This is a genomic window from Pedobacter sp. GSP4 (genome assembly GCF_051857575.1).
In the GTDB taxonomy this organism is placed as follows: domain Bacteria; phylum Bacteroidota; class Bacteroidia; order Sphingobacteriales; family Sphingobacteriaceae; genus Pedobacter.
On the sequence record NZ_JBPZIR010000005.1, the window covers coordinates 288358 to 346028 of the forward strand.

The following is a 57671-nucleotide window of genomic DNA, read 5'->3' on the forward strand; positions in this document are numbered from 1 at the left end:
GCACAATGGCAGGGCCGATGGAATTGTAATGTCGGTTTCGGGTGAGGCCAACGACCACAATTACCTGAATAAATTCGGTTCAAAAAGGTTACCGCTGGTGTTTTTCGATAGGATTTACGAAGACATAGATACCCCAAGGGTAATTACGAATGATTATAACAGCAGTTTTTCGGCAACAGAGCACTTAATAGAGCAGGGCTGCAAACGAATTGCCTACCTGGTGGTGAACAAAAGTTTATCTATCGGTAAAACACGTATGCAGGGTTATATTGATGCGCTTGCCAAGCACCATATTGCTTTTGAAGAAAGCCTGATTGTAGATTGCAGCAACAGTTACGAAGAAAACAGCGTAATCATTAAACATGCTTTAACGCAGCTCAAACCCGATGGTGTTTTTACTTCGGTAGAGCGTTTGGCTTTTGCTACCTATTATGCCTGCTATGACCTTGATATCAAGATCCCTAATGATTTGAAGGTAATCAGTTTCTCGAGCCTGGAAATTGCGCCATTGTTAAATCCTTCCCTTACCACCATTACACAGCCTGCCACCGAAATTGGCGAAGAGGCAGCCAAATTATTGTTCTCGATACTGGATGGCCATGCTGATAAAAACCTTTCCAATGAGGTGGTTTTACAGTCGAAAATCATCAAGCGGAATTCGACCTCAAAAGGCTAAAATTTACCCCCAAAAAACGGGCTTTTTTTAAGCCTGAAAATTCAAAAAAAATCGGCACTTAGTGTAAAATACGCAGAATTTGCACTGATTTTCGGGAACGTTCCCGAAAATCAGTGCAAAAATGACCTTATTTTTTCGGGAACGTTCCCGAAAAAAGCTCAAAAAAAGGCTTAGTGTAAAAATTACACATTAATTTTAAATTTAACATCTGTAATATACTGATAATTAGTATTTTGTAAATTTAACAATTATTTAATGTGCTGTTTTTTTGTTGGAAAAAACTCAAATTTCCATGAATTTTTTTACCGCCAAAATGATCCGAAAATATATTTTTTAAATAAATTTTGAATTATCATTAACTGCTGTAAATTAGGCCTATGTGTAAATCACTATAATATTTAACCAAATTTTTATACTTAAACGAGCTTCGAATATGAGAGTATTTTACCTGTTAAAACAGGGGCTTTTGGTGCTGTTAGTTTTTTCAGCATTAATGGTAAAAGCACAAACCGGGTCTGTATCTGGTAAGGTGCTTGATGAAACCGGCCAGCCATTACCTGGTGCTTCCGTAATTGTAAAGGGAACTACCAGAAGTACATCAACAGATGTGAATGGTAATTTTAAATTAGCAGGCTTATCCAATGGATCGATAACCTTATCTGCTAGTTTTATCGGTTATCAAACCCTAGATAAAGCAGTTAGTGTTTCGGCAAATGCAACTGTTAATTTTCAACTGGTGCCCGATGCGCAAAAACTGAACGAAGTTGTGGTAATCGGTTATGGTACGGCAGAGAAGAAAAACCTGACCGGATCGATCACTACAGTAAATTCAAAAGATTTTCAGAAAGGTACCATTACCACGCCCGAGCAGTTAATTCAGGGTAAGGTAGCAGGGGTGAACATTATTTCTAACAGCGGCCAGCCCGGTGTTGGGAGTACCATCCGTATCCGCGGAGGTGCATCGCTTAACGCCAGCAACGATCCGCTTGTGGTTATTGATGGGGTTCCTTTTAGCGGAAACTCAATCGGCAACGCGCCAAGCCCATTATCGTTGGTAAATCCTAACGATATTGAAACCTTTACTGTTTTAAAAGATGCGAATGCAACCGCAATTTACGGTTCGAGGGCATCAAACGGGGTAATTCTAATTACCACTAAAAAAGGTTCGTCGGGTACGCCTGTTTTTAACTTCAGCAGCAACAATTCTATCGCTACTGTAGCCAGAAAGGTAGATATCCTATCATCTGGCCAGATCCGTGATTTTGTAAATGCCAATCCTAACGCATCGTATGATGATGGTAGAAAATACACTGCCTTATTAGGTGGTGCAAATACCGACTGGCAGGATGAAATTTATCAGAATGCATTTTCTACCGATAACAGCTTAAGTATTGCAGGCTCGTTTAAAGGGGTGCCTTACCGCGTATCTGCAGGTTATCTGGATCAGCAGGGTCTTTTGATTACCGATAAATTTTCGCGTGCTACAGGTGCATTCAGCATCTCTCCAAAATTGTTTCAGGATCATTTAAAGATTGATCTGAACCTTAAAGGTGCATTAACCGATTCGCATTTTGCAAACGCAGGCGCAGTGGGCTCGGCCATTCAGTTCGATCCAACACAGGCGGTAACGGCAACCAATAAGTTTGGCAATTATTTCGAATGGTTAAGGGCCGATGGTTCTGTAAACCCGAATGCGCCACGTAATCCGGTAGCTTTAATCAGGCTGAACGATAATAACGGAAACGCTGAAAGAAGTTTCGGAAATGCACGTTTCGATTACTCTTTCCACTTTTTGCCCGAGCTACACGCCAATTTAAACTTAGGTTACGATTTATCTAAAGGATATGGTGCAGTTAGCATTCCTGTTTATGCCGCACAGAGCATTTCTACTTCAGGCTCTTATACGCACTCGCTAAATACAGAAACCAACAAACTTTCTGAGTTTTATTTAAATTATGCCCACACTGCCGAAAGCATCAGAAGCCGTTTTGATGTAACTGCTGGTTACGGATATTATGATAACTCAAAAACCGGTTTCAACTTTACCTCATACAAAGGAACAGGCGAAGCATTGGTAACTCCGGTTTTCCCTTTCTCTACCGACCGTGATAAATTGCTTTCGTACTACGGAAGGTTCATTTACACTTTGGCCGATAAATACATTTTATCTGGAACTTTAAGGGCAGATGCTTCTTCTAAATTCTCGGAGAAAAACCGTTGGGGCTATTTCCCATCAGCTGCTTTTACCTGGAGAATTTCCAACGAAAATTTCTTAAAGGACAGCAAGTCGGTATCTGATCTAAAACTTCGTTTAAGTTATGGTGAAACCGGAAATAAAGATGGTATAGGCTATTATGATTATTTATCAAAATATTATGCCAACAGCAACACCGGTCAATACCAGATTGGCAATACTTACTACAACTATTATACACCGGCAGCTTACGATCCGGATTTGAAATGGGAAACCACTACTACCTATAATGCAGGTTTGGATTACGGTTTTATGAAAGGCCGTTTGTATGGAAGTATTGATGTGTATTACAAAAAAACATCCGATCTGTTAAGTAAAATTAACATCCCGGTAGGTACAAACTTTAACAACGAATTAACCACCAACGTAGGTAATATGGATGTTAGGGGCGCTGAGGCAAGCATTAATTTTGCCGCCATTAAAACGGATAACATCAGCTGGGATTTTGGATTAAATGTGGCTTACAACAAAAGAAAGGTAACCAACTTGACTTTAAACCCAAATTCGGGATTTAAAGTAGATGCTGGCGATATTACCGGTGGAACAGGTGTGCATTTGAAATACAATGCGGTAAACCAGATTCCGGGATCCTATTTTGTGTATAAGCAGGTTTACGATCCAACAGGAAAACCTTTAGAAGGTGTTTATGAGGATTTAAACGGAGATGGTGTAATCAACCCGAGCGATCAGTATTTCTACAAATCTGCCGATCCTAATGTTACTTTCGGTTTTAACACCACGTTTAACTACAAAAAATGGAGTTTCACCACAACTTTAAGGGCAAACCTGGGCAACTATGTGTACGATAACGTTTCTTCAAACTTCGGTATCCGTTCAAACATTTTAAGTCCATCGGGTGTAATCAATAATGCTTCTTCCGATTTTTTAAATACCGGTTTCCAGAACAACCAGTTTTTGAGCGATTACTATGTTAAAAATGCTTCATTCTTGAAAATGGATAATGCAGGTATTGCATTCAATGCAGGCAAATTATCTAAAAATGGATCAGCTACTTTAAGAATATCGGCAAACTGCCAGAATGTTTTTACCGTAACTAACTACAATGGTATTGATCCTGAATTGAGCAGCGGTATAGATTATAACTTATATCCAAGGCCTCGTACATATACTTTAGGTTTTAACGTAGGGTTTTAATAAAGAGATAAAGAATGAAAAACTCATTTAAAATAATATTGGCATCAGGCGTTTTACTGCTGTCATTAAATTCATGCAAAAAAGGCGATTTAAATGTATTGCCTACCAATGATGTAACCTCGGCTACTGTTTATGCAACGCCTGCGGGTTATAAGCAAGGTTTGGTAAAATTGTATGCAACATATGCATTAACCAGTTCAACAGGATCGGATAATAGTGATGTTGGTGGATTAAACTCAGGTTTTGCTGACTTTTTAAGGTTATTCTGGACTTCACAGGAGCTGACTACTGATGAGGCGATATGTGCCTGGGGCGATACCGGTATTCCGGAACTGGATAATTCTACCTGGTCTGTTGATAATCAGTTTTTACGTGGATTATATTCGAGAAGTATTTTGCAGATTACCGTTTGCAATGAATTTCTTCGTGAGAGCACACCAGAAAAACTGGCTTCGCGCAACATTACCGGTGCCGATGCTACCGCCATTCAAAGATACCGTGCCGAAGCACGTTTCTTGCGCGCTTACCAATATTGGGTGTTAATGGATGGATTTGGTAATCCACCATTTGTTACCGAAGCCGATGAAATTGGTAAAGTAGCGCCAAAACAGATTCAGCGTGCAGCTTTGTTTGCCTACATTGAATCAGAACTGAAAGCCATTGAAGGCGATTTGGCCGATGCGCGTACCAACGAATATGGCCGTGCAGATAAGGCAGCAGATTGGGCTTTATTGGCAAGATTATACCTAAACGCACAGGTGTATACAGGTACGGCCAAATATACCGAGGCCATTACCTACTCAAGCAAGGTAATTAATGCTGGTTATGCACTTAAAGCCAATTACATGGATCTTTTTAAGGCCGATAATAATGTTAACAATACCGAGAACATTTTAACCATTAATTATGATGGTGTAAGTGGAACCAATTATGGTGGCACAACTTTTCTTATCAATGCTGCTATTAATGCCGATATGGGTACTGCATCTTATGGTGTGCCAAGCGGTGGCTGGGGCGGTAACAGAACCCGCCAGAACTTACCGGCATTGTTCCCTAATCCAAACGGTACTGTTGATAAAAGAGGTACTTTCTTCGGTGCAAAAAGCACTGTTGATGAGATTGGCACTTTTACCGATGGCCTGCGTGTAACCAAGTTTAAAAATATTATTGGTACCAGTACCATTCCGCCTTCATTAAACGGCACATTTAGCTCGCTTGATTTTGCCTTGTTCCGCTTGGCCGAACAATATTTAATTTATGGCGAAGCAGTTGCCCGTGGTGGTTCTGGTGGTACGGCAGCATTGGCCTTAGGTTATGTTAATGCATTGCGTCAACGTGCTTATGGCAATACCAGCGGTAATTTAACTGCAGCGGCATTAACCGTTGATTTTTACTTGGATGAGCGTGCTCGCGAACTGTATTGGGAAGGACACCGCCGTACCGATCTGGTACGTTACGGTAAATTTACCGGTGCTACTTACCTATGGCCATTTAAAGGTGGCGTAAAATCAGGTACAAGTGTTCCGGCATACCGCAACATATATCCAATTCCGGTGGCCGACTTAATTGTTAACCCGAATCTGGTTCAAAACACAGGTTATTAATCTTAAATTTTGATAAGAGATGAAAACAATATTTTTAAAATCCCTTGCTTTAAGTCTGATAGCCTTATCGCTTTGGTCTTGCAAAAAAGAAGAAACACAAACTGTTTCAAACATCAGCCCGGCCGGAACCCTTACGGCATCGGCCACTACGTTAAGCCTGGCGCAGGTAAATGGAACTAAACCGGCACTTACCTTAACTTTTCCTGCTGCAACAGTAACAGGTTACGTTGTTCCGGTAACGGCTACCTTACAGTTCGATTTAAAAGGTAAAAACTTTGCCACTGCAAAAGAATATGTAATTACAACCACTTCGTATGCGCCAACCGTAAACGATTTTAACACCATGATGCTGGCACTTGGTGCAACCATCGGTACACCTGCGCAGGTAGAAGTAAGGTTAAAATCGGGTGCTGCTGCAAATGCAATGACCTATTCTAACGTAATTACATTGAGTGCAACACCTTATCTGGCTTCGGCATGGATTTACGTTCCCGGTAACTACCAGGGCTGGAACCCTGCAACGGCCGATAGTTTAGTTTCGCTTACCAGTAATGGAACATACATCGGCATTATCAAGTTTGATGGAGGTAATTTTAAAATTACACCAGAGAAAAAATGGGATGTAGCCTATGGTGATGCAGGTGCTGGAGCAATTAGCACTACCGGTGGCGATATCGCTTCGGGAGTTGCAGGTTTAAAACAGGTAACGGTGAACATGACCGCTAAAACCATTAAAATAGAAGATACCAAGGTTTGGGCCATTATTGGCGATGCAACCCCTGGTAAATGGGATACGGATACCGACATGAAATTTATCAACGATGGTAAAGGCACATGGAAAGTTACCGCCAACCTTACTGTTGGGGCAATTAAATTCAGACAAGATCACAAGTGGGATGTTAACCTTGGTGGCAGCGGTGGCAATTTAACGGCTGGAGGCGCTGATATTGCAGTGGCTACAGCAGGTAATTATACCATTACGCTAGATGTAACCGGAAGCAAATACACCCTTGTTAAAAATTAATCATTAACTAAAGTACCCCTGTAAGGATCGTTTTGATCTTTGCAGGGTTTTTAAACCAATCAAAGTTTAAGCATGATGAAATTTCTTACCTCAGCTATTTTCCCTCCCGTTCTTACTTTAAAAAATAATGCTCAAACTAAAACCCAGTTCCATATCAGTAAATCAGGGTTAAAAACAATACTGATTACCCTACTCGTATTGCTCGGCAACATAAATCTTTTTGCCCAAAAGCTAGAGCGCGTAGAACCCATGTTCTGGTTTACAGGCATGCACAACCCTAAATTACAATTACTTGTTCATGGCGATAATATTGCCAAGGCAACAGTTGCCTTAACCTATCCGGGTGTTAAACTGGTAAAGGTTAATACAGTAGAAAACCCCAATTACCTTTTCCTCGATCTTACACTTTCTGCTGCAGTAAAACCAGGCAGCTTCCCAATCCATTTTCTGGTTAACGGAAAAAAAATATTCAGCTATACCTACGAATTAAAAAACCGCGATAAAAGCGCCGGGAGGATTCAAGGGGTAACCAACAAAGATTTTATTTACCTTTTAATGCCAGACCGTTTTTCGAATGGCGATAAAAGTAACGATGTGGTTCAGGGACTTACCGAAACTGCATTAAACCGCGATAGCATGTACTACCGCCATGGCGGCGATATCCAAGGGGTAATTAATCACCTCGATTACCTAAAAGATTTAGGCATAACCACGGTTTGGATGACACCTGAGGTAGAAAATGATATGCCACAGGCTTCTTATCATGGCTATGCGGTAACCGATCATTACAAAATAGATCCCCGTTACGGCACCAACGCCCTTTATAAAAAATATGTAGAAACTGCTCATGCAAAAGGCATGAAAGTAATTAAAGATATTGTACACAACCACATTGGTACCGAACATTGGTTTTATAAAGATCTGCCAATGAAAAACTGGTTAAACCAATGGCCAAAATATACCCAAACAAGTTATCGCGATCAAACCGTAATGGATATACATGCCTCAGCTGCCGATCGTAAACAGATGTTGGATGGCTGGTTTGTACCTTCAATGCCCGATTTAAATCAGACCAATCCATACGTTCAGAATTATTTAACGCAAAACCACATCTGGTGGATTGAATATGCCGGTATTGATGGTCTTCGGTTGGATACTTACGGATACAACGATCCGGTTTATATGGCCGATTGGGCGCTAAAAGTTCAGGCAGAATTTCCACACCTATCCGTATTTGGCGAAACTTTGGTAACTGCGGTAGCCAACCAGGCCTTTTTTACCGGAGGCAACACCGTAAACCGTGGTTTTGATACCCATTTACAGGGTATAACCGATGCAACGTTGAAAGATGCCATTTACGAGGGTATAAACGGCAAGAACGGTTGGGTTGATGGTATAAACCGTTTGTATGCCACACTTGCACACGATTTCTTGTACAAAAATCCAAATACCAACTGCATTTTCTTGGATAACCACGATATGAGCCGTTTTTACTCTATGGTGGGTGAAGATTTTGACAAATATAAAATGGGTATCAGCATACTGCTAACCATGCGCGGTATACCCGAAATGTACTACGGAACGGAAATCCTGATGAAGAACTTCTCCAATCCCGATGGCTTAATCCGTTCTGATTTTCCAGGTGGATGGGAAGGTGACAAAAAAGATAAATTTATTGCCAATGGCCGCACAACAAAGGAAAATGAAGCCTTTAATTTTGTTAAAACCCTGGCAAACTTCCGTAAAAACAGTCCGGCCCTGCAAACAGGCAAGCTGATGCAGTTTGTGCCACAGGATGATATTTATGTTTATTTCCGCTATAACGCAGAACCAAAAGGAACAGTAATGGTTATTGTTAACAATACCGAGAAAGAAAAAACATTAAATACCGATCGCTTTGCCGAAAGAACAAAAGGCATTACAAAGGCTAAAAATGTAATTACCAGCGAAAACATCGATTTCAAAAATATTAAAGTGCCCGCCAAAACTACGCTGGTACTGGAATTAAATTAATTGCCGAAATAAATAATAGCCTTGGACTTAAGTCCAAGGCAAGAAATAAAAACATGCAAAATAACACATCTAACATATTACCTCCTACATCTTCCATCAAAGCCTGTTTATTCGATTTAGACGGTGTACTGGTTGATACTGCCGTTTACCATTATAAAGCCTGGAAGCGTTTGGCCAATACCATGGGTTTCGATTTTACCGAAGAGCAGAATGAGCAGTTGAAAGGCGTAAGCCGTGTTGAAAGCTTAAATAAGATTTTGAGCTGGGGCGGAGTAGATAAAACAGATGCCGAAAAAGAAGAACTGGCCACCTTGAAAAACAGCTGGTATGTAGAGATGATTACTAAAATGACACCTGCCGAAGTTTTGCCCGGAACAGTTGATTTTTTAACTGCCATACAACAGGCGGGTTATAAATTAGCCTTGGGTTCGGCCAGTAAAAATTCGGGTATTATTTTAGAAAGAACAAACCTTGCACATTTTTTCGATGAAATTGTAGATGGCAATATGGTTACCAAATCAAAACCCGATCCTGAAGTATTTTTAAAAGGGGCAGAACTGTTAGGTTTTAAGCCAAATGAATGTGTGGTTTTTGAAGATGCCGTTGCAGGTGTAGAAGCCGCAAAAAGAGGGGGAATGAAAGCCATTGGTATTGGTGAAAAAAGTGTACTTACTGATGCAGATGTTGTGGTAAGCGGATTAGATAAATTGACAGTTAAAGATTTAGAAAGTTTATAGGCCTTTGGCCGTCATTGCGGGGAACGAAGCAATCTTAAGACGAAAGAAATTCAGGTATCAATTGCTAGGGGAAGAATTTTGAACAGAGATTGCTTCGTCGGCCGAAGGGACATCTCGCGATGACGAAAGCATAAGAATATGAAAAATTACATTAAAGCAGATGAGTGGAACATTATCGAAGAAGGCTTTGATCCACATTTAAATAAAATTTCGGAAAGTATTTTCAGCTTAGGTAACGGCCGTATGGGGCAGAGAGCCAATTTTGAAGAAACTTATACCGGCGAAACTTTGCCTGGTAACTATGTTGCCGGTGTTTATTATCCAGATAAAACACGTGTGGGCTGGTGGAAAAACGGCTATCCGGAATATTTTGCCAAGGTGTTAAATGCTGCCAATTGGGTAGGTATTGAAGTAAAACTGGATGGAGAAATCCTCGATCTGGCAACTGCCGAAGTAAGCGGTTTTAAACGCATATTGAATATGCACGCCGGGTATCTGGAACGCTCTTTCACCGCAAAATTAAAAAGTGGCAAAACGGTAAAGGTAAAATCTATCCGTTTTTGCAGCATCGCAGATGATGAAGTTGGTGCTATCCGCTATAGCATTACACCATTAAATTTTGAGGGCACATTAACCTTAACGCCTTTTATTGATGGCGATGTTAAAAACCAGGACAGTAACTACGATGAAAAATTCTGGGATATGGTTACCGATGAGATTACCGGAACAGAAGCTTACATCAAACTAAGAACAAAGAAAACAGAATTTGAGGTTTGCACAGGTAGCCATATCGAATTGTATAAAAATTCGGCAACACTGGAAATCAATGCAGAAGCAGTGCGCAAAGAGAAATTTGTGGCACAAACTTTTTCGCTTGAGGTAAAAACAAACGACGAAATTACCTTAGTTAAAATCGCGGCAAACCTATCATCCGAAAATTATCCTAAAGAAGAACTTTTAAAGCATGCAAAATCTGTTATTGCTAAAGCTAGGGCCAAAGGTTTCGATACGTTATTAAAAGAGCAAACCGAGGCTTGGGCAACCAAATGGGAAGAAAGCGATATCGTGATCGAGGGCGATGTATCTGCTCAGCAGGCCATCCGTTTCAATATTTTTCAGCTTTTTCAAACCTATACAGGTAAAGATGACCGCTTGAATATTGGTCCAAAAGGTTTTACCGGAGAAAAATACGGAGGCTCTACCTATTGGGATACCGAGGCTTATTGCGTGCCTTTTTATCTGGCAACGGCCCCACAGGAAGTAAGCAAAAACCTTTTGGTTTACCGCCACAAACAATTGGGCAAAGCGATAGAAAATGCAGCCAAGCTGGGCTTTAAAGATGGTGCCGCATTATACCCGATGGTTACCATGAACGGCGAAGAATGCCACAACGAATGGGAAATTACTTTCGAAGAGATACACCGCAACGGCGCAATTGCCTTTGCCATATTCAATTACATCCGCTACACGGGCGATGAAAGTTACTTGTTTGATTTTGGTTTAGAAGTGCTGATCGGTATTGCCCGTTTCTGGAAACAGCGTGTGAACTGGAGCCATGATAAACAGCAATATGTAATGCTCGGCGTAACCGGACCAAACGAGTACGAAAACAACGTAAACAATAACTGGTATACCAATTTACTGGCAACCTGGTGTATGAAGTATGCAACAGAAGCTGCCGGTATTGTAAAAACACAGCAGCCAGAAAAATATAGCCATTTGCTAAAAAGCTTAAATTTCGATCAGCAGGAATTTGCAGACTGGGCCCATATCATCGAAAAAATGTACTATCCACAGGATGAGAAATTGGGCATTTTCTTACAACAGGATGGTTATTTGGATAAAGAACAGATTTTGGTGAAAGATTTACCTGCAAGCGAGCGCCCAATAAACCAGAAATGGAGCTGGGACAGGATTTTGCGCTCATGCTTTATTAAACAGGCCGATGTGTTGCAGGGATTGTATTTCTTTGAAGAAGATTACGATCTGGATACCTTGAAACGTAATTTCGATTTTTATGAGCCACGTACCGTACACGAAAGCTCACTATCACCTTGTGTACACAGCATTTTAGCCGCCAAGTTAAATGATGAAGCGCGTGCCTACGAATTTTATTTACGCACAGCCCGCCTAGATCTTGATGATTATAACAACGATACCGAAGATGGTTTACATATTACCTCAATGGCCGGTACATGGATGAGTGTGGTAGAAGGTTTTGCCGGCATGCGCGTGCGCGATGGCAAGCTGCAGTTTAATCCATTTTTACCGGGCAAATGGAAATCGTTCTCTTTTACCATTGGTTTTAGAGGCGCAACCCTAAAAATCAACATTACCGAAAACGGGATCAGCATTAAAAACAATACCGCCGTTAATTTAGAAATCGGCATCCGTAACCAGAGTTATAAACTGGCCGGTAATGCCGAAATTGAAGTAGATAATGCTGAATTGGTATGATTGTAGAGGTAAAATGTAAAATGGAAGACGGATTGCAATTTGCTTCGATTTCCCGTCATTGCGGAGAACCAAGCAAGTTTAATGCGATGGCCTATGTGGCTGTAATTATCCTTTTATTTATTTCTCTATCATCCTTTGCACAAAAACAGCGTAAAAATATGAACGATAAACAGATCGTTATATATCAGTTATTGCCCCGTTTATTTGGGAATAAGCATACCAATAATATCCCTTACGGAACCATCGAACAAAATGGTTCGGGTAAGTTTAATGATATCACCGACAAAGCCTTGGCAGGTATAAAAGAGCTTCATGTAAATTATGTGTGGTATACCGGGGCACTTGCCCATGCAAGCTTAACCGATTACTCGGCCTACGGAATTAAAGTCGACGATGCAGATGTAGTGAAAGGCAGGGCGGGTTCGCCTTATGCCATCCGCGATTATTACGATGTAGATCCTGATTTAGCTGTTGATGTTAAAAACAGGATGAAGGAGTTCGAGGCCTTGGTTAAACGTACCCATAGCCAAAACCTAAAAGTGCTGATCGATTTTGTACCCAACCACGTAGCGAGGAGTTACCACTCTTACGCTAAACCTGAAAATGTGGTCGATTTCGGTGCAGAAGACGATGTAAGCAAATCTTTTAGTGTTCAAAACGATTTTTATTATATCCCCGGTCAGGCTTTAGTGGCGCCTACCAATGGACAAAAAACACCAATTTCGGCACTTCAGGACCAGAAATTTGAGGAAAACCCTGCAAAAGCTACCGGTAACAACGTATTTTCTGCACAGCCTAAATATGACGATTGGTACGAAACCATTAAACTGAACTATGGTGTAGATTATCAGGCAGGGGAGAAGCAGTATTTTGATCCCATTCCGCCGGTTTGGCTTAAAATGCGCGATATTTTAACTTACTGGACCAATAAAGGCGTTGATGGTTTTAGATGCGATATGGCCGAAATGGTACCCATTGCCTTTTGGAACTGGGTAATCCCGCAGGTTAAAAAAGTGAATCCCAATTTAATTTTTATCGGCGAGGCCTATAATCCAAAAGTGTATAAACAATATCTGGAAGAAGGGAAATTCGACTACCTATACGATAAAGTGGGCTTATATGATGGGCTTAAAAGATTGATCAGAAATGAACCAAATGCAGATGTGGCAGCAATTAAACACGTGTGGCAGGTAGAGAGCGCTGGTTTTGGCAAACACATGTTACGCTTTTTAGAAAATCACGATGAAGAACGCATTGCCTCTGCAGGATTTGCAGGAAAAGCTGAACTGGCTTTACCTGCAATGGTTGTTTCGGCAACATTGGGTGCTGGTCCGGTAATGCTTTATTTTGGACAGGAAGTTGGCGAACCCGGTAAAGGGCAGGAAGGTTTTGGTGGCGATGATAACCGCACCACTATATTTGATTATTGGGGAGTGCCAGATCACCAGAAATGGATGAACGGAGGTTTGTTTGATGGACAGCAATTAAATGCAGATCAGAAACGGTTGAGGGCAGATTACCAGCAATTATTGAAAGTAACCACAAGCAGTGATGCTGTTTTGCATGGCGAAATTTACGACGTACCCCTTACCGGCAATATGAATAACCGCATGTATGCCTTTATCCGCTATTCGGGTAAACAGCGCTTGTTGGTGGTGGCCAATTTTGATAGAACGCAAACCCTGTCAGCCAATATCGAAATCCCGGATCATATTTTGAAAGTGAAACATTCATCGCCCGTTACCGATTTATTAACCGATAGGAAATTGAACATACCAGCAGGAACAAGTATACCTGTAACCTTGGCGCCGGTAAGTGCACAGGTGATAGAATTTTAATCAATTTCGTTATGCGCTTAGCGATACGCGTTGAGCGGGGAAGGAAAAATAATTAACCACAGAGAACACTGAGGCATTAGCCCCGGTGGTAAAATGAAGTGCTAAGCGCGCCTAACGCCAAGCGATTAAATTGAACTAAATATAACGCCATGCGCCACGCGCCTAGCGCTTAAACTAAATAAAAATGAGCTTAAAAACAATATTCGAGAACCCCAAACTAACACTGGTACAGATTATTAACATGAGTGTTGGATTTTTCGGGATCCAGTTTGGTTGGGATTTACAGCGTGCCAACATGGGGCGTATCTACGAAAACCTTGGCGCAAATCCCGATCAGGTTCCTTTGTTGTTTTTGGCAGCCCCCTTAACCGGATTATTGGTTCAGCCCATTATCGGTTACTTAAGCGATCATACCTGGCACCCGAAATGGGGCAGAAGAAGGCCTTATTTTATGATCGGCGCAATTGTAAGCAGTATAGCCTTAATTTTTATGCCGCATAGCAGCGTATTGTGGATGGCCGCTGGCCTGCTTTGGGTGTTAGATGTTTTCGGAAATATTGCCATGGAACCCTTCCGTGCTTTTGTTACCGATAAACTGCCCGATAGCCAGGTTAACCGTGGCTTTATTATGCAGAGTATGATGATTGGTTTAGGTGGCAGTGTAGCCTCGGCCTTACCTTGGATTATGAATAATATTTTCCACTTAACCAATACCGCAGAACAGGGCAATATTCCAGAGAATGTGAAATTTTCGTTTTACATCGGTGCATTTTTCTTTTTTGCTGCCGTATTGTGGACAGTTTTTACCACGAAAGAATATCCGCCTCAGGATGTAGACTTTAAAGAAAAGGTAAAGGAAAGCAATAAAGGCTTTGGTGGCGGCGCCAAAGAAATTTTTAGTGCCTTGCAGAACATGCCAAAAAGAATGCAGATTGTTTCTTTGGTCCAGTTTTTTACCTGGCCGGGTTTATTTTTAATGTGGTTTTACTATACCACTGCTGTTGCGGTAAATGTTTTTGGTGGTAAAGATGCTGCCGATCCGGTTTACGCGCAGGGAGCAGATTTTGGAAGTTTAACCTTGGCCTACTACAGTGTAATTACATTTCTTTTTGCATTAGTGCTACCAAAAATTGCCGATGCCTTAGGCCGTAAAACCACACATGCACTATGCTTAATCTGTGGGGCAATTGGCTTAATCAGCGTAGCATGGGTGCACGATAAAAATATGCTTTATCTCTGTATGACGGGGGTTGGCATAGCCTGGGCAAGTATCCTATCCATGCCATACGCCATGCTGAGCGGCTCGCTGCCCAAAGATAAAATCGGGATTTACATGGGAATTTTTAATTTCTTTATTGTGTTGCCCGAGATTATTGCATCACTGGGGTTTGGCTGGCTGATGCGCAACGTATTAAATAACGATAGGCTTTTGGCTGTTCAGTTAGGGGGCGGATTGATGATCTTGGCTGCCGTAATCTGTTATGTTTTTATCCGTGAACCAAAGAAAACGGATGAAGTGTTAGCCTCAAAGCTCGGATTAGAAGAAAATAGATCTGTGTAATATATTCAGTGGCCTGTGCCCGTATTCCGTGGTCTGTGTCCTCACAGACCATTAACAAAATTTTCATTAATGATATTTCGGTCTGTGAGGACACAGACCGAGGATAAATTATGCCCATAAATAAAAATCCCTAACCAAATGAAAAAATTGATTTACTGCCTTGGTTCGTATCTGCACGAAACGAAAAAAGCAAAAAAGATTGTCTATTTGTTGCTATTGGTAACAGCATTTAGTACAGCCTGTAAAAAAACATCGGATGGTAGTATGGAGCCAACGCCCAGCAACCAAAAGGCCGATTTACCTGCGGGTGCCAAAGATGGCGTGGTGTTTATCAATAATGGAACATCGGCCATTGTAACCCTGTATGCGCCGAACAAAAAATCCGTTTCGCTAATTGGCGAATTTAACAACTGGTCTACAACGGCCATGAAAAATACAACGGATGGCAATTACTGGTGGATACAGGTTGATAACCTCAATCCGAATACAGAATATGCCTATCAGTTTTATGTAGATGGGAACCTTAAAGTAGCCGATCCCTATTGCGAAAAGGTTTTAGATCCAGATAACGATCAATATATTTCGGCCGCAACCTATCCAAACTTAAAAGCTTATCCTACCGGCAAAACTACTGGTATTGTAAGCGTGATGCAGGCTAACCAGCCAAGCTATACCTGGAAAAACACTGGCTTTTCGCGCCCCGATAAAAATAACCTGGTAATTTACGAATTGTTGGTCCGCGACTTTACTACCGATCATAACTACGCCTCAACACTGGCTAAACTGGATTATTTAATCGGTTTGGGTATTAACGCCATTGAATTGATGCCCGTTAATGAGTTTGAAGGAAATTTAAGCTGGGGTTATAATCCATCATTTTATTTTGCACCCGATAAATACTATGGCACCAAAACGGCTTTGCAGAATTTTATTGATGAATGCCACGGAAGGGGCATTGCAGTGATTATGGATATGGTACTGAACCATTCATTTGGGCAATCGCCAATGGTGCAGTTGTACTTTGATGGTTCGAAACCTACAACATCCAGCCCATGGTTTAATGTTGATGCGAAACACCCATTTAATGTAGGTTACGATTTTAACCATGAAAGCCAGGCCACTAAAAAATTCTCGAAAGATGTAATAAAGTTTTGGATGCAGCAGTACAAAATTGACGGTTTCCGCTTCGACCTTTCAAAAGGTTTTACACAGAAATCATCAACTGACGATGCACAGTTTAGGCTTTACGATGCTGGCCGCGTTGCAACCTGGAAAGATTATAACAGTTATATTAAAAATATTGATCCTAATTTTTATGTGATTTTAGAACACTTTGCAGAAGAAACAGAAGAAAAGGTTTTGGCCGATGATGGGATGATGCTTTGGAACAACCTGAACCACGATATGAACGAAGCTACTATGGGCTGGCTGGGCGGATCGAACTTTCAATGGGGATTTTACACCAACCATGGCTTTACCAAATCTGAGAATCTGGTTACTTATGGCGAAAGTCATGATGAAGAGCGGTTGAATTTTAAGAATATCAGTTACGGCAATGCATCTGGCAATTATGTAATCAAAGGCAACTTGGCTACCTCGTTAAAGCGTGAAGAACTTGCGGCTGCCTTTTTATTCGCTATCCCCGGACCTAAAATGGTTTGGCAGTTTGGAGAACTGGGCTACGATATCAACATCGATTTTAATGGCAGAACCGGCGAAAAACCAATTAAATGGGAGTATTATAGCGATCCGAACCGAAAGGCCTTGTACGATGCTTATGCCAAATTTATCAGGCTAAAAAAGAACAACAGCATTTTCAACTCCACCAATTTTACCTATAACCTGGCAGGGGGCATTAAATATATTAAGCTAACTGAAGGCAGCAATACCGTTGTTGTAGTTGGTAATTTTGATGTAGTGGCCCAAACGGCCAGTATCGATTTCGGATCGGCAGGTGTATGGCTTGATGCAGTAGGCGCAAGCAACAGCTTAAGCACCAGTATTTACATACAGACTTTAGCGCCCGGCGAATACCACATTTTTAGCAAAACGGCTTTAAAGTAATTTAATTTTTCCGCTACCGCTTGAGCACAGGCATTTCAAATTTAGACCTCGCAGGTTTTTAAACGGCCCAGCCCTCAATGAGGCCATTAAAAGCAATACAAACTACGAATTAAACCTGCGAGGTTTTTTAAAGTAAACTTACTTTGATTTGTCACTGCATACGGCAGGAAGTTTTCAAAGTAAAATATGGTTTTTTTAGATTCCTAAGGTTTTTTATAGATTGATTTTTAATCATTTATTCCAGTTCGTAGGTAATAATATTGTTGTTTTTAGTTAATATTGTGATAACAACTTAACAAACTTAATGGATCATAAACTAACGCATCACTTATTATGGGAACGGTTACGGCTTGGCGATAAAGATGCGTTTTTTGATCTCTACACAGCACTATATTATCCACTGGTAAATTTCGGAATAAGGGTTTGTGCCGATGCAGATACCTCAAGCGAAGCAACTGACATGGTATTTACCACCATTTGGGATAAGCACGAAACATTGGCCCGAGTAGATAACGTTGAGGCCTATCTCCGTACCTTTCTTAAACGTAAGCTGCTTAGAATACTGGAGAGAAAACGTAAAATTAGCGATGCGCTTTTTAACGCAGGTGCAGATGGCGATTGGATGGAAATAAGCTATGAAGAATTTATTGTTAAGGTGCAAAGCGATGAACTGGTTAAGCACCAGCTTAAAAACGCACTCGAAAAGCTAACTTTTCGCCAGAAACAGTTAATCCATCTAAAATTTTTTGACGGCTTAAGTTACGAGCAGATTGCCGAACAGAGCAATCAGACCATTAAAACAGCCTACAATACCATTTACGATGCACTGAAAATCCTTCGGAAGGAGTTTAATTCTTAGCCGCGCCATTTCCGAAGTCTAACGGGGGAATGGGGGGCTGTTGACTTCGGAAATCTTAAAAATAACTGCCAAGAAACTTCCTAAGCCTTCCTACGCTCAAATTCCTTATCAGACTGCTGAAGTTTTCCCCGCGTTCCCCCCTTTTCTTAAACTTCTGAACAAGATTCTGCAAATTAAATTTCTTCATTTAAAGCTATCGCAAGGCATATATTCGGTTGTGTTAAAAAAAAGTTAAAATTTCTTTAGGAAAAAGTAAAGCTTTTGGGCACTGATATATAAAAGGCAAATTAGAATGGTTGATAGAAGTAAATTCAATGCAGAAGATTTTCTTGTCGATAGCACCTTTCAGCAATATTGCGCTGGAACCGACAAGCTTTGCATTGGATATTGGGAAAAGTACATTAATGCCCATCCAGAACAGGCGGCGGTAATAGCAGAAGCGAAAAGATTATATGTGATACTGAGCGGCAATAAGCGCCAGGTAAATAAACAACGCGAAAATTTAGCAGAAACCATGTTTCCGGAGGTAGAAACCGTTAAGCTTAAAAATTATATCTGGCTAAAAGTGGCTGCGGTAGCTGTTTTGGCATTAGGTGCCGTGCTGTTGTACAATGTATATAACCATTACAATAATGCCAAAGACCAAGTAAGCGAAGTGTTTAGTTTTGCTACGAAAGGCGGCGAGCGAAAAAAAATTATGCTTCAGGATGGCACATCGGTACTGCTGAATGCGAAAAGTACTTTGACCCTTTCCAAAGGCTTTAACGATAAATGCCGCGAAGTAACCTTAACCGGCGAAGCTTTTTTTGATGTAACACACGATAAGAATAAACCTTTTAAAGTACACACAGCCGATTTTAATGTAAATGTACTGGGCACGGCCTTTAATGTTAAGGCCTATCCCGATGAAATTACTTCGGAAGCAACATTGATAAGGGGACTGATTACCATGGAGGCCGTAAATGGCAACGGTGGTACCATTACCTTAAAACCCAGCCAAAAGGTTACTTTTTATAAAACTGTAGCGCCACAGGTTAAAAACAATCTGGTGAAGCCCAAGGCCCCAAAGCCCGAGATTACCATAAACCATTACACCAAAATTAAAGATAGCACCATCGTAGAAACGGCCTGGACGCAAAACCGAATCGAAATTTACGATCAGGATTTTGATGAGATCAAGAACGTGCTAGAGAAATGGTATAACGTCGAAATCAGATTTACCGATCCTTCGATAGAAAAATACCGTTTTACAGCAACCATTACAAACGAAAGTATAGAAGAAGTTTTACACGCCTTAAAAGCAACAGAAAACAATTTTAAATATGAGATAAAAGGAAAACAGGTAACCATCTCGAAGTAGGAATAAAAAAAGGACGGTGTTGGAGCACCGCCCTTAAATATTTCTCTTTTGATCAATTAATGGCAGTTTATGCGCAAACAGATCGCTGCCAAGAACTTATGCAACCAAAAAAAACAAAAATATGATTTATTATTACTTACTGCAAGGGCATCCGGCATACCGGAGGCTTTTAAAATTCATTATGCTAATGAAACTAGCCTGTATTATGGTTTTCATTACCTGTCTTAATGTTTCGGCATCGGTTTTTTCTCAGGAAAAAATTTCGTTAGATGTTAAGAAAACAAAGCTGGCCAGGGTATTACAGATTATTGAGCAGCAAAGCAGCTACCATTTTGTGTACAGCTCTTCTTACGTTCCGGTTAATAAGGACGTAAGTATTACTGTAACCAACACTTTGGTAACTGATGTGCTGGCAGCTATTTTGAACAGAACGAACCTGAAATATTCTGTTTCTGATGGCGGCTTGATTGTAATTAGCAAGAATAAGGAAGTTCCAATTTCTGGAACGGTAAAAGATGCACTTGGCGGGGCACTGCCTGGCGCAACGGTTAGGGTTAAAGGAACCGGAATTGGAACATCTACCGATGTAAACGGAAAGTTCTCTTTAAATGCTCCTGATAATGCCATTTTGGTAGTTTCGTATGCTGGTTTTCAAACAAAGGAAATTTCAATCGGATCGCAGACCAGTATCGCAATCGTATTAACCGAAGATACCAAGCAGCTTACCGATGTAGTGGTAACTGCTTTGGGTATTAAAAAGGAAAGAAGGGCTTTAGGTTATTCGGTAACGCAGGTTGGCGGCGAAACTTTAACACAGGCCAGAGAGAACAGTGTTTTAAACTCGTTGGTTGGTAAAGTTGCAGGTTTAGATGTAAGCTCTACTTCGGGTGGAGCTGGTGCTGCAACCAGTGTTATTATTAGAGGTGTTTCCAGTTTAGGGCAGAGTAGTCAGCCTTTATATGTGATTAACGGTATCCCAATGGAGAGTGAGCCTGTTGGTAGGTTTAATGCCAATTCTGTTGGTAACAACGGTGGGCAATATGATAATGCCCCCGACCGTGGTGACGCGATTGGCAATTTAAACCCTGATGATATAGAAAGCATTTCTGTATTAAAAGGTGCAGCTGCGGCAGCATTATATGGTTACCGTGCAAAATCGGGCGTTATTTTAATTACCACTAAAAGTGGAAAAGGAAACAGCATAGAATTTAACAGCAACTATGTAGGAGAGCAGGTAATGGATAGGACCGATTGGCAGTACGTTTATGGGCAGGGTGTTAACGGGCAAAAGCCTACAACGCAACTGGCTGCAGCATCTACCGGTGGATCTAGTTGGGGTGCAGCATTAGATGGATCGAACGTAATCCAGTTTGATGGGGTAAGCGGACCTTATTCTGCCCAGAAAAACAATATCGAAGATTTTTATAGAACAGGAAACAGCTTTACCAATACTTTGGCTTTAAATAAAACTTTTACCGGCGGGGTAATAAGGGTTTCGGGAAGTGATTTGCATAACAATTCTGTGGTGCCTAATTCGGGGTTGAACAGACAGAATTTCACCTTATCAAGCACTTTTGATCCGGTTAAAAACTTGGTAGTTGATGCCCGTTTTAACTACATACTGGAGCAGGCTAAAAATCGCCCAATGGTATCGGATGGTGCCGGTAATGCCAATTACAATGCTGCTTTTTTACCAACCAGCGTAAATATCAACGATTTGAAACCATGGAAAAATGATAAAGGAAACGAAATCCTTTATAATACTGGTAACCCTTATGCTACAAATCCATGGTTCGCTGCTTACGAATTTATTCATAACACCAAGAAAGAGCGCTTATTAAGTTCAGCCAACGCCAAATATACTTTTGATAATGGATTGTTTTTACAGGCCAGGGCAGGCAGAGATGCTTACAATGAAACCTATATTGGCGTTACACCTTCAGGAACTGCTTATGATCCAGATGGAGGCTACACTGAGCAGTTAACAAATTTTTCTGATATCAATGTGGATGGTTTGATTGGCAAATCTTTCAAAATAGACGACATATCAATTACGCCTAACTTTGGAGCCAGTTATAGAAGAACTAAGCTTACACAAACTACCAATCAGGGTGGCTCTTTCCAGATACCTGGTATTTATACTTTATCCAATACCGGCGGAAAAACAGTTAGCGTTGTGCAGAGCGATCAGGAAACACAATCGGTTTATGGTACTTTGGAATTAACCTATAAAGATATATTTTATTTGACTGGTAGTGGAAGAAGCGATTGGTTCTCTACTTTGGCAACGCCGGGTAAAGGCAATAAATTAAGCGTGTTTTACCCTGCGGTAAGTGCTTCATTCGTGTTTTCAGAGCTATGGAAACCATCTTTCTTAAGCTTTGGTAAATTAAGAGCTGGTTATGCTGTTGTTGGCCAAGGTGCGCTGCCATTTAAAACACAATTGTACTATAACTTAAGGAGTGAAACAGTTAATGGAAGCCCGATTGGTAATATTGTAAATCCATCCATCCCAAATGCATCTTTATTTGCCTCAAAAGCAAAGGAACTTGAAATTGGTACTGAAATGCGTTTTTTCGGCGACAGGTTAAATTTAGATGTAACCTGGTATGATAAGAAATCAACAGATGAAATTCTAGATGTTCCTACTTCAACCACAACCGGTTATAATGGTGCTACTTTGAATATCGGCGAGCTTCAGAATAAAGGTGTGGAAGCTTTAGTTTCGGGTGTTGTTTTGAAAAATAAAGATTTCAGTTGGACATCAAGCTTAAACGGATCATATAACGATAACAAGGTAATTACACTGGCCCCAGGAACGGCTTCACAACTATTGGCTACTTCTAGAAGCAATGTTGGCTTTTTACAAAATATTGCCGGATTGCCGGTAGGACAGGTAATGGCCTACGATTTTAAATATGATGCCAATGGAAATATCGTTAAAGACACGAATGGAGCGCCCGAAAGAGGCGAATTAAAAGCTTACGGTTCTGCTTTTAGCAAGTGGACCGGAGGCTGGAACAACGAATTTAGCTATAAAGGTGTAAACCTTTCGTTTTTAATAGATGGTAAATGGGGCGGAAAAATATTCTCGGCAACCGATTACTATGGTTATGTTTTCGGACTTCACCAAGCCACTTTAGAAAACCGTGATGCATTGGGCATAAATGCGGCCAATTACTACACCACCTATGCCAACAATGTTTCAAAACAATTTGTTCAGGATGCCAGCTTCATCAAATTCAGGCAGGTAATATTAGGGTATAATTTTCCGGCAAAAATGTTCAATAATAAAATTAAAGGACTCAATTTAAGTTTTGTTGGCCGTAACTTATTCATCCTGATGAAAAAGACGGATAATATCGACCCTGAATCGAGCTATAATGCAACATTTCCGGGTATGGAGTTGGGAGGTGTGCCGCCTGTTCGCACCTATGGTTTAAATTTAAGTGTTAAGTTATAATCCTTTAAACGAATTGAAAATGAAAACGATCATAAAATTATACATACCACTTATCTTATCTGGTTTAACACTGATAGCTGGTTGTACCAAAGACTTTGAAAAAATCAACACCGACCCGGTTTCGGTTGGACAAGAACAATATAATCCCAATTATTTATTATCAACAGCACAGCTAAACTATACTGGAAGCATCGATTTTGCCTACGAAACCTGGAGGGGAAATTTAATCTATGCCTCTACCATGATGCAGGGGCTATCGTCGGTAATTGGTTATTGGGCAGGCGATAAATACATGTTGAATGAAGGCTATACCGCTGCTTATTGGGAAAAGGCCTATCCAGATCAGGTAAAATATGCTGCCGATGTTGTCGAATTTACCAAAGGGAAAGCACAGTACAATAATGTTTACCAAATGGGCAGGATATGGAAAGCCCTGATTTTTGAAAGATTAACTGACTTATACGGCGATATACCATATTTCGATGCAGGTAAAGGTTATTATACCGCAAATTTATACCCTAAATATGACGCTCAGCAGGCTATTTATACCGATTTATTGAAAGAGGTTGATGAAGCGGGCAATGCTTTAAGTACCAGTGGCGATGCCGTTACCGGCGATTTGGTGTTTGCCGGCGATATTGCTAAATGGAAACGCTTTGCTGCCAGTTTAATGCTGCGCATGGCCATGAGGCTAACTAAGGCTGATGCTACTTTAGCGCAGACGTACATTAATAAAGCAGTTGGTAAAACCATGACCGGAGATGCAGATAATGCTTTCTTCAAACACGATGTTAACGGTAGCCGTGTTACCCAAAACAGAAATGCCCAGGTTTTATTGGGCGATGGTGGCCAGGAAAATTTTTACACCAGATGGAGCAGTACCTTTATCAACTACTTAAAAACGAATAACGACCCCCGTTTAAGTAAAGTAGCCGTAACTAAGTTGTATCTGACTGATGGTACCAAGGCGCAAAACCCAGCTTTCATTACTACAGCTGCAGTACAGAAAGGTATGCCGAACGGTAAAGATTTGAGTGGTATTGCAGGAAGAGATGTTAGACAGGACCCTTCATATACCGATTTTACTGATTATTCATCTCCAAATCCAGGCATGTTAAAAAGAGATGGCAATACTTTTATCCTTACCTATGCCGAAACCGAATTGCTTTGGGCAGAAGCAGCACAACGTTACGGTATTGGCGGCTCGGCGGCTACGCACTATAATGCAGGCGTAACCTCGGCCATGACCTACTTATCGCAGTACGATGCCACAATGACGGTAAATGCTACTGATGCCGCCGCATATTTAACCGCACACCCTTATGTGCCTGCAAATGGCCTGGATATGATTGCAACCCAATATTGGGCACATACCATTACCATGTTGGATTTTTACGAAACCTGGTCTAATTGGAGAAGGACGGGAATTCCAGCACTGGTACCTATTGTTTATCCAAATACCAATACAGGAGGTTCTATTCCGCGCCGCTTCCCTTACCCACTTTCCGAAGGTGTTTCTAATGCTGCAAATTACAAAGCAGCTTCGGCTGCTGTTCCGGGAGGAGATAAGCTGGTAGGTAAAGTTTGGTGGGACAAATAATTAAATCATCCCTTTTTACTGGCCGGTATTGCGCAAGCGATGCCGGCTTTTTTTTAGGTTTTAATGTTAGGCAAGGCAAACGTTTGCGCACAACTAAGTTAATGGTGTGATAAAGTTTAGTTTATCTTTATCAGCATAAAGTGATAAATATAGTTTGCTGGGCAGGAACTGTAGCTAAGTCCAAGCTGATTTTAACAGATACGCTAACCAAATTTTATTGACTGAAAATTGATCGGCTGCAAACTGAGAAATTGAAAAGACATAAGCTTAACCGGTTTTTAAATCCACTTAAAAACAATCAACAATCATACATGAAAAATATTTTATTTACCGTTGGCTTAATTATCCTCACACAAGGTTTTTTATTTGGTCAAACCGACAGTGCAATCGTGAAGTCGATACCTAATATTAAGGCAATAAGCTTGGGTGATAAGAAAATTGTTTTTCCTGAAAGCCCAAATGGATACCATCTTGTGTTTAAAGGGAGTAACCGCGGGTCCGTTGTTGATGAAAATGGCAATATCACAACTCCGCTGGTGGCCTCAAAAGTCGATCTTTATTTTCAGCTCATCAATAACACCAGCGATTCGGTTAAATACGATATTTCAAAACAGGTTGTTGTTCCGGGGAAATTTCCAGATGGTGGGGTAAACCCTCAGCCTTTCGTAATTCCTGCTTTGAGCGAATGGCATGGAAGTAAAGGTGATATTTCTTTAACCGCTTCAAGCAGGATTGTTTTAAGTGCAGTACATGAAAAAGAATTACAGCGCGCCGCAAATATTTTAAAACAGGAGCTGAAAGATCAATTGGGTTTTAGCTTCGCAATTGTAAAAGGTAAAGCTAAGAAAGGAGATATTTTACTCACTTTAAATGCAAAAGATAAAAGCATTGGCGAAGAGGGTTACTATTTTAATACAGATGAATATATTACCATTAGTGCGATAAATTATCAGGGGCTGTTTTGGGGAACAAGGACTTTGCTGCAGTTACTGGAGCAGAAAAATAGCATCCCAAAAGGATTGGCAAGAGATTATCCAGAATTTAAAGTACGCGGGTTTGTGCTCGATGTGGGCCGTAAGTTCTTTAGTCTGCAATTTTTAAGAGATTACGTGAAATTCATGTCCTATTATAAATTGAACGATTTTCAGATCCATTTAAATGATAATGGCTTTAAAAAGTATTTCAACGATAATTGGGATGAAACCTATTCGGCATTTCGCTTAGAAAACACCACTTACCCTGGACTTACCGCAAAAGATGGTTCTTATACCAAAAAGGAGTTTATGGCTTTACAGCAATTAGCCAGTGATTACGCAGTTAGGATTATCCCAGAAATTGATGCACCAGCACACGCGCTTGCATTTACCAAAGTGGTTCCCGAAATTGGCAGCAAGGCCTATGGGATGGACCATCTCGATCTGCACAATCCACTTACCTATACTGTTATGGAAAACGTATTTAAGGAGTATATTTCGGGCAGTAAACCTGTTTTTATGGGAAAAGCAGTTCACATTGGTACCGATGAATACGCTAAAAAAGATGCCGAAGTTTTTAGAGACTTTACCGATCATATGATTAAATATGTAGAAAGTTTCGGAAAAGATGTGAGGCTTTGGGGCGCATTAACACATGCTAAGGGCACTACTCCGGTAAAAGTAGACAATGTGGTGATGAATACCTGGTATAATGGTTATGCAGATCCTGTTGAAATGAAAAAACTGGGGTACAAGCAGATCAGTACTCCAGATGGATGGTTATATATTGTGCCTGCAGCTGGCTACTATTATGATTACCTGAATATTAAAAATATTTATAATAAGTGGACACCTTCTATGATCGGAAACGTTAGGTTTTCTCCCGGCGATCCAACTATTTTGGGCGGCTCTTTTGCCGTGTGGAATGATATAGTAGGCAACGGAATTACAGAAAAAGATGTGCACGACAGGGTATTTCCGGCAATGCAGGTATTATCTCAAAAAATGTGGGGAGGAAGTGATGTGCCCTTAAAGTTCGAAGACTTTAATAACCGGAGCAAGAAAATTGGCGAAGGACCATCATTAAATATAGGTGGGAAGATCTCCAAAAGCGAAAAAACTTTTACCGTCCATTTTAACTTTGATAAACAAGAAAACAACATACACACCACAGGCGCTGTTTATGCAGCTGGATATTCAAAAAATGCTTTATCATTTTCGGGGAAGAATAGTTATGCCAAATTGCCCTACACCGAAATAGGATATAATTATACTGTTTCTTTTTGGGTAAATCCGGCTGAGCACAATTTAGAGGATGCCGTTCTATTCAAATCGCCTAATGCCATTGTAAAACTAAAACAGAAAAGTACAGGCAAACTCGGATTTTCAAGAGATGGATATGATATGGATTTTGATTATACCTTACCTGAAAATAGTTGGACACATGTAGTAATAACCGGCACCAATAAAGGCACTAGTCTCTACATCAATGGCAAACCCGAAAAGAGATTGTATGATAACTGGATTGTGTTTACCGATAAAGACAAAACAAAAATGCGTAAATCCGAAACGCTCTTTTTCCCGCTTCAAACGGTGGGTGGTTTTAAAGGAAAGCTGGACGAATTACAAATCTGGAACCGTGTACTATCCGATGAAGAGATTTTAGCATTAAAATAATTACCCCGTATCTAATAATCAGCTTTTCTCAGCCGACAGCGCAATAGGCTTGTCGGCTTTTTTGTTCCCTGAAGTTTAAATAACGTGTTAAGCAAACGATTGTGCTGTATCCGTTTTCGCCATTGTTTACTTAAGCTTTAAATAGATTTAATTCGTAAAATTAAACAGTCATAGGTGTTTAATTAGGTTAGTTTTGATGTTGAGGTATTCACTTATCAGTCAAACGTTTGCGTGTTAATTTGAAAAAATACCTCTATAATAAAGCATTATCTTTAGTTAACAAGCTCCTATTTTAACCTGTATTTTAAGTTTAATCAATTTTACTGCGGTTTAAGATGCTATTTGTATTTCTGGTGCTCAACACCAATTAGTTTTAATTAAAATTTAACCTATTTAAACAAAAGAAAATGAAAAAATCAATTGCTTTGCTTGTAGCTTCTTTAGCTTTTACAGTTTGCCTGTTTAGTAGTTTTACACCTGAGAAATTAACCGTTTCGCCAAAAAAAGTGATGCGCCGGGGTGTGGTTACCGTTACCAAAAATTTTACTGCCAGTAATGGCCTGGCTGCAGTGGCAACACTTCAGTACACCACTGGCCAGGTTTATTCGAGTATTACAGTAACCATACAGGGTGAGGGTAATGTTCCGCTAACTTCGGTATCTCATTCCTCAGGTCCGATTTACGCCGATACTTTTGAAGGTTACAAAGCTGGATCTTATTATGAATATTTTGTAGATGTATTGGTTACCGGAAATCCAACAATAGGCTGGCAGATTGGAGATGCAAGTGCCGAAGCTGTGGTAATTTAAGTTTTATATAAAAAGTCTACTGCTTCAATACAGCAGTTTTTTTGCAGAACCGGCATTGCCAAAAGCAGTGCTGGCTTTTTTATGGTAACATTTCTAATGCGATTTTTGATTAACCGTACATTAGTTTGATATTTAGGAACCAAACCAAACTCAATGAAATTCAGATTTATACTAGCCGCATTTTTATGTGCAGGTTGCTTTGCACAGGCACAGCAAGGGCCAAGAAAAAGCCAATCTAAAGAAACCGTAACCACTACACAGGTTACCGTTAAAGATGAACCCAAATCATCAGCAAACGAAAGAACCATTAAAGTAGAGAGCAGTGTAGTAACCAACCATTCGGTAAATATTGATGGTAAAGCAGTGCCGTATAAGGCTACAACAGGTACATTGCCCGTATGGGATGAGGATGGCAAGCCCATTGCAGGATTATTTTATACATATTATGAGCGTAGCGATGTTCAGAACCGCGATAAAAGGCCTTTGGTAATTTCTTTTAACGGAGGCCCGGGCTCAGCGTCTGTTTGGATGCACATTGCCTACACAGGCCCTGTGCTCTTAAATATTGATGATGAAGGATATCCGGTACAGCCATACGGCTATAAAGAAAACCCATACTCTATATTAGATGTAGCCGATATTGTTTACATCGATCCGGTTAACACAGGCTATTCGAGGGCTGTAAGTAAAGATATTCCGACCAATAAGTTTTTTGGGGTACGTGCCGATATCAAATACCTGGCCGAGTGGATCAATACTTTTGTAACCCGTAACAACCGTTGGGCTTCTCCAAAATTTTTAATCGGAGAGAGTTACGGCACCACACGCGTATCTGGTTTGGCTTTAGAGTTGCAAAACAGTCAGTGGATGTATTTAAACGGTGTGGTACTGGTTTCGCCAACAGAGCTCGGAATTGATCGTAGCGGACCTGTTGATGCAGCCTTGCGCTTGCCTTATTTTGCGGCCACAGCTTGGTACCATAAAGCTTTAGCTGCCGATTTGCAGAGCAAAGATTTAACAGCCATGTTGCCAGAAGTGGAAAGTTTTACCATTAACGAACTTATTCCCGCCATTTCGCAGGGAGGCATGTTAAGCGCCGATAAAAAGAAGGCTATTGCAGCAAAAATGGCCCGTTACTCTGGCCTTTCAGAAAACGTGATATTGGCTTATAACCTCAATGTGCCTACTGATTTCTTTTGGAAAGAACTGTTAAGAGATAAGGGCTTTACCGTTGGAAGGCTTGATTCGCGTTACCGCGGAATAGATAAAATGACTGCAGGCGAAGGACCAGATTATAATGCAGAACTTACTTCATGGCTACATTCGTTTACACCGGCTATCAATATGTACATCCGCAACGAACTGAACTATAAAACCGATTTAAAATACAATATGTTCGGGTCAGTTTACCCTTGGGATAAAACCGGCGATCAGACCGGTGATAACCTATGTCAGGCAATGGCATCAAACCCTTATCTGCATTTATTGGTACAATCGGGCTATTACGATGGCGCCTGCGATTATTTCAATGCCAAATACAGCATGTGGCAGTTAGATGCTGCGGGCAAGCTGCAGGATAGAATAAGCTGGGAAGGTTACCGCAGTGGGCACATGATGTACCTGCGTAAAGATGACCTGAAAACGGCGAATAACCACATCCGCGAATTTATTAAGAAAGCCTTGCCAAAAGCTGGCGAAGCTGCTAAATTCTAAAATTTTAGCATTGACAACTTTCCTATGCAAATTGCTATTGAAGTTGTCAACTCCTCCTCGCTAAGGTCCGTGTCTTCACGGACCTCTTTTTTATTCATGTGTTCAGCGTTTTTTTTTAAATTTTCGGAGCACAGTTACAGTGCGATTATTATTGTTATTCCTGCTTTTCATTGCTCCCGATGAACAATCGGGATCCATTTCATCCGATAACTATCGGATCAGGGCTAGATGGGTTAGGGTGGTGGCACGGAAATCCTGCAAAGCGGTAATATCAACTGTGCGTCCCATCGGGACGCTTCATGGGTAGCCAATTGTACAATTGGCGTTAACGTTCCGTTAGGAAAGTTTGGTGTTCTGGGCGATGGCACGGAAACCCCTCATAGTAGCAAAAGTTTTCGTAAGCTAAACCCGACCTTAAGTGAGATGACGGTTTTTTCAACCGGCAGAAACGGGGGCGGGACTGCTGTAACCGAAGGATAGCTGCAATTGCTTTCCAAATCATATGAGTGATAATCGTCTTTGCGATAGATATTTGTATTGTAAAACGGGCAAACAAAAAACTCATCGCTGCAAACTAAAAATAATTACTTATTTTTGTGGTTCAATTATGCAGCAAATAAAAACATCATTCGATTTTGAAAAACCTATTGCCGATTTAGTTCAGCAGATAGAAAAGGTTAAGCAAGTTGCCGAAAAAACTAAGGTAGATATGTCTGCTACTTTAGACGAGCTTGATGGTAAATTAGATGAAACTACCAATAACTTATATAAAAATTTAACCGGTTGGAACAAGGTTCAAATGAGCCGTCATCCAGATCGTCCGCAAACACTCGATTACATCAGCATGATCTGCGATGATTTTATTGAGTTGCACGGCGATAGGACCGTTAAAGATGATAAGGCTATTATTGGTGGCTTTGCTTCTATTAATGGCCAAACCGTTATGGTTATTGGTCACCAAAAAGGAAAAAACACCAAAGAGCGTCAATTCCGCAATTTCGGTATGGCCAACCCTGAAGGTTACCGCAAGGCTTTGCGTTTAATGCGTTTGGCCGAAAAATTCAATAAGCCTGTTATTTCTTTTATTGATACCATGGGTGCTTACCCGGGTTTAGAAGCCGAAGAACGCGGACAAGGTGAGGCTATTGCCAGAAACCTGTTAGAAATGTCGGTTTTAAGGGTGCCTATTATCTGCATTGTTGTGGGTGAAGGTGCATCTGGCGGAGCTTTAGGTATTGGTATTGGCGATAAGGTTTACATGCTAGAACATACTTGGTATTCGGTGATTTCTCCAGAGTCATGCTCATCTATTTTATGGAGAAGCTGGGATTTTAAAGAGAAAGCTGCCGAATGTTTAAAATTAACTTCGGATGATATGTTCGGGAACAAGTTAATTGATGGTATTATCCCTGAGCCACTTGGCGGTGCGCACCAAGACCCTGAGTTAATGGGCAAAACTTTAAAAGAATATATAGTTAAAGATTTGGCTGCGCTAGGTAAATTAAAAACAGATAAAATGATTGAGCAAAGAATTGATAAATTCTGCGCAATGGGTGTTGTAAACGAATAATCATTAACTAAAAATAAATTTGAATCCTGTTCGGCATTGCTGAACAGGATTTTTTTTGCCCGCTTACCAAAACCTCGCAGTTTTTTAAAACCTGCGAGGTTTATTTAGCCAAAAAAAGCAGCTACAAATTAATGCAGCTGCTTTCTATTTATTTAAATGCCTGTTGTTATTGCGGCGCCTGTTGTGGGAAGAACATCGATAAACGTCCTTCTAGGCTGTTAAATATTTTCTGTAGTTTATCGCTTACCTTATCCTGTCCAGCAGCTTTGCTTGTTTTGATCATTCTGTCAAGGTAGTACAATCCCGTTTGGATGTTCTGTGAACCAGTTAAGCCTTTTGATTGCGATATATCTGCAAGGTAGTTTAGCTCCTTGTTGATGTATTCTCCAGATTTTTCCAGAATATCATTTGCCCTGGCTGTTTCACCCAGTTTATAAAGGTTTTCGGCCATGTAAAATTTCACTACTACTGTACGGATACCAAAAAACTTATCAGGCATTACCGCAAAGTATTTATCAACTACTTTTTTGGCTTCATCAATTTTACCTTCTTTAATTAAGCTGTTGGTTAAGCTGCTGAAGATATTGGTAAAGATAAAAGTATCATCTGATGATTGTGGATCTAAATATTTAGCGGTTTTCATATTTCCCCACTTAAATTTAGTCATTACATTATTGTAGAGTACAGGCGTATTCAATTGCTCTGGTCTATCCTCTGTTGCAGCGGTATCAGCTTTGAACGGCAATAAACGCATGGCTAAACCTTCGCTGTACAAATATTTATCCAAACCGTTATATTGCTCAGAAGGTACAGTAGAAGCGAAGTAAATAGGGCGTTTCCAGTTGTTGTGTGCCAGGATATCGAACATGGCCAAAGTACCTTTGGTAACATAACCTTTGTTAAATTTCCAATCCATCTCCGTAGTAATTTTTGAAGCATCAGCAGCCGAAACCGTTCCTGTACTTACAACCTGTTGTGGATCTACTGTAATTTTAAGGTTCTTGGTAGGTAGGAAGTTAGATTTAGTTCCATCCTGCATCATCACTTTATCACCATCATTATCCGATAAGAGAAGATCAACAATATCTTTTAACTCAATGTTTCCGTTTAATTTCTCATCAAATGGCATTACATCTCTTTCGCCCTGTACATACTGCTCAGGTTTCATTGTAATTGGCAACGGCGCCGATTCATTTTGTTTTTGTCTTAAACCGTTAATATACCAGTCCGTATCGAACAAACTCAAGTTTACGATACGCACATCCGGACGCACATTTTCTACCTCTTGGATGTACCAAAGCGGATAGGTATCATTATCACCATAGGTAAACAAGATCGCGTTTGGCGCGCAAGATTGCAGGTAATCCAAAGCAATATCGTGTGGAACCAATTTCGTAGAACGATCGTGATCATCCCATCCCTGCTCGGCCATAATTACCGGTGCAGCCAATAAACCGATAACCGTTGCACCAATAGCGCCGGCAGTAGGGGTTAATTTTTTAAATAACCATTCTTTTAAGGCAAGCGCCCCTAAACCTATCCATATGGCAAAAGCATAGAACGAACCTACATAAGCGTAATCACGCTCGCGTGGCTCTAACGGCTTTTGGTTAAGGTACAATACGATGGCAATACCGGTGAAAAAGAACAATAAGCCCACTACACCAGCATCTTTCTGGTTGCGTTTAAAGTGCCAAAGTGCACCAATAATTCCTAAAATTAACGGTAAAAAGAAGAAACGGTTATAAGCTTTATTATCAATGGTTGATGGAGGCAGGTTGGTCTGATCGCCACGTAACCAACTATCAATCGGTTTAATGCCGCTGATCCATTCGCCCTCAAATCCGCTTCCCTGACCCTGCTCGTCGTTTTGACGACCAACAAAGTTCCAGAAGAAATAACGCATGTACATGTAGCCAATTTGGTAGCTGGCCAAAAAGCCAACATTATCTACCAGGTTAGGGTGTTTGCTATCATCTAAGTGCATCCATTCTTTATAAAAACCTGCATGCCTAGGGTCATCGCTATACATACGTGGCAATAAAGTGTTGTTGCTGTATTCGTAATCGGTTTTTTTACCGGCTACCTCATACTTTTCTTTACCTTTTCTCCAAATGGTTTTTCCTTCAGTTACACCGGTTCTTTCCGAGTTGTAGTTCGGACCATAACCCAGTGGCCTATCGCCATATTGCTCGCGGTTGAGGTAACTTAAAAAAGAGAAAGCATCTTTAGGTGCACTGTTATTTAAGTTCGGATCTGCCTTGGCCCTGATAATGATCATCGAGAACGATGCATAACCGAAAATGATCAATACGGTAGATATTAAACCTAAATTTAACAGTTTCTTTTGGTGCTGAATAGAGTAACGGATTCCCCAAACCAAGGCGCCGATTAGTAGTATTGCGAAGAAAAGAACACCTGTTCCGAAACCTAATCCCAATGTGTTTACGAAGAATAAATCGAAATAGGCCCCAAATGAAACCAGATATTGGATAATACCGTATTGAATTACCGCTAAGATCAATATTCCTACAATAAGCGTTTTAACAATGCCTGATGTGGTGGCTTTATCCGTTCTTTTAAAATAATAGATAAAGGCGAGTGCCGGGATGGTAAGTAAGTTTAATAAGTGGATACCGATTGATAAACCCATGATATAGGCAATAAACAACAACCAACGGTCGGCTCTTGGCTCATCGGCATGTGCTTCCCATTTAAGGATAGCCCAGAAAACAATGGCGGTAAATAATGAAGATTGTGCATAAACCTCCGATTCTACAGCCGAAAACCAGAAACTATCTGAGAAAGTATAGGCTAAAGCACCAACGGCACCTGCACCCATAATACTGATCAGTTTGCCTGTATTAAGCTCTTCTCCGGCCTTAATGATGGTTTTTTTAGCCAGTGCAGTAATTGTCCAAAATAAGAATAAGATAGTTGCCCCGCTCGAAACAGCAGAACCAACGTTCATCCAGTAAGCAATTTTGGTCAAATCTCCGGCTGCGAAAATGGAGAAGAAACGTTGGATCATTAAGAATAATGGTGCTCCTGGTTGGTGAACCACCTGCATTCTGAATGCCGATGCGATAAATTCACCGCAATCCCAAAAACTCGCAGAGGGCTCTAAGGTTAAAACGTAAGTTAGTGTAGCAATTAAAAAGCAGATCCAGCCTACTATATTATTAACTTTTGAATAATTCATTGTTTTGTTTAATGATATTAAAAATTGTTTTCACATAAAAATGCTGCCGAAATTAACTATTCTAGTCGATAATACAGGTAAATTTTTCGATTGATTTAACAATTTTTAACGGCCTGAGCCTGTTTGTGTAAAGGATTTTAACCGATTTGAAAAATAAAAACCCATAAGCAGAAATTTCATAATCTGCCTATGGGTTAAAATTTAGAATGTTTTTGTGCTAACCTGTTGCAAATGGGGTAAACCTTGCAATAAGATCATTGTACTGTTTTTCGAGATTTTTACTCAGTACATCCTGTTTAAATACTTCGGTAAGTTTTACCATTTGACCCAAATAACCCAGATAAAAGCGCACATCCTGCTCAGCAGATAACTGGTTTTTACTTTCAGAAACAGCAGCCAGATGGTTCAGTTCCTTGCCAACATAATCGGCAGTTTTTCTGATCATTGCATTGGCACGGTTTAAGTCATTTAAGCGGTAAAGGCTTTCGGTAAAGTAATAGGTGCTCATTACTTGGCGCATGCTGTAAAACTTTGATGGGATAACCTCAAAATATTTATCGGCTACGCTTTTGCCCTCTGCAATTTTTCCTTGGTTGATTAAGCCATTTAACAGGCCGTTAAACATATTCGAGAACATGGTCACATCATCAGCCGACTGTCTGTCTAAATGATTCGCATTTTTAATGTTTCCAAAACCATAAACATTCATGAGGTTGTGGTAAAGAGGCTTAATGTTGATGCGGTCAAAATCTTCTGTCGAAGCAGTATCGGGTTTTAATGGCAACAGCCTTTTGTTCAGCCCTTCCGAGTAAAGGTATTTGTTTAGCCCGATATATTGCTCATCCGGCATTGCCCCTGTAAAGTAAATCGGCCTTTCCCAGTTGTTGTGGGTTAAAATATCAAACAGTGCCAAAGTTCCCTTGGTTACATAATTTGAGTTGTATACCCACTCCATGCTGCTTGCAATTTTTCCGGCGTCTTCTTTTGGAACAGTGCCCGTATCCAGCACCTGCTGTGGGTTTACGGCCAGTTTAAGGTTTTTGGTAGGCAGCACATTGTATTTACTGCCATCGCTCATGGTTACCTTGTCTTCATCATGATCAGACAAAAGTACATCCAGAATTTCTTTCAATTCGATATGCTGGGCAATTTTATAGTCCTGGTAATACATAATATCACGGGTACCGGCAACGTACTGCTCGGACGTAATACTTAAAGGAAGCGGTTCTGATTGATTTTGCTTTCTTTTCATCCCATCAATATACCAATCGGCGGTAAATAAGCTCAGGTTTACCACCCGCACATCCGGACGGATATTTTCTACCTCCTGCGCATACCAAACCGGATAGGTATCATTATCGCCATAGGTAAAAAGAATGGCGTTGGGTGCACACGATTTTAAATAATTTACTGACATATCGTGTGCTACATGACTGTCAGAGCGGTCGTGGTCATCCCATCCTTGGTTGGCCATGATAACCGGAGCGCCCAATAAGGCAATAACCGAAGCAAATATGCTTGCCCTGGCGGGTGTGAGTCGCTGGAAAAGCCATTCTTTCAGTCCGAAAACGCCCAAACCAATCCATATGGCAAAAGCATAAAAAGAACCTACATAAGCGTAATCGCGCTCGCGGGGCTCAATGGGTACCGAATTTAGATAAACCACAATGGCAATTCCGGTAAAAACGAACAGTAGGCCGATAATGCCTGCATCTTTCTGGTTCCGTTTAAAATGCCATATTGCACCAATCAGGCCGATAATCAAGGGCAAGAAGAAAAATCTGTTGTAAGCTTTGTTTTCTACAATAGAAGGCGGGAGGTTTTTCTGGTCGCCAAGCCTAACCGCATCAATCGGTTTAATGCCACTTAACCAATTTCCGTCTTTTCCGCCAAACTGCCCATCCTCGTTATCCTGCCTGCCTACAAAGTTCCACATAAAGTAGCGCATATACATTTGGCCGGTTTGGAAAGAGAACATATACTTTAGGTTATCCATTAACGTAGGTTTATGGCTATCATCAAAACCCATATAGTTTTTGTAAAACCTTACATGTTCTGGTTTATCGCTGTACATGCGTGGGGCAAGGGTCTTATCACTAAAAACGTAATCAGATTTCGTACCTGCCGATTCATATCTGGTTTTCCCTTTTCTGTAGAGCTTCCCGGTTTCTTTAATGTCTATTTTCTCCGAATTGTAATTCTCTCCGTACAATAACGGCCTATCTCCATATTGTGCCCGGTTTACATAACTCAAAAAGTTAAAGGCATTTTCTGGGTCGGTGTTGTTTAAATTTGGTTTTGCCTGCGCCCTGATAATCAGCAGCGCAAAAGAACTATACCCAAAAAGGAGCAGAACGGTAAACAGCACGGCCAAATTGAGCGCCCGTTTATTTTTACGGATTGAATAGCGGATGCCGTATACCAGGCCTCCGATAACCAAAATGGCGAAAAACAATACGCCGGTGCCAAAACCTAAACCCATCGAGTTTACAAAAAAGTAATCAAAGTTTGCTGCAAGGGCAACCAGATATTGGATAATGCCAAACTGTACCACGGCCAATACCCCGATGGAAATACAAAATACTTTTAAAACACTTTGCCAATTTGGCGAAGGATATTTTTTAAAGTAATAAACAAATATTAATGCTGGGATGCTCAACAGGTTTAAAATGTGCACACCAATAGAAATACCCATAATGTAGGCTACAAAAAGCAGCCAACGGTCGGACTTTGGCTCATCGGCCTGCGATTCCCATTTCAATATGCCCCAGAATACAATAGCTGTGCAAAGCGACGACATGGCATAAACCTCAGCCTCAACAGCCGAAAACCAGAAACTATCAGAAAAAGCATAGGCTAACGCACCAACCAGGCCCGCACCTATAATACCGATGGTTTTTTGCCTGGTTATTTCTTCACCTTTTTTTACAACGGTTTTTTTGGCCAGTGCCGTAATCGTCCAGAAAAGAAAAAGGATGGTGCCTGCGCTGGCCAGGGCCGAAGCCAAATTCATGAAATAGGCTATTTTGGTTTTATCGCCAAAGGCGAGTGTAGAGAATAATCTTTGTATCATCGAAACCATGGGGGCACCAGGCTGGTGAACTACCTCCATTCTAAAGGCCGAAGCGATGAATTCGCCACAGTCCCAGAAACTTACAGATTGATCTAAAGTTAAAATGTAGATGAGCGCGGCAATGGTAAAGCAGAGCCAGCCTCCAATGGTGTTAATCCTTGAGTAATTCATAGTTAAAATTTAGTCTTTGATAATAAATGATTTAAGTGGTTCGTAGTAAAAAAAGTCGCAGAAAAAAAGAAAATGTTGCACGCTATATGATGATTTTTTTATCTTTGCAACGCAGAAAGGAATTGCAGGAAAGAAATTAAAAATATTTTAAAATCACTCTTGCATATTTAAAATAAGGTTCCTACATTTGCATTCCCTTTCGAGGAGAATATCCTTGAGAATTTTTGTCCGATAGTATAAGGGTAGTACAACGGTTTTTGGTACCGTTTGTCTTGGTTCGAATCCAGGTCGGACAACTAAAATTTAATGTCGGATCATGTTTAAACAGACATGATCCGATTTTTTTTAACCGTAAACTACACACGGACCATGCCATTGCAGTTTAACCCGGTAAAGCTATTTTCCGGAACAGGTTCTAAGGGATTATCACTTAAGATTGCCGAACACTACGGCAAACCACTTGGTAGCGTAACCATCCACAAATTCAGCGATGGAGAATTTCAGCCTTCTTTTGATGAATCAGTCCGTGGCAGTGATGTATTTTTAATCCAGTCTACCTATCAGCCCAGCGATAACTTAATGGAGCTTTTGTTAATGGTTGATGCAGCTAAAAGAGCATCGGCACATTACATTACAGCAGTGGTTCCGTATTATGGTTTGGCCCGTCAGGATAGAAAGGATAAACCGCGTGTAGCCATCGGTGCTAAACTGGTAGCTAACTTATTAAAATCGGCAGGCATCCACCGCATTATGACGATGGATCTGCATGCTGCACAGATACAGGGTTTCTTTGATATTCCGGTTGATCACTTAGATGGATCAGTAATCTTTGTTCCTTATATCAAAAGCTTAGGCTTAAAAAACTTAACTATTGCATCGCCAGATATGGGCGGTTCGTATAGGGCACGTACTTTTGCCAAGTTTTTTAATGCAGAGGTAATTATCTGCGATAAACGCCGTAAACGTGCCAACGAAATCGAATCAATGTCGATTATTGGTGATGTTACCGGTCAGGATGTAGTATTGATTGACGACATTTGTGATACTGCCGGAACCTTATCAAAAGCTGCGGCATTGATTATGGAAAACGGAGCTGCAAGTGTAAGAGCAGTTTGTACCCATGCTGTATTATCGGGCAAAGCAATAGAAACGGTAGAAAATTCGGTATTAACTGAATTAATTGTTACCGATACTATTCCATTGAAACAAGAAAGCCCGAAAATTAGGGTACTGAGTACAGCAAGCCTATTTGCAAGGGCAATTGCCAATGTAAACGAACACGGATCGATTAGCGATCTGTTTAGGGTATAGTGGGGTTAACCGTATACTGGTTAATCGGTTAATGGTAGGTTTTGTGCCCAGTTAACCAATTTAACAATTAACCAGTTAACCCAAGAAAAGAGTTTAAATAAAGGTTAAAAGATTTTCAGTCTTGATACCCGATACTTAATACTAATAAACAATTAAATAAAAATAAAATGAAAACAATCGCAATTAGCGGTTCTCCAAGAGAGAACGTAGGGAAACGCGATGCCAAGGAACTTCGTTACGAAGGTAAAGTTCCGGCGGTATTGTATGGTGGAAAAGAGCAACAACACTTCGCAGTGGTTATTGCTGATTTAAGAGATGTTATTTATACCCCGGAAGTAAACTTTGTGGAGATTGATGTTAACGGTACTAAAACTAAAGCTATCGTAAAAGACACTCAATTTCACCCACTTACCGACGTATTAATGCACATCGATTTTCTTCAGTTGTTCGACGAGAAAGAAATCGTTATGGAGATCCCGGTTAAATTAACAGGAACTTCTCCAGGTGTTAAAATGGGGGGTAAATTAATCCAGAAATTACGTAAACTACGTGTTAAAGCATTACCTGCTAACATGCCACAAAACGTAGAAGTAAGCTTAGAGAAATTAGAAGTAGGTAGTTTATTCCGTGTTCGTGACCTTAAAGGTGATCAATACGTAATCACTAACACTCCTGAAGATACTATCGTTTCTGTTGCAATGTCTAGAGCATTAAAACAAGCAGAAACTGAAGCTGCTAAAGGTAAAAAATAATCAAGGACCCTTAGGGTTTCCTGATTTTAAGATAAAGCGTTCCGATTTAAATCGGAACGCTTTTTTTATTTACGCATGGTTTATTCCGTCAAACGCCCAGCGCTAACCGCCCAACTATCCATAATCCATTTTCCATCTTTCATTAAACATTTTATCTTTGCCCCATGAAATATCTTATCGTTGGTTTGGGTAACATCGGACCTGATTATGCGCATACCAGACACAACATTGGTTTCGATATTGCCGATGAACTGGTTAAAGGCTTGAACGGAAGTTTCGAGAATATCCGTTTGGCTTATTATTCGGAAGTAAGTTTTAAAGGCAAGAAACTACACGTAATTAAGCCAACAACCTTTATGAACCTAAGTGGTAAAGCGGTTAACTATTGGATGAAAGAGCTCAAAATAGCACCCGAGAATGTACTGGTTATTGTGGATGACCTTGCACTGCCATTAGGTAAGCTAAGGTTAAAGCTGCAGGGCTCTAGCGCAGGCCATAATGGCTTAAAAAGCATAGAAGAGGTTTGCGGTGGACAAAATTATGCACGTTTGCGCTTTGGTATCGGCAGCGATTACCCAAAAGGCAGGCAGGTAGATTTTGTACTCGGCCTATTTGATAAAGACGAACAGCTGGAACTCCCAGCCCTGATTGATAAAAGTGTTGAGCTGATTAAAAGTTTTGTTACTGTTGGGCCTGCCCATACTATGACGGCTTTTAATAAATAGGTGGTGCATTCGTTCACTGGCCATTTGTTTATTGGTACTGCAAATTGCCTATCGCAAACTCATTATAGGTTAATCGGTTAACTGTTTAAACCGGTTAATTGAACATGGCTGTCATCCTGAGCGCAGCGAAGGATCTTTAATCAGTGATGGTTAATTATGGACAAGCTCATATGCCCTTCAAATGCCTGGTACTGCAAATTGGTCATTACACAGATCGTCGTTTCGACCGTAGCGGAGAAATCTATAAATACCTTTTCTCTTCTTTACTAAATCGCTGTCATCCTGAGCGCAGCGAAGGATCTTTAATCAGTGATGGTTAATTATGGACAAGCTCATATGCCCTTCAAATGCCTGGTACTGCAAATTGGTCATTACACAGGTCGTCATTTCGACCGTAGCGGAGAAATCTATAAATACCTTTTCTCTTCTTTACTAAATCGCTGTCATCCTGAGCGCAGCGAAGGATCTTTAATCAGTGATGGTTAATTATGGACAAGCTCATATGCCCCTAAATGCCTTATATGGTAAATGATTTATGGGTTTGTTTGGCTATGCACCATGCAGCCCAAAAGCAGCTGTAGCTGATTTTCAAAAAAAAGAAAGTTGATTTCAATTGTTTTTTGATTGAGGGAATTGGAGTAGAAGCCATTAAACAAAAAAAGATCATCTTTCGATGATCTTTTAATAAATATAGTTAGTTAATGATTATTTAACTTGCTCTTGAGCTCTTGCAATGTAAGCATCAATTAATTGCGCTTCTGCACTCTCAGGATATTGTGTTTTCACTTTTGTATAAGCATCAACTGCACCTTTAAAATCTTTAAGGTTTTCGTTAACCAATCCTAATTTCTTTAAAAACATAGGAGAAGTAAATTTACTCGCTTTATCTGCAGCTTTTTTATAATATGTAGATGCTTGTTTGTAGTCTTTTAATTCGCTGTATGCATCTCCCAATAAGCCTAAAGCCAATGGATCTGCAACCGGGCTACCAGTAGCGCTATATTTGCTTAACGATTCTACTGCTTGTTTATATTCGCCTTTACGTAAATAAATACCACCTAAATAAAGGTTTGCTAAATTAGCCGATTTTGTATTGTCGTAATCTTTAGCAATCTGCTCAAAACCTGGGTAACCGCTTTCGCCTTTAATGGCTTTGTTAGATAGTGAGTCTACACCAACATATTGCTCTGCTTTGTACATTTTGCTCGCAGCCTCTTCAGCGCGGCCTTTTAAGTACACACCTTGGTACCAAAGATATACTAAAACTAATACAACAACAGCGCCTGCTATAAAAAGTAAGCTCTTGTTATTCTCTTGTAAAAATGAACCTTTTTTAGTCGGTTGAATTGTCTGATTATCTGTTGTAGACATGTTTGTTTAAAAAATTAAGATTGCAAAAATACATTTTTCAATCAAAGTATCAACCTTTATTTTGAAGTATTTAATTAAACATTAGTTATTTAGACCTGCAAAAGTGCAAAATGCCTGTAGCAATTAACGCAGCAGGCTAATTAAGGTATTAAACCAGGTTTGGTTATCGCTAAAAATGCCCGTATGGTTAATTACCAGGTAAACCGTTTGGCTTTCTGATCGGCTTATGGTCGACCGGATCCTGATCGGCTGCCAAAATAATCCAAAGTTTTTGACTGAAGATGCCGGAAAAAGATCGTCGAAGCCCATGTAAACCTCTTCGATATGGGATAAAGGCAGTTCCAGATGCTCATCTCCAGTGATGAAAAGACCATTTGATGCCAATAATATATTGCCTTCGTGATTGTGTGTCGGCTTTAAAAATGAAAATAAACCCGCTATCTTTTTAAACCAGCCCGATCTTTTTTCATTGGTCAGTTCATGATCATATGACCATAGAACGTTCCCCTCTAACATTTTTTGTGCAACCATTTAATTTTACTTGCTATGAAAGTACAATTTTTTTAAATGTTATTAACGTTTATTTTAAACAATGGATGTTTAGCGGCTGAAAATCGGTAAATTTGTGACATATTTATGTGGTTAAAAAACATTACCCTGCTAAATTTCAAGAACTACACCGACGCCGATCTCCATTTCTCGGAAACTGTAAATGTTTTTACGGGTAACAATGGATCTGGTAAAACGAATATGCTCGATGCTATTCACTACCTCTGTTTGTGTAAAAGTTACTTTAACCCTATCGATAGCCAGCAGATTAAAACCGGGCAGGAAGTTTTTATGATCCAGGGCGATTTCGACCGAAATCACAAAAATGAAAAAATTTCCTGTGGTATAAAACGCAACCAGAAAAAACAGTTTAAGCGTAATAAAAAAGAATACGATAAACTGGCCGATCATATTGGCCTGTTTCCGGTGGTGATGGTTTCTCCGTACGATGTAAACCTGATTATGGAAGGGAGTGAGGAGCGGAGGAAGTTTATTGACAATGTAATTTCACAAACCGATGCACATTACCTCGACCAGCTGATTACCTACAACCGCATTTTATTAAATAGAAATGCTTTGTTAAAGCAGATTGCCATTACCAGAAAGTACGATCCAACCCTGCTCGAAATTTTAGATGAACAGTTGGTTATGGCAGGAAATAAGATATTCCGCATCCGAAAAGCATTTATGGATGAATTTATTCCGCTGTTTAACCAATACTATACCTACCTTACCGAAAATAAAGAAACCGTAGAGCTGAACTACCAATCGCAACTGAACGAGGCAACTTTTGAAGAACTGCTCAAAAAATCGGTAGAGAAAGACCGCGTACTCGAACGTACCACAACAGGCATACATAAAGATGAACTGGCTTTCGTAATCAGCGGTATGCCTTTAAAAAAGTTTGGCTCACAAGGGCAGCAGAAATCCTTTTTAATTGCCTTAAAGATTGCCCAATACGCGTACCTGGCAAAAAATAAAGGGTTTAAACCTTTGCTCTTGCTGGATGATATTTTTGATAAGCTGGATGATAACCGCGTGCAAAAACTGATGCAAATGGTTTCTCATCACGATTTTGGACAGATATTTATAACCGATACCGGAAAAGAAAGGGTAAAATCGATTTTTGAAAAAATAGAAGTTGATGTAACTTTGTTTGAAGTTGATAATGGAACTATAGAAAATGCGTAAACCTAATGATGTTACCCTTAAAGATGCAATTGGCAAAATGCTTGATGTGTACCGTTTACGCCGTAAGTTCGATGAAACTTCAATCCTATCGGTATGGCCCGAAATTATGGGCACAGCTATAGCCAACAGAACCAAACAGATTTATATCCACGATAAAAAGTTATTTCTCCGCATCGAATCTTCGGTGATCAAAAATGAGCTGATTATGGTGCGCCAGGGTATTATCCAGAAATTGAATGAGCATGCGGGCAGCGAGGTAATAACAGAAATGATCTTTTTGTAAGCAGAAAATAAAAGGGCATACGTTTTAAACCTATACCCTTTATATTTTAATAGCGCTTAAGCCTGATAACTGTTAAATCGGAACCGGAACTAATCCTTGCTTCCGCCAAATATCTTGGCAAAAATCCAGATCAGTAGCGCAACCACTACTACAACGATAATAATACCCGACCAAACGCCGGCTTTAAATATACCTTCTACCAGTTCACAGCTGCTTAAGGTGGTGCATAATAATGCAATGAGTGCTAAGGGGAATGCTCTTTTCATATTCATGTTAATTTGTAATAGCTAACATCGAATGTTCAAGAAAGTTTTAAGAAAGGGCTTATTTAGCTCGGATCTAAAGAAACTGGCTTTCGTAATCTTAGGTGGTAACGCAGCGAAAGGAAGAGATCTAATCTTGTATGAAAGACCCTGAAACAAGTTCAGGGTGACGACTAACTGGAATTCATAGTGGTGTTAGCTGTTGCCATCTCTTCGTGGTGTCGGATGTTATCATCTGACACAAACTAAGGATTTTTCAAAGAAATCCACTGCAATTTCATAAACAGTTTGATGGTAACATCTGACTGCAAAAAAAAACCGCCATTTCTGCTGTACACCAGCGAAATGACGATTTTAATGGTTTAGTTAAGATGGCCTCCCTACATCATCCATTTTCCCTCATCCATCTTCCTTCTACTACTATTTCCCGTTAACCTTCAATAGCTCAACTTCGAAAATTAATGTGCTATAAGGAGGGATATCCTGTCCGGCACCACGTTCGCCATAAGCCAGGTTGTAAGGGATAAAAAATTTGTATTTAGAACCAGCAGGCATTAACTGTACACCTTCTGTCCAACCCGGAATAACACGGTTAAGTGGGAATGAGATTGGCTCTCCTCTGTCGTAAGAGCTATCAAACTGCTTTCCGTTTAATAAAGTTCCCTTGTAGTGAACCAATACCGAGTCGGTAGCAAGAGGCTTAACACCTGTGCCCGCAGTTAAAACTTCATATTGTAAACCACTGGCAGTTGTTTGTACCCCTGCGCGTTTTTTATTCTGTTCTAAGAATTCTTGTCCTTCTTTCATAATTGGTGCGTATTTAATTTTATTTGCTTCAATTTCGGCTTTGTTTTTTATTGCAGATGCTTTAGCTAAGGCTTCGTTAATACATTGTTGGGCCTGCTGTTGATCTAGTATTGCCTTGCCGCCTGTAAATGCATCTTTTAAACCCTTTAGTAAAACTTCATAGTTTAAGGTAGATAGTCCGGTTGTTTTTAAGCCAGCGCCAATAGAGGTGCCAAAGGCATAACTGGTTGAATCTAGAGAAGATTGCAACGCGATAGCTTTAAAAGTTGATGTTTTGGTAACTGGGGTTGTTTTTTTTGCAACAGGCTTTTTTGCTGCTGTTTTGGTTTGTGCATATGATGCAACAGCGATACCAGAAAAGCATACCGCTAAGAAAATTTTTTTCATTCGTATTAGTTATTAAACAGTATTTATGTGTTATGAGGGTTTAAATATGAGCGCACAGGCTACGTTATGGTAGAATATGTTTTCAAGCCCGAAAGATACAAAATTGATAAAACAATAAAACCCCGAATTTTCGGGGTTTTATTGTAAATATTTTGTGCAAAGAATTAGAAACGTTCGTCTGCTTTGAAGAAGAAATTACCTTCAATTTCTGCATTCTCATCCGAATCTGAACCGTGAACCGCGTTTGCATCGATTGATTTAGCATATTTCTGACGGATTGTACCTTCTGCAGCTTCAGCTGGGTTGGTAGCACCGATTAATTTTCTGAAATCTTCAATGGCGTTGTCTTTTTCTAAAATAGCAGCAACAATTGGTCCTGAAGACATAAAGCTTACTAAATCTTTGTAGAAAGGACGCTCCGCGTGTACTGCATAAAACTGGCCGGCAGTCTCATCAGTAAGTTTAGTATATTTTAATGCAATGATTTTAAAACCAGCATTGGTAATGTCGTTAATAATCGATCCGATATGGCCGTTTGCTACTGCATCAGGCTTAATCATGGTAAAAGTTCTGTTAGTGCTCATTGTGCTTTGATATCAATTTTTCTGCAAAAATACGTTTTAATTGATGAATAATCAATAAAGTATTGTTTAAGATTGGAAAGGGCATTAAACTAATGTGATTAGTGCGCCGAATTGCGTTTAAACTATTTAATAAAGCCTGGTTTTAAGATATAATTCTACTAGTTTTAAAATCCTTTAATCCTATATTAAAATTACTTAGCTTTGCTGCGCAAAAAATATATGCTTACACTAACTGAATTAAAAACATTATTGGCTACGCCACAACGGATTGTGATCACTACGCATCATAAACCTGATGGCGATGCGATGGGTTCATCTTTAGGTTTATATGGATATTTAATTCAGAAAGGCCACCATGTTAAGGTAATCACCCCAACTGATTATCCTACTTTTTTACATTGGATGCCCAATAACGGTGATGTAATTATTTTTACCGAACAGCAGGAGCTGGCCGCCAAACTGGTAGATGAAGCTTCGGTTATTTTCTGCCTCGATTTTAATACCTTAAGCCGTATTAACGAGCTGGGCGAACTGGTTAGGGCTGCAAGTGCTAAAAAGGTAATGATCGATCATCACCTCGAACCAGAAGATTTTGACGATTACCGCCACTGGGATATCAACGCCTGTGCTGCTGCCCAATTGGTTTATGATTTTATAGTGAACCAACTGGAAGATAAAGCCGGGATAAATAAGGATGTTGCTGCTTGTTTGTATACGGGTATCATGACCGATTCGGGATCGTTCCGTTTTCCATCGGCCACTTCGGAAGTATACCGCATTGCCGCAAATTTGATAGATTTAGGTGCCGAACACTGGAAAATCCACCAGCTGGTATATGATAATGCAAGCGAAAACCGTTTACGCTTTTTAGGCTATTGCTTATCAAACAAATTGGAGGTTTTAAGAGAATACAATACAGCCATTATTTCGGTTACCAAAGAGGAACTGGCAGAATACCACAGTGCAACCGGCGATACGGAAGGCGTGGTAAACTATGCGCTATCCATCAACGGAATCCGTTTGGCTGCTTTGATTGTAGAACGCCCAGATAAGGTAAAACTATCAGTAAGATCAACAGGTGATTTTCCGGCAAATGAAATCTGCAAAAAGTATTTTAATGGCGGTGGGCACAGAAATGCTGCAGGTGGTGCTGCAGAAAAACCGTTGGATGAGGTGGTAAACGAATTTAAATCGATATTAGCAGAATATAAAGAACAATTAATTGCCTAAGGGCCACAAATACAAACAATAAAAAACTTAAAAAAGTCAAATTAATAAATGAAAAAGGGAATTATTATTCTAGCAGCAGCCACTTTAGGTTTAGCAGCATGTAACAAAGAAAAAAAGGGAGCTGGTGGCTTATTGTATACCATCCACCACTCGGCAGGTAACGAGAAAATTAAAGAAGGCGATATCGTTAAAATGAATTTCATTCAAAAAAACGATAAAGATTCAGTTTTATCGAGCACATTTGATAGCGAAACCCCTGCAGTATTTCCTGCACAGAAAAAAATGTACGCTGGCGATATGAACGATGTTTTAACGTTGTTCGGAGAAGGTGATAGTGCTACTTTCAAAGTAAATTTGGATACTATGACTTTCCATAGTAAACAACCTAAGCCAGAGCAGTTCAAAAACGATAAATACATCACTTTTACAGTGAAAATCGAGAAAGTATTCAAGAAAAAAGCTGGCGAAGCTGATTCTTCTTTCAACAAAAGAGCTACAGAATTTTTCCAGGCTGATTACAAAGCTTCTTCAGAGAAAAAGAAAGCTGCTGAGCCTGCAAAATTGAAAGCTTATTTAGAAGATACTAAATTGGCAACCAAAACTACTGCAAGTGGTTTACATTACATCATCGAAAATCAAGGTAGCGCAGAGAAAGCTGCTTTAGGCGATACTGTATTGATTAACTATACCGGTAGGGTTACTAAAAAAGGTAAAGATGGTAAATATAAAATCTTCGATACAAGCGATGAGAAATTAGCTAAAGCGGAGAACGAATTTAAACCAGGCAAACCTTACGGTCCTACAAAAATGCCAGTTGGCGGTACCATTCCAGGATTTACCGAAGCATTACAGTTAATTGGTAAAGGTGGTAAAATCAAAGTGATTATCCCTTCTAACTTAGGTTATGGCGAGCAAGGTGCGCCACAGGTGGGGATTATGCCTTTTAGCCCAATTGCTTTCGATCTAGAAATTAAAGATATTATTAAAGGTAAACCAGCAGCCCCGGTTCAGATACCTGCTCCGGTTGTAAAAAAATAATCTGGTAACAACAGCATTAAGGAGGCTGTATCATCAATAGAGATTTCATCCTAATTTGTCACGTTGAGCTTGTTTAAACGCTTTTTTAAAGCATTTAAACATGTCCTTCGACAAGCTCAGGATGACAAATATCTATTTATGATGCAGCCTATTTTTTTGCCCGTTTTTTTTTGACGCTCAGCCAAGAAATAAAACACCCCAAAGATTTATAAAAACTTATTATAGCCTATCTTTGTAATGAAGGAATAAAATGGCAGGCATTTTGAAAGGAAATGGCAGACTATTTTTAATAAATAAATTAAATGAAGAACGGAATTATTATTCTCTTGGCAGCGGCAATAGGTTTATCTGCCTGTAACAAATTCGAAAAGGGTGAAGGAGATATGACTTACAAGATCTATAAAAGTGACGGTAAGCCAAAAATCCAAGATGGAGATTATGTGAAACTGAATGGCGTACAAACAGTAGAAACCAATACCAACCCGGATTCGGTGATGGTAAATACCTATGATAACGACCGCCCCGCTTTTTTTGCCATCAGCAAATCGATGTTCAAGGGCGATCTGGCATCGGGATTAAAATTACTTGGCGAAGGAGACAGTGCTGTTTTTAAATTGAATTTAGATTCGATGGAGAAATATTCGGGGCAGCCAAAACCAAAGGGCCTAAAATCGAACATTGCATCTTTTACCATTAAAATAGAAAAGGTACTGCATAAAGGAAAAGATCCCGATTCTATTTTCGAAGCCAAGAAAAGACTATTTTTCGAAGCAGAGTACAAAGCCCTGAACGAAAAGAATAAAGTGGTAGAGCCTACCAAAATTGCTAAATATATTGCCGATAACGGATTAAAGGTTACTACCGCCCCATCGGGTTTACAGTATGTAATTTCGGCCCCGGGAAATGCAGAAAGAGCGGCGTTAACCGATACGGTGTTAATTGATTATACCGGACAGTTTACCAATAAAAAATCGAACGGAACCTTAAATATTTTCGATACTTCCAGTGCCAAGATTGCCAAAGAAGCGGGCGTTTTCTCCGAAAGCGTACAATATGTGCCTCGTACCTTGCCATTGGGGCAGTTGCCTCAAGGCGTAATACAGGGTATTCAGCTAATTGGTGTTGGTGGTAAGATAAAATTGATTTTACCTTCGAAACTGGGCTTCGGCGAAAATGGCGGCGGACCAATTAATCCTTTTACGCCCTTGGTATTTGATGTAGAACTGAAAGGCATTATAAAACCAAATGCTGCAGCGCCATTGGCCAAGTAAAAAAATATAATTTAATTAGAAGCGCAAAACTGGTTGACTAAAAACCGGTTCTGCGCTTTTTTTTGCTTTAACTAAATTTTAATTTATAGCAATAAAGGTAATTTTTTGTTTAAATTAGATTAACAAGTGTTTTAAACATCATTATTATCTATGCGCTCAAACTACACTTTTTTGTTTCTGAGCTTCAAGTTTCAGCTATTGGGCCTGTTCTTCATGCCCAATGTGCTGTTTGCATGGGATACAGCTTTAAGTAGCGCACCAAGCATTAAGCGGTTCTATTGCCCACAGCTGGCTATTTCGATCTGTTTAAATTCCAACTACACAAAAAAGATCGATCAATCTGTTACCATCCAACCCGAATCTACATTTACCGCTATAAAAAACATAAAATTTAAGGTTTTTAATAAGACACCTGATATTGGTTAAAAAGCCATTTAGGCCCAGGGCTAAAAATTGTTAAAACAGTATTGCCCTAACATTGGTTAACGTTTAAAACTAAACTTTATGGAAAAGATCAAGGTCTTTTTAGTTTATGGTTATGATACTTTAATGAACCGTATTGAAGCGTTATTAAACGAGACTGAAAGTGTTGTACTTGTGGGCAAAACCAATACTGCCGAATTTGCTGAGCTGCTTATCCGCAGTAAAAATCCTCATATTGTGATGATAGATGTTAGTGCCGAAGAACAATTAGGGGCGGCCTTAACCAAACAGATTAAAAGCTGGTTTCCAGAGGTTAAAGTTATGGTGTTTTCTAAGCTCGATGACTTTATCCATATTTCGGCCATGGTTAAATCGGGGGTAACGGGCTATCTTTTAAAAAATGTGAAAAGCCACGAGTTACATAAGGCCATTGATAAAGTAATGTGCGGCGAAACGTATATTCAGAACGCGATTACGGCCAAAGTGATCAATGGAAAAGAAAAACATACCGATGAGGTAAATATTTTGTCGCCACGCGAGGTTGAAATTATCAGGCTGATTGCCAAAGAATATACCTCGGCTGCCATTGGCAAAATGCTTTTCATCTCTGAACATACCGTAGAAACGCACCGCAAAAATATATGGCGTAAAACCGGGGTGAAATCTATAATCGGTTTGTTAAACTTTGCCTACGAGCATCAGCTTATATAAGGCTACTGCTGATTTGATGTCATAAGGCTCTGAATTGATGCTTTTAGGTTCTAATTTGGAGTTATTAAGTTATAATTTGAAGATAATAAGTTCAGTTTTGAGGTTATTAAGTTCAAATCAAAGGATATTAAGCTCAGTTTAGAAGTTATTAAGTTCTCGTCAGAGGATAATAAGTTCAAATTTGAGGTTATTAAGTTCAAAATACTGAATTTGCCCAGTAAGGTTACACCCAATCCTGATATGGACTAAGTGTTAGGTTGGAATTGTAATATTTTTCCTCTTCGGTAACCTCTTGCGCCACCCAATCAGGCAGATCGAAAGTTTCATCTTCACTTTCCAGCTCGATTTCGGCAACGATTAAGCCCTTGTTTTTACCCAAAAATACATCTATCTCCCAAAGCTTGCCATTGTTCGCAATTTCGTAGCGGGTTTTGGAAAGTTCGGACTGGGCAAAATTATCCAGCAATTCTACAGCCTCATTTACCGGAATTTCATACTCGTACTCCAGCCTGCTGGCACCAATGGTTTGCCCTTTTATGGTTAAAAAGCCTTTGCTTGCAGTAGCCCTTACCCTCACCGTTTTATCTTTATCTGTGAGTAAATAACCTTGCCTAAAAAGCTTTCCTGCTGGTTTGGCAAGCTTATCCCACTTCTGCTGATCGATTAAAAACTTACGCTCTATTTCTTTTCCCATGTTATCTGGCCCTTTTCTGCAAATCTGCAATTGGCATACTGATCAACCTGCCAATTGGCTGTTTCCCCCGGTAAGTAATTACACGTAACATGCTGGCATCTTTTGGTACCTGTAGTGCGGCTGTATATTTTGGGTAAAAACGATCTGGGGTAGAATTATCGAAGCTGTAATAAATGTCGAGCCCATCAATTTCTGGTGTTAATTCGATCATTAACTGTTTATCCGCACTGCGTTTAACGGTAAAAATAGGATCGTAAATGGCTGGCGAGTATTTAACTTCTGCCAAATCCAGTCGCTTAAAATGCTGTTGCGTACGGTCTACAAAATTGGTCCAGTTTTTCTTTTCAATCGGGCTCCAAATCGATTCCGAAATTGCAAATGCACGCGGCCAAAGCATATACTGCACCTGGCGGAAGGTAAAAACCTGCTCGGTCCAAAGGTTAGCCTGTGCACCAATTACATACTGCGCATTTACTCCTGCCGGAAGCGGATTGAACTGATAAACCTTGTTTAATCTTAACGAAGCATATACCCTTGGTTCGGTAATGGCATCAGCCTGCATGTAATCAAGGTAAGCATAATCGGTAGGACTCATGACTACATTGTGTTTATCATTGGCCGCCTGGATACCATATTTCATTCCCCTCCAGCTCATTACCGCCGCAGTAGGCGATACACCACCTTCTAAAATTTCATCCCAGCCCATAAATTTTTTGCCCTTTGCAACTACAATCTGTTCTACACGTTTTTCAAAATAAGCCTGAACCTGTGGAATGGTTTTTAATCCTTCGCGAACCATGAGGGCCTTTACCTGATCGTTCTTCTCCCAGAAATTATGCGAGGCTTCATCGCCGCCCATGTGGATGTATTCGAAAGGGAAAAGTTGCGCAACCTGGGTAAGTACAGTATCTAAGAAGCTATATACTTTTTCGTTTGCAGGGCAAAGTGTATTATCAACCAGGGCAATTGGTGGCGCGCCACGGCTCCAGTCCATAATTTTTTCGCCCGAGCGTACTTTATAGTTAACGGCTTCTGGCGTGCACGAAAGTTCAGGGTAGGAGGCGATAATGGCTAAACTATGTCCCGGAACATCTATTTCCGGTAATATGTTTACAAAACGTTCCTGTGCGTACTGCACAAGCTCTTTAATATCTTCTTGTGTATAAAAACCGCCATAAGTACGGGGCTCATCAGGGGTAGGGGGGATAAAATCGCCAAAGGTTCCTGTCTTTTTAACACTCCAGGCACCCACTTCAGTTAATTTTGGTAAGCCTTTAATCTCAATCCGCCAGCCTTCATCATCGGCCAGGTGCAGGTGCAGGAGATTAAATTTGTAGCGTACCATATCATCAATAAACTGCTTTACTTCCTGTTTGGTAAAAAAGTGACGGGCTACATCGAACATCAGTCCGCGCCATCCCAATTTAGGGTAATCAATTACATCAACGCAAGGGGCTTTCCATTTTACACCGGTTACCAGTTCTTTGCTTTCTATTTCGGCAGGGAACAGTTGAAGCAATGATTGAACGCCATAAAAAACGCCTGCAGGCTGGTTGGCGGTAATAACTATTTGGCTTGGGTTAACATTTAACCGGTAACCCTCTTTGCCCAATTGAGCATCTTCTTGTGTATTTAAAATAAGCTTAATGCTCGGGTGGTTAGCATTGCTAACGGTGTTTACAAATTTACCTGTAGCAGTGGTAATCCGATCGGACAGGTAAGCGATGGCCTGTTTTAATTCTCCACTTTTAACTGCCTGGATGGTCACATTTTCGGGCAGGGTGAAGGTTCCTGCCTTTTTCATCAGCGATACCGGCTCGGGAATGATGGAAATCGGCGTTTGTGCAGCCGGGCTTTCAGCATCACCAATTTCAGTTTCTGTAACGATAGATTGAGCGAAAAGATTTGCTGTAAGCAGACAGCAGGAGATAATCAGGAATAATTTTTTCATTAAAATATTTAAAGCGGATTAACCGGTAAGTATTAACCTGCAATTTATTAAAAAGATTTTAATCGGAGGTGTTTGTGCAAGGAGAAATGTGAAGGGGATAGAGAACATAGAGGGCTCCGCCGATTTCGCTGATCACAAAAACCTGCTCAGCCATTCTTTGGCTTTTTCATCATCAGTGAAAGATTTAATGGGGATAGGAGGCATTTGAAATTTAAACAATAGTTTCATGATCAATTGTGCGAGGCCGGGTTTAGAAACCATGGCCATTGCAGTGTATATGTGCGGTAATTGTTCGGTCGAAAATTTTCTGGTTGCTTTATCAGGCACCGGAGAATTTTTTAAATAAATTAACAGGGGCACTTTTTTGTTATTGGTAATTTCTTTGACCAGCTCAACATTGGCCTTGATGTTTGCTACGGTGCGTAAAATACTTTTACTGTAAGCAACCAGTATGCCTGTGTCGGTTAGCAGGTAATCGGCAATTTCGCCTTCTATTAATCGATTCTCTTCAGGGTAAATCATGTATAGTTAAATTTTTAGCTCGACGTAACTAATTTTTTGGCAATTTTTTTCAAAGCTTCAATATCAGTTTTTTCGGTGATTTTATTCACTTTTATCCGGATGAGATAACGCTCTTTTCTGACCACGATTAAGCAGAAGTTTTTTCTATCAGAGTGGAAAAACGCCTGATCGCCAATGTCACCAATCTGCTGATGACCCGAAAGACCACGGTTCTGGGCTATTAATGAATTATACATTTTTTTAGAAGCAGCGTCTGTTTTGTAAATCTCGAACAAATAATTTAGGTTGCTCGGCGTTTGATTGATATTGGTGGTGTAAACAGATGTATACCGAATTATAGTATCACGCTTTTCTGTTTTGTTTTCTACCAGTTTTGCCTTTTGTCCGAGTATTTTTTCGGCATCGTTCCATGACAGGTATTTATCCGTTACTGCTTTATGGTTTGATGCGAAAAGAAAAAGAAATGCAAAGGCTAAAATTTTCATAGCATGCTATTTGGTATAACGAATATACTGATTTAGTAAATGATCATACCTACTTAAAATGTTATTGGGGTGGTGGTGCTCAACGGAGTGAGGTCTTTCAATCAAAATTTTGCTTATTACTTACCCTCTCAAATGATAGCCTTTAGGTTTGGTAAATGCCCTCAATCCCTGATGAGAAAGTGTAGCGCCAATACCAGAATATTTCCTTCCGCTCCATGGGAGGGCGGCACTTACCCTATCGCAGCAGTTCCAGTAGCCGGAGCCGGCATCCAGTTGGGCGAGTATTTTTTCCGCGCGCGATTGATCGGCAGTATAAACAGATGCGGTTAAGCCATAAGCTGTATCCTGCATCATTTTCAAGGCTTCCGTGTCGTTATTTACCTTCATAATGCCAATAATCGGTCCGAAGCTTTCTTCCTGCATCACCAGCATATCGTTGGTTACATCGGTTAAAACTGTTGGTTCGAAATAATAACCTTTTCCTGTTATGGCTTTGCCTCCGGTTAATAATTTAGCGCCCTTATTTAAAGCATCTTTCACCTGGTTTTCCAGTACGGCAATCTGTTCTTTCCGTGTTAAGGCACCAATATATACACCATCGGCAGTGGGCAATCCAATTTTCCAGCTTTCCACTTCGGTAACAAAGGCCTTTACATATTCGGCGTAGTTTTGCTCGTGTACATAAATACGTTCTACAGCGCAGCAGCTTTGTCCGTTGTTATAAAAAGCACCATCGGCAGTGCCAATTGCGGCCGCCGAAACATCGGCAACATCTTCTGCAATGTACAAAGGGTCTTTTCCGCCCAGTTCGAGCTGGCAGGGAACCATTTTACCAGCAACTTTTTCGTAAATGTACTTCCCCGTTTGGTAAGAACCTGTAAAAAAATAGCCATCAAAATTCATTTCTAAAAGGGCAGCGCCTGTTTCTTTGGCACCAATGGCTACATGGAATACCTGCTCGGGTATACCAGCCTCCTTTAATAACTTCCCGATCTCAAGGCCGGTTAAAGTGGCGTATTCGGATGGTTTGTACAGCACTGCATTTCCGCTTAACAGTGCGGGGATAAAAACATTTACACCAACCAGGTAAGGATAATTCCATGCCGAAATATTGCATACAACACCCAGAGGTTCATATTTAATCAATTCTTTCAGCCCGGGTTCATCAACCATCAGCTCATCTGATAGATATTTTTCGGCATTAGCCAGCATCCATTTAATGCGGGCCCTGGCGCCGTTAATTTCATTGCGCGATTGCTGCAGGGGTTTACCTACTTCGCGGGTTAACATAGCCGCCAGCTCTTCGGTTTTATTTTGCAGTAAATCGCTGAACCTGGCGATAACCGATATCCTTTCGTGAAGTGTTATGCCAGCCCACTCTGACTGAGCCTCTTTCAAAGCATCGAATTTGATTTGAAGGGTGCTTGGGTTATCTTCCTTCAAACTGGTTATAATTTCTGCTGTTGCTGGATTGATGATCTCCATATTTTTGGTTTTTGCCACAGATTTCACACATGAACACGGATATTATTAAAAAGCGTGCTAATCATCATGAATTGGTATCCGTGTTTATCTTTTTTAGCTGTGGTTAATATTTAATTTTATTGCATTAACAAAAGCCTCGTGTATGTTTTTGCTAAAAGCGCCGTATTGGTCTTTTAACCTTTCGGGATGCCATTGTACAAATAACAGAAAGGGTTTTCCTTTTGGTTCTAACCTTTCCATTGCCTCGGCAACCCCATCGGGCGAGATTGCACTTACCACTAATCCTTTTCCGCTCTTATCGGTACTTTGGTGGTGGTTACTATTTACCAAACCTTTATCGGTATTTACAATCTGGCTTAACCATGAAGATGGGTTTACAATGATTTCGTGGTAGCGGTCTGATTTATCGTGCATTTTGGCATGATCAAACTTCCCCCATGTTGGGATATCGGGAATCAATGTTCCGCCAAAAAATACATTGCCTACCTGCATGCCGCGGCAAATGCCTAAAACAGGAATGGAATGTGCTTCGGTGTAGGTTAAAACCTTAAATTCAAACTCGTCCCTGGCTTCGTCAATATCATCATCGTAGCAATATTGAAGATATTCGGGCTGGTTATAAAACCGCGGATGTACATCTTCGCCACCCGTTAAAACGATGCCATGGCATTTTTTGATTTGATCGAAATTGTTAAGCTTATGGCCTAACCGGATTACCTCAACACTTTTATCGTAAGATAAGACCCAATCTTGGTAAATGGTATATTTACTGCAATCGGTAACCCCAATTATTATTTTATCTGGCATGGTAACTATTTTTTGCTACAGATTTTACTGATCGACAGCGATTTGATTACTCACAATTTGTTAAATCATTTTTATCAGATTTTTTTATCTGTGTTTATCCATTTTATCTGTGTTTAATGATTTTTTAAAGTGCACTTAAATACAGTTGTTTAAAATCATCCCTGCTCACAGGCTTAGGATTATTGGGATGTGCAAAATCTGCAAAGGCTAAATCTGCCAGTGTTTCTATGTGTTCATCTTTAACGCCAATATCACTCAATTTATGCGGAATATTTACTTTCGTATTCAAATCGAACAGATATTTTACAACAGCTTCGCCACTCTCTTCCCGAAGCTCCAATGCGCGGGCTATTTTTTTAAAGCGTTCTTCAAAGCCGGCAATGTTAAATTGCATGCCATAAGGGATATTTACAGCATTTGCTAAGCCATGGTGGGTATCGAGCAAAGATGAAAGCGGATGTGCCAACGAATGCACTACGCCCAGGCCTTTCTGAAAGGCAATGGCACCCATCATCGAGGCCATTAACATTTTACTGCGGCTTTCTAAGTCGGGCTTATGCGTTGCCTGTACCAGCGAATCTTTGATCAATGCAATCCCTTCGAGTGCAATTCCATCACACATGGGATGAAAGTTTTTTGCCAAATAAGCCTCCATATTGTGCGTTAAAGCATCCATGCCTGTTGCTGCAGTAATAAAAGGTGGTAAATCCATCGTTAGCTCAGGATCTGCAAAAACAATCTGGGCCATTAATTTAGGCGAAAACAGGATTTTTTTCTGGTGGGTTTCATCATCTGCAATGATGGCACTTCGGCCCACCTCGCTTCCGGTACCAGCTGTAGTAGGGATGGTAATAAAATGGGGAACATCATTGGTTACGTAAACATCACCCCCGATCAGATCGTCATATTTAAATAAATCCTCGCGGTGGTTTACACGGAGCACAATGGCCCGGGCCACATCCAAGGCTGCACCGCCA

Annotated in this window: 42 protein-coding genes (2 of these 42 only partly in view); 28 read left to right on the forward strand and 14 right to left on the reverse strand. The window is 40.3% G+C overall.

Going from position 1 to position 57671, the window contains the following annotated elements:
• From ACS5PU_RS15325 to ACS5PU_RS15410, 18 genes are all read left to right on the forward strand, one after another.
• Positions 1-676, forward strand: the 3' portion of a protein-coding gene (locus tag ACS5PU_RS15325) for a LacI family DNA-binding transcriptional regulator (RefSeq protein WP_439460031.1). The gene continues 338 nt to the left of window position 1, outside the view; only the last 676 of its 1014 coding nucleotides appear in the window; the start codon falls outside the window, past its left edge; it ends in the stop codon at positions 674-676.
• Between the two features lie 433 nt (positions 677-1109).
• Positions 1110-4085 (forward strand): SusC/RagA family TonB-linked outer membrane protein, encoded by a 2976-nt coding sequence (locus ACS5PU_RS15330; RefSeq protein WP_439460032.1) that lies wholly within the window; start codon positions 1110-1112, stop codon positions 4083-4085.
• A gap of 14 nt (positions 4086-4099) precedes the next feature.
• Positions 4100-5689, forward strand: coding sequence for a RagB/SusD family nutrient uptake outer membrane protein (locus tag ACS5PU_RS15335; protein ID WP_439460033.1), 1590 nt, complete (start codon positions 4100-4102; stop codon positions 5687-5689).
• A 19-nt stretch (positions 5690-5708) separates the two neighbouring features.
• On the forward strand, positions 5709-6713 hold the full coding sequence (locus ACS5PU_RS15340; protein ID WP_439460034.1) for a SusE domain-containing protein: 1005 nt from the start codon (positions 5709-5711) through the stop codon (positions 6711-6713).
• A gap of 72 nt (positions 6714-6785) precedes the next feature.
• The gene (locus ACS5PU_RS15345) at positions 6786-8726 is read left to right on the forward strand and encodes a glycoside hydrolase family 13 protein (protein ID WP_439460035.1); all 1941 of its coding nucleotides are present in this window, start codon (positions 6786-6788) and stop codon (positions 8724-8726) included.
• A gap of 53 nt (positions 8727-8779) precedes the next feature.
• Complete coding sequence (pgmB, locus tag ACS5PU_RS15350; RefSeq protein WP_439460036.1) at positions 8780-9463, forward strand: beta-phosphoglucomutase; 684 nt, start codon at positions 8780-8782, stop codon at positions 9461-9463.
• Between the two features lie 138 nt (positions 9464-9601).
• Complete coding sequence (locus ACS5PU_RS15355; RefSeq protein WP_439460037.1) at positions 9602-11920, forward strand: glycoside hydrolase family 65 protein; 2319 nt, start codon at positions 9602-9604, stop codon at positions 11918-11920.
• Entirely contained in the window at positions 11917-13758 is a 1842-nt protein-coding gene (locus tag ACS5PU_RS15360; RefSeq protein ID WP_439460038.1) for an alpha-amylase family glycosyl hydrolase, read from the forward strand. Before ACS5PU_RS15355 ends, ACS5PU_RS15360 begins: the two co-directional genes overlap by 4 nt.
• A 184-nt stretch (positions 13759-13942) precedes the next feature.
• Positions 13943-15319, forward strand: a complete 1377-nt coding sequence (locus ACS5PU_RS15365; RefSeq protein WP_439460039.1) for an MFS transporter — start codon at positions 13943-13945, stop codon at positions 15317-15319.
• Positions 15320-15457: 138 nt separating this feature from the next.
• Positions 15458-17383 carry an alpha-amylase family glycosyl hydrolase gene (locus tag ACS5PU_RS15370; protein WP_439460040.1) on the forward strand — a complete coding sequence of 642 codons (1926 nt, stop codon included), beginning with the start codon at positions 15458-15460 and terminating at the stop codon, positions 17381-17383.
• A 304-nt stretch (positions 17384-17687) separates the two neighbouring features.
• Entirely contained in the window at positions 17688-18242 is a 555-nt protein-coding gene (locus ACS5PU_RS15375) for an RNA polymerase sigma factor (protein ID WP_439460041.1), read from the forward strand.
• Between the two features lie 292 nt (positions 18243-18534).
• Positions 18535-19602 carry a FecR family protein gene (locus ACS5PU_RS15380; RefSeq protein WP_439460042.1) on the forward strand — a complete coding sequence of 356 codons (1068 nt, stop codon included), beginning with the start codon at positions 18535-18537 and terminating at the stop codon, positions 19600-19602.
• Between the two features lie 187 nt (positions 19603-19789).
• Complete coding sequence (locus ACS5PU_RS15385) at positions 19790-23065, forward strand: SusC/RagA family TonB-linked outer membrane protein (protein ID WP_439460043.1); 3276 nt, start codon at positions 19790-19792, stop codon at positions 23063-23065.
• A 19-nt stretch (positions 23066-23084) separates the two neighbouring features.
• Positions 23085-24665, forward strand: a complete 1581-nt coding sequence (locus ACS5PU_RS15390; RefSeq protein WP_439460044.1) for a SusD/RagB family nutrient-binding outer membrane lipoprotein — start codon at positions 23085-23087, stop codon at positions 24663-24665.
• A gap of 311 nt (positions 24666-24976) precedes the next feature.
• Complete coding sequence (locus tag ACS5PU_RS15395; protein ID WP_439460045.1) at positions 24977-27316, forward strand: family 20 glycosylhydrolase; 2340 nt, start codon at positions 24977-24979, stop codon at positions 27314-27316.
• Positions 27317-27723: 407 nt separating this feature from the next.
• Complete coding sequence (locus ACS5PU_RS15400; RefSeq protein ID WP_439460046.1) at positions 27724-28125, forward strand: hypothetical protein; 402 nt, start codon at positions 27724-27726, stop codon at positions 28123-28125.
• A 153-nt stretch (positions 28126-28278) separates the two neighbouring features.
• Complete coding sequence (locus ACS5PU_RS15405; RefSeq protein WP_439460047.1) at positions 28279-29838, forward strand: S10 family peptidase; 1560 nt, start codon at positions 28279-28281, stop codon at positions 29836-29838.
• A 607-nt stretch (positions 29839-30445) separates the two neighbouring features.
• Positions 30446-31408, forward strand: coding sequence for an acetyl-CoA carboxylase carboxyltransferase subunit alpha (locus tag ACS5PU_RS15410; protein WP_439460048.1), 963 nt, complete (start codon positions 30446-30448; stop codon positions 31406-31408).
• Positions 31409-31574: 166 nt separating this feature from the next.
• Here the strand turns inward: ACS5PU_RS15410 and ACS5PU_RS15415 are convergent, their stop codons facing one another.
• A complete protein-coding gene (locus ACS5PU_RS15415; protein ID WP_439460049.1) occupies positions 31575-34610 on the reverse strand; it encodes a glycosyltransferase family 117 protein in 3036 nt (1011 codons plus the stop codon).
• 217 nt (positions 34611-34827) lie between these two features.
• Entirely contained in the window at positions 34828-37854 is a 3027-nt protein-coding gene (locus ACS5PU_RS15420) for a glycosyltransferase family 117 protein (RefSeq protein WP_439460050.1), read from the reverse strand.
• A 369-nt stretch (positions 37855-38223) separates the two neighbouring features.
• Here ACS5PU_RS15420 and ACS5PU_RS15425 point away from each other — a divergent pair, with 369 nt between their 5' ends.
• The 3 genes from ACS5PU_RS15425 to pth all read left to right on the forward strand — a co-directional run bounded on the left by ACS5PU_RS15425 (position 38224) and on the right by pth (position 40642).
• Complete coding sequence (locus tag ACS5PU_RS15425; RefSeq protein WP_439460183.1) at positions 38224-39165, forward strand: ribose-phosphate pyrophosphokinase; 942 nt, start codon at positions 38224-38226, stop codon at positions 39163-39165.
• A 167-nt stretch (positions 39166-39332) separates the two neighbouring features.
• A complete protein-coding gene (locus ACS5PU_RS15430) occupies positions 39333-39917 on the forward strand; it encodes a 50S ribosomal protein L25/general stress protein Ctc (protein WP_439460051.1) in 585 nt (194 codons plus the stop codon).
• Positions 39918-40081: 164 nt separating this feature from the next.
• Positions 40082-40642, forward strand: coding sequence for an aminoacyl-tRNA hydrolase (pth, locus tag ACS5PU_RS15435; protein WP_439460052.1), 561 nt, complete (start codon positions 40082-40084; stop codon positions 40640-40642).
• A gap of 705 nt (positions 40643-41347) precedes the next feature.
• On the opposite strand, the gene ACS5PU_RS15440 is transcribed toward pth, so the two are convergent.
• On the reverse strand, positions 41348-42013 hold the full coding sequence (locus ACS5PU_RS15440; protein WP_439460053.1) for a tetratricopeptide repeat protein: 666 nt from the start codon (positions 42011-42013) through the stop codon (positions 41348-41350).
• A gap of 123 nt (positions 42014-42136) precedes the next feature.
• The gene (locus tag ACS5PU_RS15445) at positions 42137-42544 is read right to left on the reverse strand and encodes a hypothetical protein (protein ID WP_439460054.1); all 408 of its coding nucleotides are present in this window, start codon (positions 42542-42544) and stop codon (positions 42137-42139) included.
• A 105-nt stretch (positions 42545-42649) separates the two neighbouring features.
• Between ACS5PU_RS15445 and recF the strand changes: the two genes are divergently transcribed.
• Together recF and ACS5PU_RS15455 are read left to right on the forward strand one after the other, a co-directional pair.
• A complete protein-coding gene (recF, locus tag ACS5PU_RS15450) occupies positions 42650-43753 on the forward strand; it encodes a DNA replication/repair protein RecF (protein ID WP_439460055.1) in 1104 nt (367 codons plus the stop codon).
• Positions 43746-44036 carry a DUF721 domain-containing protein gene (locus ACS5PU_RS15455; protein WP_439460056.1) on the forward strand — a complete coding sequence of 97 codons (291 nt, stop codon included), beginning with the start codon at positions 43746-43748 and terminating at the stop codon, positions 44034-44036. The genes recF and ACS5PU_RS15455 overlap by 8 nt, the downstream gene beginning before the upstream one ends.
• A gap of 89 nt (positions 44037-44125) precedes the next feature.
• Here ACS5PU_RS15455 and ACS5PU_RS15460 read toward each other — a convergent pair whose 3' ends face one another.
• The 3 genes from ACS5PU_RS15460 to ACS5PU_RS15470 form a co-directional block, all read right to left on the reverse strand.
• Positions 44126-44302: a hypothetical protein gene (locus tag ACS5PU_RS15460; RefSeq protein WP_439460057.1), complete on the reverse strand. Its 177-nt coding sequence runs from the start codon at positions 44300-44302 to the stop codon at positions 44126-44128.
• A gap of 417 nt (positions 44303-44719) precedes the next feature.
• A complete protein-coding gene (locus tag ACS5PU_RS15465; protein ID WP_439460058.1) occupies positions 44720-45493 on the reverse strand; it encodes an FKBP-type peptidyl-prolyl cis-trans isomerase in 774 nt (257 codons plus the stop codon).
• A 164-nt stretch (positions 45494-45657) separates the two neighbouring features.
• The gene (locus ACS5PU_RS15470) at positions 45658-46077 is read right to left on the reverse strand and encodes a nucleoside-diphosphate kinase (RefSeq protein WP_025144153.1); all 420 of its coding nucleotides are present in this window, start codon (positions 46075-46077) and stop codon (positions 45658-45660) included.
• Positions 46078-46296: 219 nt separating this feature from the next.
• Between ACS5PU_RS15470 and ACS5PU_RS15475 the strand changes: the two genes are divergently transcribed.
• From ACS5PU_RS15475 to ACS5PU_RS15495, 5 genes are all read left to right on the forward strand, one after another.
• Positions 46297-47307 (forward strand): DHH family phosphoesterase, encoded by a 1011-nt coding sequence (locus tag ACS5PU_RS15475; protein ID WP_439460059.1) that lies wholly within the window; start codon positions 46297-46299, stop codon positions 47305-47307.
• A gap of 48 nt (positions 47308-47355) precedes the next feature.
• Positions 47356-48345, forward strand: a complete 990-nt coding sequence (locus tag ACS5PU_RS15480) for an FKBP-type peptidyl-prolyl cis-trans isomerase (protein WP_439460060.1) — start codon at positions 47356-47358, stop codon at positions 48343-48345.
• Positions 48346-48647: 302 nt separating this feature from the next.
• Positions 48648-49616: an FKBP-type peptidyl-prolyl cis-trans isomerase gene (locus ACS5PU_RS15485; RefSeq protein ID WP_439460061.1), complete on the forward strand. Its 969-nt coding sequence runs from the start codon at positions 48648-48650 to the stop codon at positions 49614-49616.
• A 150-nt stretch (positions 49617-49766) separates the two neighbouring features.
• Positions 49767-50042, forward strand: coding sequence for a hypothetical protein (locus ACS5PU_RS15490; protein ID WP_439460062.1), 276 nt, complete (start codon positions 49767-49769; stop codon positions 50040-50042).
• 78 nt (positions 50043-50120) lie between these two features.
• A complete protein-coding gene (locus tag ACS5PU_RS15495; RefSeq protein ID WP_439460063.1) occupies positions 50121-50750 on the forward strand; it encodes a LuxR C-terminal-related transcriptional regulator in 630 nt (209 codons plus the stop codon).
• Positions 50751-50973: 223 nt separating this feature from the next.
• Here the strand turns inward: ACS5PU_RS15495 and ACS5PU_RS15500 are convergent, their stop codons facing one another.
• From ACS5PU_RS15500 to ACS5PU_RS15530, 7 genes are all read right to left on the reverse strand, one after another.
• A complete protein-coding gene (locus ACS5PU_RS15500) occupies positions 50974-51444 on the reverse strand; it encodes a CYTH domain-containing protein (RefSeq protein ID WP_439460064.1) in 471 nt (156 codons plus the stop codon).
• 1 nt (position 51445) lies between these two features.
• Complete coding sequence (locus tag ACS5PU_RS15505; protein WP_439460065.1) at positions 51446-53395, reverse strand: beta-N-acetylhexosaminidase; 1950 nt, start codon at positions 53393-53395, stop codon at positions 51446-51448.
• Positions 53396-53527: 132 nt separating this feature from the next.
• On the reverse strand, positions 53528-53917 hold the full coding sequence (locus tag ACS5PU_RS15510) for an STAS/SEC14 domain-containing protein (protein WP_439460066.1): 390 nt from the start codon (positions 53915-53917) through the stop codon (positions 53528-53530).
• A gap of 14 nt (positions 53918-53931) precedes the next feature.
• Positions 53932-54402 carry a hypothetical protein gene (locus tag ACS5PU_RS15515; RefSeq protein WP_439460067.1) on the reverse strand — a complete coding sequence of 157 codons (471 nt, stop codon included), beginning with the start codon at positions 54400-54402 and terminating at the stop codon, positions 53932-53934.
• Between the two features lie 120 nt (positions 54403-54522).
• Positions 54523-55887 (reverse strand): aldehyde dehydrogenase family protein, encoded by a 1365-nt coding sequence (locus ACS5PU_RS15520; protein WP_439460068.1) that lies wholly within the window; start codon positions 55885-55887, stop codon positions 54523-54525.
• 93 nt (positions 55888-55980) lie between these two features.
• Complete coding sequence (locus ACS5PU_RS15525) at positions 55981-56694, reverse strand: gamma-glutamyl-gamma-aminobutyrate hydrolase family protein (protein WP_439460069.1); 714 nt, start codon at positions 56692-56694, stop codon at positions 55981-55983.
• A gap of 124 nt (positions 56695-56818) precedes the next feature.
• Positions 56819-57671, reverse strand: partial view of an iron-containing alcohol dehydrogenase gene (locus ACS5PU_RS15530; protein ID WP_439460070.1) — the 3' portion only. 296 nt of this gene lie beyond the right edge of the window; the window shows 853 of its 1149 coding nt (coding positions 297-1149); its start codon lies off the right edge, out of view — the gene reads right to left on this strand; its stop codon occupies positions 56819-56821.

What these genes read in the sequence shown, in the direction of transcription:
- ACS5PU_RS15330 (WP_439460032.1), top strand. Translation starts at nt 1,110, where the DNA reads ATGAGAGTATTTTACCTGTTAAAACAGGGGCTTTTGGTGCTGTTAGTT.
- ACS5PU_RS15335 (WP_439460033.1), top strand. Translation starts at nt 4,100, where the DNA reads ATGAAAAACTCATTTAAAATAATATTGGCATCAGGCGTTTTACTGCTG.
- ACS5PU_RS15340 (WP_439460034.1), top strand. Translation starts at nt 5,709, where the DNA reads ATGAAAACAATATTTTTAAAATCCCTTGCTTTAAGTCTGATAGCCTTA.
- ACS5PU_RS15345 (WP_439460035.1), top strand. Translation starts at nt 6,786, where the DNA reads ATGATGAAATTTCTTACCTCAGCTATTTTCCCTCCCGTTCTTACTTTA.
- pgmB (WP_439460036.1), top strand. Translation starts at nt 8,780, where the DNA reads ATGCAAAATAACACATCTAACATATTACCTCCTACATCTTCCATCAAA.
- ACS5PU_RS15355 (WP_439460037.1), top strand. Translation starts at nt 9,602, where the DNA reads ATGAAAAATTACATTAAAGCAGATGAGTGGAACATTATCGAAGAAGGC.
- ACS5PU_RS15360 (WP_439460038.1), top strand. Translation starts at nt 11,917, where the DNA reads ATGATTGTAGAGGTAAAATGTAAAATGGAAGACGGATTGCAATTTGCT.
- ACS5PU_RS15365 (WP_439460039.1), top strand. Translation starts at nt 13,943, where the DNA reads ATGAGCTTAAAAACAATATTCGAGAACCCCAAACTAACACTGGTACAG.
- ACS5PU_RS15370 (WP_439460040.1), top strand. Translation starts at nt 15,458, where the DNA reads ATGAAAAAATTGATTTACTGCCTTGGTTCGTATCTGCACGAAACGAAA.
- ACS5PU_RS15375 (WP_439460041.1), top strand. Translation starts at nt 17,688, where the DNA reads ATGGATCATAAACTAACGCATCACTTATTATGGGAACGGTTACGGCTT.
- ACS5PU_RS15380 (WP_439460042.1), top strand. Translation starts at nt 18,535, where the DNA reads ATGGTTGATAGAAGTAAATTCAATGCAGAAGATTTTCTTGTCGATAGC.
- ACS5PU_RS15385 (WP_439460043.1), top strand. Translation starts at nt 19,790, where the DNA reads ATGAAACTAGCCTGTATTATGGTTTTCATTACCTGTCTTAATGTTTCG.
- ACS5PU_RS15390 (WP_439460044.1), top strand. Translation starts at nt 23,085, where the DNA reads ATGAAAACGATCATAAAATTATACATACCACTTATCTTATCTGGTTTA.
- ACS5PU_RS15395 (WP_439460045.1), top strand. Translation starts at nt 24,977, where the DNA reads ATGAAAAATATTTTATTTACCGTTGGCTTAATTATCCTCACACAAGGT.
- ACS5PU_RS15400 (WP_439460046.1), top strand. Translation starts at nt 27,724, where the DNA reads ATGAAAAAATCAATTGCTTTGCTTGTAGCTTCTTTAGCTTTTACAGTT.
- ACS5PU_RS15405 (WP_439460047.1), top strand. Translation starts at nt 28,279, where the DNA reads ATGAAATTCAGATTTATACTAGCCGCATTTTTATGTGCAGGTTGCTTT.
- ACS5PU_RS15410 (WP_439460048.1), top strand. Translation starts at nt 30,446, where the DNA reads ATGCAGCAAATAAAAACATCATTCGATTTTGAAAAACCTATTGCCGAT.
- ACS5PU_RS15415 (WP_439460049.1), bottom strand. Translation starts at nt 34,610, where the DNA reads ATGAATTATTCAAAAGTTAATAATATAGTAGGCTGGATCTGCTTTTTA.
- ACS5PU_RS15420 (WP_439460050.1), bottom strand. Translation starts at nt 37,854, where the DNA reads ATGAATTACTCAAGGATTAACACCATTGGAGGCTGGCTCTGCTTTACC.
- ACS5PU_RS15425 (WP_439460183.1), top strand. Translation starts at nt 38,224, where the DNA reads ATGCCATTGCAGTTTAACCCGGTAAAGCTATTTTCCGGAACAGGTTCT.
- ACS5PU_RS15430 (WP_439460051.1), top strand. Translation starts at nt 39,333, where the DNA reads ATGAAAACAATCGCAATTAGCGGTTCTCCAAGAGAGAACGTAGGGAAA.
- pth (WP_439460052.1), top strand. Translation starts at nt 40,082, where the DNA reads ATGAAATATCTTATCGTTGGTTTGGGTAACATCGGACCTGATTATGCG.
- ACS5PU_RS15440 (WP_439460053.1), bottom strand. Translation starts at nt 42,013, where the DNA reads ATGTCTACAACAGATAATCAGACAATTCAACCGACTAAAAAAGGTTCA.
- ACS5PU_RS15445 (WP_439460054.1), bottom strand. Translation starts at nt 42,544, where the DNA reads ATGGTTGCACAAAAAATGTTAGAGGGGAACGTTCTATGGTCATATGAT.
- recF (WP_439460055.1), top strand. Translation starts at nt 42,650, where the DNA reads ATGTGGTTAAAAAACATTACCCTGCTAAATTTCAAGAACTACACCGAC.
- ACS5PU_RS15455 (WP_439460056.1), top strand. Translation starts at nt 43,746, where the DNA reads ATGCGTAAACCTAATGATGTTACCCTTAAAGATGCAATTGGCAAAATG.
- ACS5PU_RS15460 (WP_439460057.1), bottom strand. Translation starts at nt 44,302, where the DNA reads ATGAAAAGAGCATTCCCCTTAGCACTCATTGCATTATTATGCACCACC.
- ACS5PU_RS15465 (WP_439460058.1), bottom strand. Translation starts at nt 45,493, where the DNA reads ATGAAAAAAATTTTCTTAGCGGTATGCTTTTCTGGTATCGCTGTTGCA.
- ACS5PU_RS15470 (WP_025144153.1), bottom strand. Translation starts at nt 46,077, where the DNA reads ATGAGCACTAACAGAACTTTTACCATGATTAAGCCTGATGCAGTAGCA.
- ACS5PU_RS15475 (WP_439460059.1), top strand. Translation starts at nt 46,297, where the DNA reads ATGCTTACACTAACTGAATTAAAAACATTATTGGCTACGCCACAACGG.
- ACS5PU_RS15480 (WP_439460060.1), top strand. Translation starts at nt 47,356, where the DNA reads ATGAAAAAGGGAATTATTATTCTAGCAGCAGCCACTTTAGGTTTAGCA.
- ACS5PU_RS15485 (WP_439460061.1), top strand. Translation starts at nt 48,648, where the DNA reads ATGAAGAACGGAATTATTATTCTCTTGGCAGCGGCAATAGGTTTATCT.
- ACS5PU_RS15490 (WP_439460062.1), top strand. Translation starts at nt 49,767, where the DNA reads ATGCGCTCAAACTACACTTTTTTGTTTCTGAGCTTCAAGTTTCAGCTA.
- ACS5PU_RS15495 (WP_439460063.1), top strand. Translation starts at nt 50,121, where the DNA reads ATGGAAAAGATCAAGGTCTTTTTAGTTTATGGTTATGATACTTTAATG.
- ACS5PU_RS15500 (WP_439460064.1), bottom strand. Translation starts at nt 51,444, where the DNA reads ATGGGAAAAGAAATAGAGCGTAAGTTTTTAATCGATCAGCAGAAGTGG.
- ACS5PU_RS15505 (WP_439460065.1), bottom strand. Translation starts at nt 53,395, where the DNA reads ATGAAAAAATTATTCCTGATTATCTCCTGCTGTCTGCTTACAGCAAAT.
- ACS5PU_RS15510 (WP_439460066.1), bottom strand. Translation starts at nt 53,917, where the DNA reads ATGATTTACCCTGAAGAGAATCGATTAATAGAAGGCGAAATTGCCGAT.
- ACS5PU_RS15515 (WP_439460067.1), bottom strand. Translation starts at nt 54,402, where the DNA reads ATGAAAATTTTAGCCTTTGCATTTCTTTTTCTTTTCGCATCAAACCAT.
- ACS5PU_RS15520 (WP_439460068.1), bottom strand. Translation starts at nt 55,887, where the DNA reads ATGGAGATCATCAATCCAGCAACAGCAGAAATTATAACCAGTTTGAAG.
- ACS5PU_RS15525 (WP_439460069.1), bottom strand. Translation starts at nt 56,694, where the DNA reads ATGCCAGATAAAATAATAATTGGGGTTACCGATTGCAGTAAATATACC.